This is a genomic window from Actinoplanes aureus (assembly GCF_015704865.1).
GTDB classification, from domain to species: domain Bacteria; phylum Actinomycetota; class Actinomycetes; order Mycobacteriales; family Micromonosporaceae; genus Actinoplanes; species Actinoplanes aureus.
The window spans coordinates 1-57,076 of record NZ_JADQTO010000042.1; the positions used below are offsets into that span (position 1 = coordinate 1).

Genomic DNA, 57,076 nt, shown 5'->3' on the forward strand with positions numbered 1-57,076 from the left:
GGCGATCGCCGCCCGGTCGTGGCTGCGCGTCTACCGGCTGCCCGTTTACGCGCCCGAGCTCAACCCGGTCGAGAAGGTCTGGTCGACGATGAAAGCCAGCCTGGCCAACCTTGCCGTGCGCACCGCCGCCGACCTGACCACCGCCGTGAAGAACCGTCTCAAACGCATGCAATACCGCCACGGACTGATCGACGGCTACCTCACCGGAACCGGTCTATCCCCACCAACCTCAGCCGGACCCTGACCCCAAAAGGTGTCTAGTGGCGGCGCCCAGCAGTGCCACCACGACAACAGCCCAGCCAACGCCCGGCATGAGGGCCGCCTTGGCGAGCGCGCGGATCACGCCACGCCCGCCGATCAGTAATGCGCGAGAATCTGAGAGACGGGGTGTCCAAGAAGTTTGGACACTTCGGCGAGTCTTGCAGCGTCAAGCTCATACTTGGCTCGGGTGGGATTCATAGCGCAAATCTCGAAACGGGCAAACCCGACCGGCCAGTCGTAGCGAAGCGAATCCAGCGCAACAACGGCCCCACAGCACGGCACCTCTAGTCAAGATTGCCGAAGGCTTCGCCTTCTCCTCGACCAGATCAAAGAGCCAGCCCACATCGATGTCACCGCCGCAGTTCAAGCAGGAAATCTTGGTGGTGTTCTCGCCATCGTCGATGAGGGTGACCTGGTCGTAGAACTTTGCCTTGACCTCTTCAACGTCATCTTGTGGCCCAGAGAACAGCTGGCCCACGTAGCTCGTTGCTGCCGCCGCCGCTTCGGGGCTGGGCTGCCACCGCTTGTCAGCGGGGATCAACCGAATATAGCCGTCGCTCACCGCGTCAGCATGACCTTTCCGCTCCACATTGGTGACGGAGCGCAGCCGCCAAAGCTGGAGGGCCCTGGCGCTCATCCACGGAGTCGCACGGACCGCTCGCCACCAGGAACGGCCCGTTCGCCAGAAGCGGTAGGCAGAACGGTCAGCCGTTCGGTGCGCGGGGAGACAGAGTTCGGTGGCACAGACAAAACTTTGTTGGCAACGGACACCCGGCAGTGGTTCGGACTCAGCCTCGCGCACAACATCGTTTGCCGCCATCACGGCAGCATCACCGTCGCCCCCGGCAGCATCGCCTGCCTCCGACTGCCCCAGCACACCGCTGTGACCCCGCCATCGCCGTCCACCGCACACCAGGCCCCCGCCGCGTCAGGAGCGGTAGATCACCGAACCGTTACAACAGCTGACCACACGGGTAGATCAACTTCGTGGCCGTCGGACATCATGGCGGCAGCGCACGGCCAGGGCGAGGGCGACGGAGGGTGACGGAGTGCGGGGATGGCTACGGTCAGCGGCCGAACGATTGCGACAGGCCGCACTCCCGGTAGCCGAAGCGACCGTGGCCGCAGTCATCGCGTGGATCATCGCGGCGTACCTCATCGGCCATCCCGATCCCATATTCGCCCTCTCCGCGACATTGATCGTTCTCGGAGAGTCGCGCGGGCGCAGGCTGCGCCAGAGCATTGAGATCGTGCTCGGTGTCGCCGCCGGCGTGCTCGTTGCCGAGCTGGTGATCCAGATACTCGGCCAGGGCAGCAGCACCGTCTTCATTGTGCTTCTGCTGACCATCGGCCCCATGATCGCAGCAGGCGCAAGCAGCACTCTGGTCGTTCAGTCCGCGATCTCCGCGGTCTACCTGGTTGTGATCGCCGAGCCGGAAGGCAACCTGATGTCCTTCCGCTTCATCGACGCCTTGATCGGCGGAACTCTCGCCCTGGCCACGAGCCAGCTCGCCGCCGCCCACAACCCGCTCTCCCCCCTGGTCACCGAAGCCCGCCGTGCGTTCAACGACCTGGCCGACCTGCTCGATGACATGAACAAGGCGCTCAGCACCTGCGATGAGCCAGCCGCCCAAGCCGCTTTGCAACGGGCACAGCAGATGACCGGCTGCGTTGAGCGGCTCCGCGCCGAGGTACTGGCCGCCGCCGAAACGTTGCGCCTGCGCGTCCGGCGGCGCCGCCGGATCCGTCAGGTCCATCAGGTGGAGGCGACCACCCACCAACTCGACCACGTCGTCGGCAACATTTGGATGCTGGCCCGCCACACTGTCACGCTGACCCGGCTGCACACCGAGACGCCACCAGAACTCAGCGCCGCGGTTACCGTGCTCGCCCACGCGGTGCGCGCCGCAGGCGAGTCACTGGCAACAGACCTTACCGGCCGCGACGATCCCGACCAGCACGCCGACCAGGCAGACGCCGCAGCCCTCAGGGCCGTTCGCATCGCGGCGAAGCTGCTCGCGTCAGAGCAACCCCTCCCCCACACCATGATTATCGGCCAGATCCGGACAACCGCCGTCGACCTGCTCCGCGGTGTCGGCCAGAACGACCACGACGCCGTTCTGCACCGCGTCGACGAGGCGCTCGGCCTCACCGAACCACCCGCCGCAGATCCCGACAGCAGGCGCGTGCCCGCGGCAACATGACGAGGAAGCCGGCCATGCAATGGCGGCGCCCAGACCCCTGCCGTAGGGGGCTATCGCGAAGTGCCGAAGGGCCGACGATCTAAGGAGGACCGCGGCGGATTGATCGCGCTGCGAGCGGGACATCATGGTCGGCTCCGTTGCATTGTCTGTTCGGCAAGCGCGACGAACCCCGCGGCCGCCGCTGCTCAGATGGCTCGAGCGAGGCCGGTGAACGCTGCGGCGAGTCTGGGGGCCGGCGGCTTGTCGAGTGCGATGTCGTAGTGGCCGCGTCGCAGATTCTGCATGAAGGCGTGCCCGGCGATGACCACTTGTGCGGTGCGATCGGTCTGGAGTCCGCGCATCGGTCGTAGTCGGCGCTTGAGCTGGCCGTGATCGGCTTGGATCGGATTGTTGGCGTACTGCTCGACGTGGTGCCAGGCCGACGGAAGCAGCTCGTCGAGTACGGCGGGGTAGACCGGCGCGGCGTCGGTGACCACCTCGCTCGGCGTCACCTTCAGCGTCCGCAGTGCCCGGGCGAAGAACCGGCGGGCGGCCGTAGCGTCGCGGCGGGCGGAAAGCAGCACGTCGATGACCTGGCCGTGTTGGTCGACGGCCCGGTACACGTAGCGCCACACGCCGTTGACCTTGATGTACGTCTCGTCGACATACCGTCGGTCGCCAGGTGAGTGACGAGCGAACCGGGCGGCATCGGCCAGCAACGGGGTGAACCGCTGCACCCACCGGTACACCGTCACGTGGTCGACCTCGATCCCGCGTTCCGCGAGCAGCTCTTCGACATCGCGGTAGGAGAGCCCGTAACGCAGGTACCACCGGACCACCACCACGATCACCTCGGCCGGAAAGCGGAACCCTGCGAACGCCGACCGGGGAGACGACCAGAGACGAGAACGCGCAGCATGCTTCACCGGTCAAGCCTGCCTTGATCTCCCGACGAGCGAACGCAACAGAGCCGCACGAGATGACGAGTTCCAGGAGTTCTTCCCTGGGTTTCTCGCACCGGCGGGTCAGTGAGCGGGTAGTACCGTCCTGGGTCCCGGCTACTCCGGCTCGGCTCGTACTTCCCGGGTTCCGCCGGCCGCGGCTACGACACCGGCAACGGCCAGGAGTGCAGCAATGCATAAGGCGGTGAAGTCATCGTCGGGGCGAACGGGCCAGTCCCAGGCGAGGCGGTGGCTTGTCGGGTCGCCAAGGGTGGCCGTGAGCAGGCACCACGTCATCGGCGGGACCCATGCCGCGCGGCCCTGCAGCAACCGGCCACCGAGTAGGGCCAGGCCAAGGAAGCCGTACAGGTTGCGCACGGCGGCCGTCGTGCCGTGGGCTCCGGACAGTGGTGCGGCCAACACCGTCAACGATGCCGTGGCGAGCAGGCTGAGTCCGATCACGGTGGTCAGCCGCCATCTGGCAAGGGGGCGGGCGGCGGTCAAGTCGAGGTCATGGAGGGGAGATCGGGCGGTGAAAGTGATGGCGACCGCGGTCACCAATGGCAGAAACATGATCCATGGGATGGAGGAGTCAGAGGCGGTGTAGGTCTGGTGCACCTGGCTGCGCAACGCCAGACCGGCGCCGGTGACCGCGGCAATCACCACCAGAGCCGCCAGGATGCGTCGGCTACGCGCGTACAGGATCAGACCGGTCATGCGAAGTCTTCGGGGTGCAGGCTGCAGGTGACGACCTGCTCGTAGTGTTCGACCAGCCACGCGTGCCGCTGGGTGTCGGTGCGTTCCGTGAACCACTGAGCCGCGCGGACGACGGCGTCGTTGGCGTACAGCGGGTCGAATTGTCCACCAACGAGCCAGGCGAAGATGATGGTGGTCAAGGCCCGTCCTTCGAGTCTGTGTTCGATCGGCGCGATGTCCTGTTCGCATCGATCAAGCAGCAGTAGCGTGACGTACTCCTGCACCGCGCCAGCCGCGTACCCGTCGGTGAGTTCGTCGACGGCGAACGCGTGGGCGCCCGGAGACGGTGCGCCGCCGAGGCCGCGGGGACGTTGCTCCAATCGTGTCGGCTCGCCGGGGGTTCCCGCCAGCCGGCCGGCAACAGTCGTGAATGCGGCTTGGAGTTCCGGCAGGGCTGGCGTGAAGGCGGGGTGAACGCAGACCTGGGGTGCCTGGCCGGCGCACCGGTAGGCGAAGGTTGTGGGGCCATCGAAGGGGCGATTGTCCTGTGTCACCACGATCATGGCGCCGGCGGCCGCGACGGCGGCCGCGACCGTGCCGGCCCCCACGATCTGTCCTCGACGGTTGCCAGCGACGAGCCACACCCACGCCAGGAAGCAGACGCCCGCCGCGCCCGCGTACCACAGCATCTGGCCGAGGAACAGGTCGTTGTTGAGCCGGTCGAATCCGTCGACGACCTGGATGGTGACCGGGGACAGGAAATACCACCATTCGCCGGACTGGCGCTGGTTCCATACTGCGAGGAGGTAGCTGCCGAGGGCCACGAGTGGGGGCGTCCATAGCCGCGGGACAAGCCGTCCCACGACGTACCCCGTGACGGCGTGCAGCGCGAGGCCGAGGGCGCCGGCACCGAGCCAGAGCACGTTGAGCTGGCCCCAGCCGGGACCGACTGCCGTTTCCACAGCGAGCGCCACGGTAATCGTTAGGTAGGCAACCAGTGGCCAGATGGTGGCTGCGGCGACCTCGGTGAGCGGCACAACGATCTCGGCGCGGGCGCTGAGCACGCGAAGATAGCGCGTTCCCCGACGGGCTTCCCGCTGGGCACTCCAGGCCGCCACACCGGCGGCGAGCGGCCCCGTCAGCAGAACCGCCATTGCCGTGGCGGCCGGTACGCTTGCCCACAGGTCGATTCCGGCAGGCATGAACCGGACAGCAGCCATCGCCTGCAGGAACAGCAGGAGCGGCAGCGCGAGCAGGGCGGCGCTCTTGCCTACCTCCCGTCGCAGGGCGTACATCAGGTTCTTCTGGACGGGCCAAGCACGTTGCTGTAGCCGCGCTCGAGCGATGTGTCGCCCAGGTCGGTGTCCGATCCGCGCTGCTCGAGCTCATCGGAGGTGCCGGTGAACACAGCCCTGCCGTCGGAGAGCACGACGACGTGGTCCGCGGTCGCACGCACGTCCTCGACCATGTGGGTACTGACCAAGAAACTCGCACCGTCGGCGGCGAGTTGTCGGATCAAAGCACGGAAACGGATGCGTTGAGTGGGATCCAGACCGACCGCTGGCTCATCAAGTACGACGAACTCGGGACGGTGCGCGATTGCCTGCGCGATGCCGGCCCGGCGCAGCATGCCACCCGACAGTGCGCCCATCTTGCTGCGCGAGCGTGCGGCTAGGTCCACGCGCGCGATCGCGTCGGTCGCCGCCGCCGACAGGTTCCGGCTCGGCACGCCCTTGAGCCACGCCGCGTACTCGACGAACTCCTGCAACGTGAACGACCTGTAGTAACCGAAATGTTGGGGCAGGTAGCCGGTGCGTCGCCTGATCTCGCGGACGTCACTGCCGGTGGTCGCCGGGACCCCGAGGACAGACACCGCACCGGCGGCGGGTGGCCGAAGGGTCACCACGATGTCGAGCAGGGTTGTCTTGCCCGCACCATTGGGCCCGAGGAGGACCGTCACACCGGTCGGAATCTCAATGGTCAAGTTCTGCAGCGCCCAGATCCGACCGTATCTCTGCCCGAGGTCTGCTCCGGTGGCCACCACCTGCACGAGGACCTCCCGATCGTGCCTGGCACTCAGCAGACGTCATACACCCGCGCACTGGTGTCATCGTAATCGGTGTGTCCCTGGAAGAAGGTGCGCCCGTAGTACACCTTCCTCTGGTTGTTGTCGCAGCCGGTCGGGCTCGCCTTGTAGTACAGGTCGCTGCCCGCGTCGGAACTTTTCAGGGCGACCGGGTCCGGCTGGAAGTCGATCTGCTGCTTGATCTCCACCTCCAACACGCGATACACACGGGTGCCGCAGTTGCCCTCTCCCGTCGCATACAGCATCCCGTCGGTGTTCACCCCGAACCGGGTGGTGTCCTTACGACAACCGCTCGGGTCAGCCAGGGCCGGCGCGGCGGGTACCATCCCGAGCACGGTCCCGAGCGCGCATGCGGCTGTGAACGCTGCTCTTCGTCTGGCGCGGATCATCCTCGCACCTCCTCACGCACGTGTGTCGATGTGCGGGACGCTACGCCTGGACTGAAAGACAGCTATCAATCGACATAGATGATTGCGTGATGTGCACGGCAGACTCCTTTACCCCGTGGGCCAAGCGGTTTCCTGGCAGATCAGGACAGGGTCCTCAATGGTCGAGTCGCAATCGATCTACACAGAAGATGGCGCACGGCAAAGCTTGCACACGCAACACAATCCACGGTCCTCAGCCAGTCACCCGCGAGTAGCGTTACCGTTGATCCGTGAGTCAGGTGTATGGGTCGTCGACGGAGCTCGCGATACTAGCTGCCCTGCAACGTGGCCCCCTCAGACTCGATCAAGTACCGGCCCTGCTGGAACGCATCGGCGTCGCCGGAGCGCACGAGGCGCCCACCGAAGTGGCGCTGCATGATGTTGGTGCGTCGCTAATGGCAGAAGGACTGGTTGCCACAGCCAGGGCAGACGAGAACGAGCCGCCGCACGCGGCCACCTACGCGATGACGGACCTGGGCCGGGACGCGTCGCGCCGGTGGATGCGGGCGGCACTGTCGGCACGAACCCCCGGCCCCCAACTGCAAGCGGCGTTCGCACTTCTCCTGCTCATGCCCCCCGAGGACGGCTTGACCGAACTCGAGGCACGCAGGACCGCGGTCCGCGACGAATTTGCGGATCTTCAGCGTGCCGTCGACACCCCAGACCGATCGCAATCTGCCGTTGGCGCGCTGGAGCAGCGTTACCGGTTAGCTCTCGCGGTCGGCGAACTTGACTGGCTGACTGCCACGATCCGGGATCTCCATGCACGCCGCGGAGTATGGGCGACCACGAGCACCTGAGCGACGCGATGCAGCACCGGTTCAGCCGGGTCGAGGCTCACCGGCAGGCCACCCACGGCTCTGTTGCGTTCGTCCGTCGTGAGATCAAGGCAGGCTTGACCGGTGAAGCATGCTGCGCGGTCTGGTCCCGGGTCGCCTCCCCGGTCCGCGTTCGCAGGGTTCCGCTTTCGGCCGAGGTGATCATGGTGGCGGTCCGGTGGTACCTGCGTTACGGGATCTCCTACCGCGATGTCGAAGAGCTGCTCGCCGAACGCGGGATCGAGGTCGACCACGTGACGGTCTACCGATGGGTGCAGCGGTTCACCCCGCTGCTGGCCGACGCCGCCCGGTTCACTCGCCACTCACCTGGGGATCGATGGTTCGTCGACGAGACGTACGTCAAGGTCAACGGCGTGTGGCGCTACGTGTACCGGGCGGTCGACCAGCACGGCCAGGTCGTCGACGTGCTGCTCTCGGCCCGCCGGGACGCTACGGCGGCCCGCCGGTTCTTCGCCCGGGCGCTGCGGACGCTGAAGGTGACGCCGAGCGAGGTGGTGACCGACGCCGCGCCGGTCTACCCCGTCGTACTGGACGAACTGCTTCCCTCGGCCTGGCACCACGTCGAGCAGTACGCCAACAATCCGATCGAAGCCGATCACGGCCAGCTCAAGCGCCGACTGCGACCGATGCGCGGACTCCAGACCGATCGCACCGCACAAGTGGTCATCGCCGGGCACGCCTTCATGCAGAATCTGCGACGCGGCCACTACGACATCGCACTCGACAAGCCGCCGGCCCCCAGACTCGCCGCAGCGTTCACCGGACTCCCTCGAGCCATCTGAGCAGCGGCGGCCGAGGAATTCGTCGTGCTCGCCGAACGGACAATGCAACGGCGCCGCTTGAACGCCATCGCGAGGCCGGCCGCTTTCGAACCCGACCCCTTGGTGACCTTGGTCCGGTGCCGAACGGTCGCGAACGATGTCGTCGGCGTACGCCTCGGCCAGCGTGACGGCGGGCGGCACGAATAGATGCCGCGGCACCGCGTTGATCGCTGCCTCGACCGCGGGTGTCCGGATCCAGTTCTCCTTCATCAGCTGTGTCGTCAAAGCGGTGCACAGCTGCTCTGGCGGCGCGCTCCACAGCAGAATCCATCGATGCTGTTCCTTCAGCAGGGGGCTGTCGTCTCGGTTCAAGCACGTGGTGGGCTGACGCCGCTGTGGTTGAAGCGCGGCGGCGGCCACGAGGTGTCCGTGGCCTTGAGAGTGGAGCGCTACCACCTGCTGGTGTCCAGTGCGCCCGGCGGGAACTGCGGAATGGGCCAGTCGTCCGGCACCCGCCAGGTGGACCTTCTCCGCACTACCGCGGCCAGGGCTCAGAACAATTCGGCCAGGCCGGTGGCCAGGTAGGTCAGCCCGCGCAGCGTCGCCGTCATTCGAACCTTGACCATCGACAGCGATGCTAGCGTGATCGGACCGCGCTGCGGTTGCGCACCATCAGCCGGGCGGGAACCGTGCCGGCGAGCAGGCCGAGCAGGGTCACCGTGCCGGCCAGTGTCAGGTACGTGCCCGGGGCGACGATGAGGCGGAACACCCCGTCCTGTGCGGTGCTGAACGTCCCGACCACGATCCCGGCGGTGACGGCGCCCAGCAGCAGGCCGACCGCAACGGTGAGCACCGCTTCCCGGGCGGCGAGCCGGTGCACCTGGCCGCTGGTCGCGCCGGCCAGCCGCAGGTCGGCGAACTCCTGGCGGCGCGCCACGGCGGCGATGGCGAACGTGTTGACCACGGCGACCGCGGTGAATCCGAGCGAGATCGCGACCATCAGCTCGAAGGCGCCCTGCTGCTCCGAGGCGTCCCCGGCTGCGGCGGCCGCCACGGTCGGCGCCACTCGCAGTCCGGGCCAGGCGCGGTGAATCGTGTCAGCGACGTCGCCGCGCAGCGCCACGGTGCTCACCAGGCCCTTTGGGTCGTGCGCGGCGACCAGCCGGGCCGGGATTACCAGCTCACCGAAACCGCGGTTGCGGGCGAAGCCGGCCGCGAGGCGCAGCTCGACGCGGTGCCCGTCGGCCAGCCAGAGCGGAACCGTCTCGCCGATCTTCCAGCCGTACTGCCTCATTAGGTAACCGCTGGCCGCGAACGAGTCGCCGTCGAGCCTGCCGGTGAGGGACAGGTTCAGCGCGCTCTCGGCACCGGCGGTGAGCAGCCCCTGCGCGGCGTGGTCCTCCGGCTTTCCACCCTGGACGGCGATCACTCGGGTGGGCAGCGTGGCCGCGGCACCAGTGACGCCCGGTAGTGCGGCCAGCCGCTGCGCGGTGTCCAGCGGCATCCCGCCGGGCGCGGTCACCTGCCACGTCGCCGCGGCCGTACGCGCTGCCTGCTCGTGCCCGGCGAGCCGCTCCAGCAGCGTGCTGTTGAGCAGCATTGTGGCGTTGATGGTGAACATCAGGGCCAGCGGCATGGCGACCGCGGCGACTCGGCGGTACTGCGCCCGGCTTAGCAGCCCGGCCAGCCCGAACGGACGGCCGATCAGGCCGAGTAGGCCTCGGACCAGCAGCGGGCCGAGGGCGGCGACCGCGCAGAGCAGCAGCGCCGAGGAGATGAAGGTCATACCCATGCCGAACGGGCCGTCCAGCGGCACGAAGGTGAGGACGGCGACGGCTCCGGCGGTGGTGATCAGCGCGACGATCGTACGGACCACGAGGCCGCCGGTCGGTGCCGCTGCGGTCTCGGTGATGGCCTGGGTCGGCGCGATGCGTACCGCCCGGCGGCCGGCGATCCGAGCCGCGACGAACGTGACGAGCATCCCGGCCGGCGCGGCCAGCAACAGCACCGGCACGTTGATCGGCACGGTGAACTGGGCCGGCACCATGCCGAGGTGCTGGAACCGGGCCGCCACCACCCGGGCGAAGAGCACGCCCAGCGGGATCGCCGGGAGCGCTGCGACGAACGCCAACAGCACGCTCTCGACGCCGAGCAGGGTGCGCAGCCGGCGCGGCGTGGCGCCGATGGTGCGCAGCAGCGCCAGTTCCCGCAGCCGCTGCCGCACGCTCAGCGTGACCGTGCCGGTGAGCACGAACACGGCGGCGAACGCGGTGATGCCGATGACGAAGCCGAAGATCGAGATGGGTCCGATGTAGTCGGGTAGCGCGCCTGGCAGGTCGGCGCGGACCCGGTCGCCGGTGAGCACCGGCGCGTCGCCGGTCAGGTCACGGATCGTCGCGAGGTTCAGGCCGGGCTGGGCCATGATCCCCACCGCGGTCGGCCCGGCCAGTCCGGACACCGCGGCGACCTCGTCGTCGGCCAGGAACAGGGCGCCTTGCGCCGGCAGGCCGTCGCGTCCGGCCGGGGCGGCGATGCCGCTGATGCGTACGGTCCGGATGCCGGTCCGGGTGGTGAGCGTCAGGTCGATGCCCACCCGCAGGTCGCCTCGGGCGGCCAGGTCGGCGTCAAGCACCGCCTCACCCGGGCGCGGTGCCCGGCCCTGGCGTAACTGGTACGGCGTGAGGGCCGCCGACGACCAGCCGTGCCCGACCACCGGCGCGTCGTCGGTGCCCCGCAGCACCCGGCCGCCGGGCCCGGCCGCGACGATCGGGAAGGCGTAGTCGGCTACCACAGCGGTGACGCCGGGCACCGTACGCAATCGGGCCGCAAGATCGGCCGGCAGCGTGCCGGCGCCGGTGAGGCGCTCGGTCTTGACCTTGCGTTTGGTCTTGGTCTTGTCCTTCTTCTGCTTGGTGGTGACCTCCTCGACGCTGATCTCGCGTTGCCCGGAGACCACTGCCGCGGTGGCGGCGAACCGATCGGCGGGCGGCTCGGCGGTCAGCACCGAGAAGAGCAGCAGGCCGCCACCGGCCAGCATGGCGATGGCCAGCAGGGCGGCCAGGAACGTGCCTACGTACGCGCCGCGGTGCTGCCGCAGCGAACCCAGGGCGAGCCGGATCATCGGGCGCTCACCGCCGTCATCTGCTCCGCGATACTCTCGACCGCCGGCCGGTGCATCTCGGTGACGATCTGGCCGTCGGCCAGGAACACCACCCGGTCCGCCCAGGCGGCTGCGGTCGGGTCGTGCGTCACCATCACGATCGTGGCGCCGAGGTCATCCACCGCCTCGCGCAGTAGCCCCAGCACCTCCCGGCCGCTGGTCAGGTCGAGTGCACCGGTCGGCTCGTCCGCAAAGATCACCTCGGGGCGGGCGGCCAGCGCCCGGGCCAGCGCGACCCGCTGTCGCTGGCCACCGGAGAGCCGGCTCGGTTGGTCCTTCTCCCGGCCGGCCAGACCGACCCGGCGCACCACCTCGCGGGCCCAGCGGCGGTCCGGCCGGGTGCCGGCGAGCCGCTGCGGCAGCAGCACGTTGTGCCAGACCGAGAGCGAGTCGAGCAGGTTGTAGGACTGGAACACGAACCCCACCCGCTGCCGGCGGGCCTCGGTGAGTTTGGGCTCGCGCAGCCGGCTGATCTCCTGCCCGGCCAGCAGCACCCGGCCGCTGTCCGCGCGGTCCAGCCCGGCGGTGCACTGCAGCAGGGTGGACTTGCCCGACCCCGAGGGGCCCATCACCGCGTTGAACGTCCCGGCCCCGAAGGCCACCGACACCCCGTCCAGCGCCCTCACCGACGCTCCGGGATAGGTCTTCACCAGGTTGATCGCCTCGACCGCCACCGTGTCTCGCATGATCTCAAGCACCGTTGCGGACGGCGGGGCGGCCGGAGGCGTACCAGAGGATGATGCCGATCCCGGGGGCCAGCACGACCAGCCAGATCCAGCGCTTGCGGCAGCGGGGACTCAGCTTTGCCTTGGAGACGCTGACGAGTGTGACGGCGAACAGGATCACGTGGCTGGCCAGGAAGGCAGCCCAGAAGGCGATGCCACCGAGAGTCTGCGCAAGGTCGGGGGCGGCGAGCAGGGCGTTAGCCGCGGAAGCGGTCATTTCTGCATCCTTTGCGATCGTCAGTGCAACGGGAAACTGCGCGGCAATGGGTTAGGGCCCGGTATAGGGGGCCAGGCAGGTGTCGCGGCGGCCTTTAGGCGCCGGTCAAGCGGTGTCGCGGCGGCGGAATGCGAGGGCGCCGGCGCCGAGGGCGAGCAGGACGTACCCGGCGGTGACGGCGGCAGCGCCGGTCTGGGACAGCAGGTACGGGTGGTTGCTGCCGGCCAGCTGGGGGTGAGGTTGGGCAGCAGGACAGAGGCCAGGCGCAGCTGCCAGACGGTGGGCAGGAAATGGGCGAAGATGGGGGCCACCAGGACCAGGGAGCCGAGGGTGGTCAGGGTGCCGGCGGTGGAGCGGAGCAGGGCGCCGAGGCCCATGGCGACCAGGGCGGTGACGGTGACGATGACAGTGGCGCACAGGACGGTAGGAATGGCGTCGGTCCATCGCGGCCAGGGATTGATGGGGGTCGGTCGGTTACCGAGCATGAGGCGGGCGTCGGCGAAGGCGAGCAGGACGAACGCGGCGCCGCAGGTAAGGCCGATGAACCCGGCGACCGTGGCTTTGGCGCCGATCAGGGTGCGGCGCTGCGCGAGCGCGAGCAGGGCGGGGCCGATGGAGCGGGTGCCGAACTCGCTGGTGATGAGCATGGCGCCGATCGCGCCGATGAAGAACATCACGAACGGCATGGTGACCACGGTGGGGTCGGCGGTCTCGTAGTTGAGTTTGTTGGCTGGGCTGGCGGCGTCGTAGGACTGCACCAGCATGAACAGGATGAACGCGCCGAGTAGCGAGGCGGCCACGCCACCGCCCAGGAAAGCCCAGGTCGATCGCAGGGTGCGGACTTTCAGGAACTCGGCGGCCACCGCGTCACCGAACGTGCTGCCCGGAGCCGGGGTCTTCGTCGGGGCCGGGCCGGTCTGCAGGAGGGTCATCGGAGCGTTCCTTCCGAAAGGGTGGCCCGGTACTCGGCGGCCTCGTTGGTCATGTGCAGGTAGACGTCCGCGAGCGTGGCGCTGCGCGGGGTGAGCCCGTGCAACGGGATCCGGTTGGCCGCGGCGGCGTCGCCGATGATCGAGGCCTCCATCCCGACGATGAGCAGATCGCCGTCGTCGGCGCGGGTGACGGCGGCGCCGAGCCGGGTCAGCACCGCGGTCAGGTCGGCCGGCCGCGTGGTCCGAACCAGCACGTCGCGTTCGAACCGGTCGCGCATCTCCGCCACCGAGGTGTCCTCGAGCAGCCGGCCCTTGCCGATGATCAGCACCGGTCCACGGTGACCGCCATCTCGCTCATCAAGTGGCTGGACAGCAGCACGGTGCGGCCCTCCGCGGCCAGCGACCGCAGCGTCGAGCGGATCCATCGGATGCCCGCGGCGTCCAGGCCGTTGACCGGCTCGTCGAGGACCACCACGGCCGGGTCGCCGAGCAGCGCGCCGGCAATGCCGAGCCGCTGCTTCATGCCGAGCGAGAACCCGCCGACCCGCTTGTTCGCCACGCTCGACAGTCCAACCTGCTCCAGCACTGCGCTGACGCGTTTCTTGCTGATGCCGTTGGACCGGGCCAGGCAGGCCAGGTGGGTGAAGGCGGTGCGGCCGGAGTGCGCGGCGTCGGCGTCCAGCACCGCGCCGACCTCGTGCAGCGGATGACGGATCTCGTCGTAGCGCCGGCCGCCGACCAGAGCCTGGCCGGACGTGTGGCGGTGCCGGCCGAGCATCATCCGCATCGTGGTGGACTTGCCGGCCCCGTTCGGCAAGAGGAAACCGGTCACCACGCCTGGCCGGACCTCGAAGGACAACCGGTCCACCGCCAGTGTCGATCCGTATCGTTTGGTCAGCTCTACCAGCTCGATCATGTGTTTGATCGTGTCAGTCAGGGCGGCTGCGGCGCGTCTGACCGAGCTCGGACATTGTTGTCTGACCTGAGTCATACCTCCGGTCCGGACCGGAGTCGGTCTAGCGTGGCCGCGTGACCCGGCTCTACGGTTTCGAGGCGCGCGAAACATTGATCGATGCCGCTGCCGCCGTCCTCCTGACGTACTTCGTCGCCGCCGCTACCCTCGACCCGCCGGGCCCGAGTTCACCGGCCCGGTGTGGGTGGCCTGGCTCGCCGCCGCGGCGGTGTCCCTGCCGCTGGCGGTCCGCCGCCGGTGGCCGCTGCCGGCGCTAGCCGTCGCGGTCACGGCCGCCGCGGTCGCCACCGCCACCGGCGTAGCCGGGATCGGCGTCCTGTTCATGACCTGGACCCCGATCGCGTCGATGCTGTACTCGGCGGCCGCCGCTACCGGCCGGGTGATGTCCGCGGTCACGCTGAGCGGCTGCAGTCGCCCCGGTTCCGGGTCACCTTGACGGTGAGCGGCACGGAGGAGCTGCCGACGGCGGTCGGGCTGACCGTCTACCGGATCGTCCAGGAGCCGCTGACCAACGTGCTCAAACACGCCGAGGCGAGCCGGTGCGAGGTGACCGTGCGAGCCGTGGACGGCGTGGTGCACATCGCGGTTGCCGATAACGGCAGGGGCGCAAGCAGCAGAACAGGGGCCGCGCGGGGCAGGGACTCATCGGCATGCGCGAGCGTGTGACGATGTACCGCGGCACGTTGTCCACTGAGGCCCGTCCCGAGGGCGGGTTCCGCGTGACCGCCGACATCGCGTACACGACCGAGGAGACCGCATGACCGAGGCCGCGCCGGACATCGCCGTGCTCCTCGCCGACGACCACGCGCTGATGCGGGAGAGCTTTCGGGCGCTGCTGGACGCCTCCCCCGGTTACACGCCGGTGGGCGAGGCCCACAACGGTGCCGAGGCGGTCCGGTTGGCCCGGCAACTACGGCCGGACGTGGTGCTGATGGACGTCCGGATGCCGGAGATGGACGGCATCGAGGCGACCCGGCGGATCTGCTCGTCGGAGGAGACCACGGACGTCAGGGTGCTCATCCTGACCACCTTCGACCTCGATGAGTACGTGTATTCCGCGCTTCAGGCTGGGGCCAGCGGCTTCCTGGTCAAGGACGCCACGGCGGCCGAGCTGCTCAACGGCATCCGGCTGGTTTCCGCCGGTGACGCGCTGCTGGCCCCGCGGGTGACCCGGAAGCTGATCGCCACCTTCACCGGGCAGGGCGGGCCGGCCGCCGCCGCGCCGCGCGGGCTGGAGGTGATCACCGAACGCGAGCGGGAGGTGCTCGGCCTGATCGCCCGCGGCCTGTCGAACACCGAGATCGCCGAGCACCTGCACCTCGGCGCGGGCACCGTGAAGACACACATCACCCGGCTACTGAGCAAGCTCGGCGCCCGAGACCGCGCGCAGCTGGTGATCACGGCGTACGAGTCGGGTCTGGTGCGCCCGAACGCCCGCTGACTGACTGAGACTGGTTGAATAAGTGAGTGTTTGAGAGTGCTGTCGCACGGTGTGTCCCTGGACGCGACGGAAGCGGTCTGAAGCTGGCTTGGTGGAGCGCGAACGTCGGTACCCGTCGGACCTGACTGATGAGCAGTGGGAGATCGTGGAGCCAATGCTCCCGCCGATCAAATCGCCGGGGCGGATCCCGAAGCATCCGCGTCGAGCGATAGTCGATGCGACGCTTCTATAGGTGGGCTGGTTCCGGGAGTGATCGGTATCGGTAGGGTCCGGCACTGGTGATCTACGGGTGACTCTTACAAGATCTGGCCGCCGTGTGACGGTGTGCCGTTGATGCGACTCGTCCCCGTGGATCGCCGGTGCCGGCCCGGCCCACCTTGCTGGCTTGATCAGAAGCCTGTCCGCGACAGGGTCTGCAAACCCTGGGCGTGACTCATCACAGATATGCCGCCGGGTGAGCGTCTCCCGGGCCGACGCCGTCAGAACGTCGCCCCGTGCAAGGGAGAACCGTCCGTGCCGTCCATCCTGGCAGAACGACTGGCTGACCGCGTCGACGCGGTGATCGGTGTGGATACCCACACCGACACCCATACCGCAGCGGTAGTGACACCGGTCGGGACGGTGCTGGCTGAGCTGACCGTGCCGGCCACCGCCCAAGGCGCCGCCATATTGCTGGCTTGGGCCAATCAGCAGACGAGCAAGCTCGGATCAGGCCGTCGTGCCTGGGCTCTTGATGGCGCCCGATCGCATGGCGTCGGGCTGCTGCGGGTCCTGCGCACCGCCGGCGAAGACGCCCTGGAGGCACCCAAACCCGTCGCCACGGTCCGGCGGCGAGGCGGTAAATCCGATGTACTCGACGCGGTTCACGCCGCCCGGGCGGTCCTGGCCGCCGACCACGTCGCGACGCCCCGCGCTGACGGCGACCGGGAAGCTCTGCGCCTCCTGCATGTCTGCCGCCGCCACTACAGCGACACCCGTACCGCTACCATCAACCTGTTCAAATCGGTGATCCTCACCGCCGGTGACTACCTGCGCGAGCAGTTCCGCGGCCACTCCACGAGCCGGCAGGTCCAGCACGCCGCCACCCTCACCACCACCGGTGACCCGCTCGAACAGCGACGCCGGACCCAGCTGGCCTCCCTATAAGCATTTCACGCGGTTGACTTGGCCTTCGATCGAGCCGGAACTTCAGGGCAGGGTCAGTCCGGCAGCGACCGCGGCGAGATCCCGCTGCAGGAGATGGACGGGTGCGACGCCGACCGCGCCGCGTCCGTTAGCGCCCTGTTCGCGACTGAGGCGCTAGGCGCCCATAACCATCCCCGTTGCGACGCCCGGATGTCGATCCCGACCGGACCCTGCTACGGACGGTGTCCTGGCTGAGCAGCAGATAGGTCTTCACTAGCTTGACCTTCTGGGCGTGCGGCGCACCCCAGCCGGCCATGACGATGAGCACGACGGCGCACAGCATTCGCAGTGCGAGGTAGCCGATGTAGATTTCGGCGAGGAATGTAGTCGACATGCCAGTTGTCTCCATTGGTGATCCGAGTACAGGTGCTGGATTGGTTGTCTGCTATTTGATGCCGATCGTTGGCCGTCCTCCAGGACCGGCGGACGGGCACTGTGGCTGACCAGCTCAGTCCGCGCAACGCGGCGGACGAGGGCCGGACGGGCCGGATCCGGCTACCGTCGCAGGCCGCCATTCCCGGTCGCCCGGCGGCCACCGCACTGCGTGACGCGTTGCGCTGGCTGGTGCGGGATTCGGCCTTCGCGACCCTCGAGGAGCTGGGCTCGGCCATGCCCCGTGTGATGGGCCGCCGGCGGCTGTCCGAGCTGCTGAGCGGGCATCAGCTGCCCGACACCCACGACGTCGACGGTCTGGTTTCGCGGTGCGCACCGAAACGGCGGGCGGAAATCCTCGGCCTGCTTAGGGCGGCGCATGCGGAGGATTCCGCCGCCCGCACCCGTCCGGAGTGGGACCTGTCGGCGCTGGTCCGGCAGACGTCGGCGGACGGCCAGCGGCTGCCGCTGGTTAAGGAGATCACCGACTGGCAGCGGTTCGGGGTGCACCACCCGATCGCAGTCCTCGCCTCCGGGCAGGACCTGAGCGAGCGGACGGCGGCCGGCGTGCTGCCCGCTTACGTACTCCGGGAGCGGGACCGCACCCAGCTGCGACCAGCACTGGTCGCTGCCGCCGACGGGCCACCGGTGCTGGTGCTGATCACCGGCGAGTCGACCGCGGGCAAGAGCCGGACCGCCATGGAGGCGGCCCGGGCCGAGCTCGCGGATTGGCGGCTGCTCGTTCCCCGTACGCCGGACCTGTTGGCGCAGCTGCTGGACCGCCGCCCGAATCTGGCCTTCACTGTCGTCTGGGTGGACGAGGCCGACGAGTTCCTCCAGCAGAGCCGGGGCGCCGAGGTGCTGGAGCGACTCCTCGACTTGCCCTCAGGTCCGACGATTGTGCTGGCCACGCTCCGTACGGACGCCGAGGACGCGCTGCGCGGCACAGCGGCCGGACGCCGGCTCCGGTACCCCGCCGTCCGCCGGATCACCCTGCACCGCCGACCGCCGGCAGGAGAGCTGGCCGCCGAGCTTGACCGCGCCCGCCGCCTCGACGACCCGTGGATTGCCGAGGCTCTCACCAAGGTCGGCGACGGCTACGGGCTGGCGGAGTGGCTAGCCGCCGGTCCGCAGGTGTTGACCGAGTGGGAGCAGGCCGGAGCCAGCGAACGCGATGTGGTCAGACGGACGGGCGCCGCGATCGTGGCTGCGGCGATCGACTGCTACCGCGCCGGCTACACAACGCCCGTCCCTGAACGACTCCTGCACGAGGCGCACCGGCTCTACCTTCCCGTTCCGGCGGCCGCGGAGGATGCTGTCTGGCCGGCCGCCCTCGCCTGGGCGCGCGCCCCGGTCGCGGGTGCCACGGGACTGCTCATTCACCGGCCCGCGCGAGGGGACCGGGCCTTCGACTACCTGCTCTCCCACGCACACCGCACCGGCGCCCCGGCAGTCGACGAGCGGCTCTGGCCGATCCTCGCCCGGCACGCCACCCCGGCTACGCTCGCCACGATCACCGCGTCCGCAGCCCGCCACGGCCGGACCGGCCTGGTCCGCGCCTTGGAGGAGCGGTCCCTGGCCCATCTGACCTATCGGGCCGATCACGGCGACGGATCAGCCGCCGAGTCGCTGGCTGCGCTGCTCGCAGGCCAGGACGACGTCGCCGGGTTGACCCGCCGGGCCGACTTACCCGCCTCCCGCGCCCTGGACAACTTGCTCTTCGAGCGAGGTGACGCCGCCGGGCTGGCACAGCGGGCCGAGACGAGCGACGGCGCCGGCTGGCTGCTCGCCGTCCTGCTGCACCGGCGCGGCGACCAGGCCGAGCTGACCCGCCGCGCGGACGACGGCGACCGGAGCGCTGCCCAGCTCCTGGCCCGGCTGCTCCAGGAACGAGGGGACGAGACCGGGTTGAGCCGGCGCGCCGAGCTCGGGGACCAGCACGCCGCCCAGCTGCTCGCCGCGCTCCTCGTTGAGCGCCGCGACGAGGCCGAACTGTCCCGGCGGGCCGGCGAAGGCGACACGTACGCGGCACAGTCGCTGGCCGCGATCCGGATCGAGCGCGTGGACGAGGCGGAGCTGGCCCTGCTCGCCGACGGCGGGAACCGCGACGCCGGCATGCGGCTCAGCCACCTGCTCGCCGAGCGGGCCGACGAGGCCGAGCTGAGCCGCCGCGCCGATCGGGGCGACCACTATGCCGCCCGCGCCCTGGTCGGCCTCCTGGCGGCGCGGCAGGACGAGACCGCCCTGGCGGAGCGCGCCGACCGCGGCGACGTGAACGCCGTCGTGGAGCTGGCCCGACTGCTGGCCGACCGGGGCGACACGGGAGAGCTGACCCGCCGCGCGGACGGCGGCGACCGGCACGCCGGGGCCGAGCTGGCCCGCCTGCTGGCCGCGCAGGGCCGCGAGGACGAACTGGCACGCCGCGCCGGGAACGGCGACGCCTACGCTCCGATCTGGCTGGCCGAGCTGCTGGCGGGCCGCGGCGACGAGACCGCGCTGAGCCGCCGCGCCGACGACGGGGACCAGAACGCCACCCTCAAGCTGGCGTTGCTGCTGCACAGCCGCGGCGACGAGGCCGAGCTCACCCGGCGGGCCGACGCGGGCGACCATCGGGCTGCCCGCGAGCTGGCCGCCCTGCTGGCCGAGCGCGGTGACGAGGCCGGGCTGGTGCGCCGCGCCGACGCCGGTGACGACGACGCCGTTCTGTGCCTGGCCAGGCTCCTGGCCGAGCGCGGCGACGAAAAAGCGCTGGCCGACCGCGGCGACCGCTGGGCGGCCCGCCTGCTCACCGACCTGCTCATGGCGCGGGGCTCCGCCGGCGCAGGTCGCCCAGCAGGCGCCGATAGCGTTGGGCCAGGTCATGGCGGTCGCGGAGGACATCCGCGCTAACCAGGTCCGCCGGGGCCTCCAGGGCGGCCAGCTCGGCGGCGACGCTGCCGGCGACCCGTTCGCCCTCGGCGCGGAGCTGGGCGTGATGCTCGTCGACGAGCCGGCGCGCGTCGGCGTGTCCGGCGCTGCAGCTCACGTTCCAGGGATTCTCGATGCGCCCGCGGTTGTCGGTGATGTCCTTCGCGCGGCTCTCCCCGTTGAAGATCCGGTCCCAGAGCGAGTGCCAGATCGCCCGGCCGGCGCCACCGAGAGTTGTCTCGGCCGTGAAGAAGACCTCCTCGTGGGTGTAGGGCGGCCGCGCGATGCTCTGCTCCGGCAGTGCCTCGGCGACGAGCGTGGCGAACTTTCCGGCCATGCCGTTCAGCACCTCGCGCACCTGCGCCTCCGCGCCGGTGTTCAGGGTGGCGAACTGGCCCTCCAGCGTGGTCTCGACATCGTCGAAGGCGTCCTTGTCGACGAGGCCCTCGATGGTGAGCTGCACCGGACGGGTGAGCTGCTGCAGCCGGGAGCCGACCTGTTCCCGCGCCCAGAACCGTCCCCAGCCCGGTGACGTCTCCAGGTCGTCGAGAATGCGCTTCATCCTCCGGTGCTGGCTGCGGAGCCGGTCGGCGGCGGCCTTGCGCGCCTGCTCGCGCAGCCGGGACTGCTCGAGCTGCGCCTCGTGCCGCCGGGCCACCTCGGCGAGCGCGTGCCGGGCCTCGTCGATCCACGCCAGCAGGCGCGGCTCGCGGATCGTGGCGACGTACTTGCCGACCGCCTCGGCCAGGTTGTCGAAAGCCTGATTGCGCGTGCGCGTCTCGACGAAATAGGTGACCGGCCGGCCGACACCCATCCGTTCCATGTGGTCCTTGAGCAGGGTTTCCTGCTTCCTGGCATCCGTGCCTTGCGGGTCCAGGCTGCCGCGCCGGGTGAGGACGAAGAAGAAGCGGCTGGATTCCTGCCCGACGCCGCAACTCGCGAGGAACCGCAGATTGGCGGTGTCCTCCTTGCCTTCGAACGAGCCCGTGCCGTCGAAGCAGTAGATGACCGGGCATTTGCGTTCGGCGATGATGCGCCGCGCCATCTCGCGGTGGTGGGGTACGGGCGCATCACTGCCGGGCGTGTCGATGAAGGACACATGCTTGAGCAGCGGGTGGTTGTAGCCGATGCGCAGATGATGCACGCGGAGGGCGTAAGAAGGGACGGCCACTGCCCGCAGCGCCGTCTTTAGGTCGCTTGCGCCGAGGGGCGGCGGCGGCTGGTCGAACCGGTCGATGCGAGCGCTCCGCGCGACCGGCGCGCCGGGCAACTGCGGCGCAGAGGCGCTGCGGTGCGGGTAGACGAACTTCGCCGTTCCACCGGTGGTATCTAGGATCCGGCGGAAGGACTCGTCGTCCCGGCTCGCCGCCACGGCGTAGTCCCGGCCGTCCGGGCTCATGTCGGTGACCACGAAGTCGCCGGACGCCACCTCCCCAGACGCCCGCCACGCGGCGAACGCGGCCACCTCCTCCTCGGCCACCTTGAACCCGTCCCGGATGCCGCTCGGCCGCAGGAACCGCAGCTCGGTGGCGGTGAGCAGGTCGATGCCGAGTAGGCTCCGCTCCGGCGCCCACTCGATGATGTTGATCGTCGAGGTCTCCCGCTTGACGTTGGTGGGCAGCAGTACGGGGTCGCGGTCGTTGTTCTCAACCTCGAGCATCGCGTTGATCACCGACGACTTGCCGCTCGAGAACCGGCCCATCACGGCGATCTCCACCCGGTCCTCCTCGACCCGCTGGGAGAGCCCGCCGAAGGAGGCCAGTTCCTGCTCGGTCAGCCCCAGCGACTCGTCTCCGGCGGCCGCGCGCAGCAGGCCGGCCAGCAGATTGCGGTCGTGGGCATAGCCCGTGCCGGGCGGCAGCGGAGGATCTTCGGTCACGACCGGCTCCACGACGGGACCTTCCTCGTTGTACTCGTGCAGGCGCCGGGCGAGCCGGCGTCGCAGCCGGCGCATCTCGATCGCGTCGGCGAGTCCCGCCACGACGGTGATCCGGTCCAGCGCCTTGGTCACCGTCGGGATCCGCCGGGCATAGTCGTCAGGCATGGCGTTCTGAGCGGTCGACGCGAGCCGGGCGGTGTTGTCGACCCAGGCGGCGCCGAGGGACCGCAGGCGTTCGCGGCGACCGTCCTGGCCGGTCCGGATCTGCGTGGTGAGCTGCGGCGCGGCGCGCAGAGCAGCGACGGTCAGCCGGAGCAGCTCGCTCTCCTCGCTCTCGTCCGCGGCTGCCGGATGGAACCGCGCGGTGACCAGCGGCAGCACGAACGGGACTGTCGCGCCGGGGAACTCCTCGATCCGCAGTTCGCTGCGCCGGGCCGTCAGATCTGGCGCGAGCAGCGGCTCGACGACGGCGCCGACCCGGTCCCGAAGGTGCTCCTCGAGTTCCTCCTCGACGTCGCTCGATCCGCGCGGCTGCCGTACGAAGAGGATCCCCATGTTCTCGCGGGGCAGGGTGTCCAGCTCCGCCCCGCCGCACGTGGTCGGCAGCACGAGGAGCCGACAGTCCCACCGGTCCAGCAGCCGGGCGGGGAGGGCGACGTCGACGCGGCGCAGGTTCGGCACGTCCAGGTCGCCGGGATCCCAGAGCCGGGCGGGAGTGGGCCGGTCGCCGGTGCGCGTCGGCGCCCACCGGCGCATGCTCGGCGTCTTCGCATACCGGAACTCGATGGGCACCGGAAGCACCCGGGTGCCGCTGTGCAGGGCGCCGACAGCACCGATGGTGTCGGCGAGCACGTCGTGCACGAAGCGCCTCTGCTCGGCGGGGGCCCGCGACACCACGGCCAGCGTGAACGGTTCCGGCACGCTCACCAGCTCCGCGACCAGGCGAGGAGGGATACGACGTCGGCGTACGCGGACCCCCACGCGTTGCGCTCGTCGACGGCCGACGCGATGGCCGCCGTGCGCGTCTGCAGCACCGAGCCGGTGGCTGCTGCGTCGGCGCGCGCGGCCTTCTCCGCCAGCCCGGCCGCCACCTCAGCGAACCGGGCGAGCCGGTCCTTCGTCAGCGCCTCGAGATCGTGGGTGATCTGGATGGAGATGCGGTCCGAGGGTTCGTCGGCAGTGGCCCGCTCGACCATCTCCTCGATTTTGTCGAGGATGGCCTTGCCGCGGCGCAGGGCCGACGGCGCCCGACGCATCATCATTGTCCCGGCAGTGTTCTTCGGCGGCTCCGGTTCGGGCTGCTCACCGAGGAGATCGGCCACATTGGTGCAGGTCTCGCGCAGCCTGGCCAGCACCGGCTCCAGGTCCAGTGAGGCCAGCGCGGCCCGGCGTTCCGCCAGCTCGGGGCTGCTCCATGTGCCGGGCCAGGCCAGCGGTGGCGGCTCGTGCCGTACGTCGAGCTGGGACTGCAGCTTGCCGAGCTCCGTCTCGAAGCGGTCGACGCCGTCGCGGAACTGGTCCCGGGCGGTGGGCACCACCCGGTCGAGGGACTCCTGGAACTCCTGCCAGCCCACGCGGATCGGCTCGGTCACGTCCGCCCAGTCGCCCTGGCACCCGGCGGCCGCCCAGGCCAGCGCGCTGCGGGCGAGAGCGTCCGCGGTCAGCCACAGACGGCCTTCGAGATCACGGACGGCGCTTTCCACGGCCAGCGGAACCCTGCCGGCCGCGTCGCCGAGGTTGACGACGGTGAGCGACAGCTGGCGCTGCGCCGTACGTACCGCGGAGACCTCGCGATCCCGCTGGCGCAGGCGTTCGTCGAGCCGGTTCCCGGAGGCCTCGGTCAGGACCCGGTTCAGCGTGGCGCGGGCGGCGGCCTCGTGCAGCGCGGCCGGGTCGCCGTCGGTCGCCTGCCCGATGAACGTGGCGAACTCGGCGGCGGGACCGCTCTCGCCGGCGAACCACCAACGGACGCCGGAGCCGGCGAGTTCCGGCCGGAGCCGCGCCTCTTCAAGCTCGGCGCACGGATCGGCCCCGGACGCGCGGTCGATCCGGGTGACCACCAGGGCGGCGGGGCACCGCCACGAGCAGGCGTCCAGCAGATCGACGGCTTCCTTACGGCTCAGCGCCCGGACGGCCGGGGTGGTCACCACCAGTAGGTCCCACGCAGGCAGTTGTGGGATCTTGCCGGGTTCATATTCGGCGACGCTCGCCGCGGGCTGGGCCGCCGCGATGGCGGCGGCGATTTGCGTACGCCCGGAGTCAGGCTCCCCGGCGACCGCGACCACCACGCCCCCGGCGAGGAAAGTCTGCAGCCCGCCCACCTTGTCCGCAAGGTCGACGAGACCGAGCCGGCGCAGCGCGTCGCCGGCAACTGCGGCGACCTCCGTGACGGACCTCTCGGCGGCGGTCACGCGGCGTCCCCCGTCCGCAGCTGCCGGGCGTCCTTGGTCAGCCTGCCGATTTGCAGGATGGCCGACTTCCACTGCTCGGCCTCCTGAACGAGACCGAGGCGTTCGGCGTCCTTGCCGCCGGCGGCGGTACGAGTCTGCTGGACCAGGCCGTCGAAGGTCTGGGCGTTCAGCGCGTAGAAGGGCTTGGCGGTCTTGTGGGCGAAGATCTGCTGCTGGCCCAGCAGCTGAATCCGGGCCTGCCGCTTGATCCGCTGGATGCGGGCCGGCCCGCGCCGCAGCACGTTGTTACCAGCCTTGGCCGAGAGCGCCAGCAGGGCCAGCTCGAACAGCATCCCGCCCGGGTTGAACAGCATGATCAGTAATGCGCCGTCGACGGCCAAGCTCACCGCCAGCCGGCGCAGGTGGTCGGTGATCTGATCGACCAGATCACCCGGGTCGAAGGACCCGCCGCCACCCGCGGCCCGGACATCCCGCAGCGCCTCCCGCCATTCGCCCTCCAGGACGTGGTGGATCTCCCGGCTGATCCTGTCCACCGCAACTTCGGCCAGCTCGTCCGGAAAGATCGTCTTGAACTTGTCGACGAGATCCTGGCGGTATTCCTCCTCCACCTCCTTGTCGCGCATGTTCCACAGCACCTTGGCGCTGCCCAGCACCCCGGCGTCGGCTACCCGGTCGATGTAGACGTCGACCGCCTCAGCCATCTGCGCCATGTAGGCGCCGACGTGCAGATCGACGATCTCGCCGATCTTGGCGTCGATGTACTCCCGCCGCGGCCGCAGGATCTTGTCGATCTGCCCGGCGATCTCGGTGACCTCGGTCTCCAGAGCCCTGGCTTGGCCCTCGCGCAGCCCCGCCATGCCGGCGGCATCCTGGCTGAGCCGGCCCAGGTCGCTGGTGACCGTGGTGACCACGCGGTCCAGGCGCTGACCGACGGCCGGCCCGGTGACCAGGCTCTCCCGCAGGCGGTCGCGCAACTCGACCAGGCCCGCCGCCTCCAGGTCCCGTTCGGCCTGCGCGGTTCGGCTCTCGTCCCCGGCCGCCCGCGCCGCCTCCAGTTCCTGCTGCGCGGCCAGCACACCGGGAGTGTCGAAGCCGATCGGGTCGCCCTCGATCACGTCCGGGAAGGCGGCACGGGTGCCCTCGATCGCGTCTTCGCGCTCGCCGACCTGGTCCATCCGGGTGACCACCGCGATCATGCGGCGCTTCTCGATCCGAAGCCGCTCGGCCAGCCGCTCGGCCTCCTCACCGCCGGGCCGCAGACCGTTGACGACCAGCACCGCCGCGTCGGTCAGCTTGAGCGACTCGATGGTGACCTCGTCGTCGTGGTCGTTCGCGCCCAGGCCCGGCGTGTCCACGATGATCAGGTTGTGCAGCAGCGGCGAGTCGATGGTTAGTTTGACCCGCACGCCCGCTCCGCTGTATTTGCGGCCCATGTCGGAGCGCTGATCGGCGTACACGGCCGCATCCTGCACGGAACCGCTGAAGATGACTCTGCCGTCGCGGGCGATCACCTCACCACGTTCCGGTGACGCACCCCAGATCTCGGTCACGGCGCCGGTGGTCGGCACGATCGCCTGCGGAACCAGGCCGGGCCGCCCGATCAGCGCATTGATCATGGAACTCTTGCCGGCCTTGAACTCGCCCACGACGGAGAGCCGAAACGGATCCGCATACCGTTCGGCCTGGACCTTGATGCTCTGCTCGGCCTGCTCGAACGTGACCGGGACTGATCTTTCCCAGCGGGCATCGAGGTGGGCGCTCTCCCGCAGCACCTGGCGGGCGAAGGCAAGAAACTGGTAGATGTCGGTTCGGGACGCCGATGGGCCGATGGGCATACCTTCGGGCACGGTCACGGAGACTCCTTGGCAGACGCTGCGACAAACTCGGCTACGGCGTCTGTGACGGAGAAGTTCATCGATCTTGAACGAAATGGACAAACAGCTGGCGTCCACATCGGACGACCAGGCCACATCCGTCCAAGAGCGAGGGCTTTCGGTCGCGCCTAGGTTCTTGTCCCTTAGATAAAGGCGGTCAGGTACGGCGCGGAGCCAGTCGGGCATTTCGACGAGATCGAGGCTGGCCGGAAACGGACGCCTAGCTTGTCGTAAAGCGTTACCAATCCACGCCAGTGCATACGCCGGTTGAAGCGGCGTCCCCCGCGACGGCCGGCTAGCTCCTTGAGCAGGCGACCTCGTCGCGGGTGGACTGCACCGGCCCGAAGCTCGGCTTCGACTGCGGCACGATGTGCTGGCGCCGGCTACGCGACTGGAACATCGCCGGTGTCTGGCAGCGCCTGCACGAGGTTGTACCTGCCGACAAATACACCCTCACTGTCAGAGGGCGTTCCTAAACATGAAAACGATCTTGGTTCGTCGGACCCAGTGCAGGGTCGTTGCGTTCTGGGATTCCGCTGGTGATGCCGATGATGAGGTCGCGTGAGCGGCGGGTGGCACGGGCAATGTTGGTTTCCCGCGGGACCCGCGGAACCCGATCGCGGTGTTACGCAGCGTTGCTATCACGGCGGGCCCGGTACCGGTCCGATTGGCGTTAATCCCCACGAAACGTGACATCCATGACATCATGGACCCGAGACGTCACCTTCCACGAAGACGACTCCTAACTGCGGACTGGTAACTCCCGGCGGCGTGTCCAGCTTCCGGAACTCGGTCTTCAACACCTTCCGCCTCGCCGGACGCGCGAACATCGCCTACGCCAGCCGTGACCTGCGCGATCTCCATAACCGCCGCGAAGTCGCGGTCTACGGCATGTAACAAAAAATAACCAAATTAGACATAGAGGAACAGCGCCGGGCGGTGGGGTACGGCCGCCCACTTCTCACTGGGCCACCCAACCGTTCTCCGCCGCGGAACCGACGCGTCTATGTGGAAGAACCTACGAGGAAGCTGTGACAGCACCCGAACGCTCCTGCCGCCCGTGGAGCTCAGCCGGCGACCGAACACTGACGGAGCGCTCCGGTCGCCGAGGAGTGGTCAGCTGGCGCCCGAACGCTCGATAGAGCACTCCGAGCACGAGGGAGAGGCCATGGGAGCAGACGTGGTAAAGAGGTCACGCCCTACAGCACTGTTGACCTGCGCAGACGTGCTCTTCGACGCCATTGGGCGCTGTTCGCAGAGCTCTCCTGTGTGAACGTAGTCCGATCAAGCCGCTGACCAGGCAAAACGCAAATAAGGCCTGGTCAGACGACGCTACCCGACGTTACTGAACGCTGGTCGACGCCATTCGGCGCTGCCAGGACCACCCCGTCTGCTCCCCGCCGATCAGCCGGTTTGGGGAGCGCCGCACGACCCCCGCCAGAAACACCGAATTCATCGCCACGGCGCTCCCTGCAACCAACAAGAACAGCCAGTGAGCAGCACAAACACTTCGCCGAGAGGACCTCCGCTGCTCCCCCACCCGGGCGGCGCCTCGGCCAGTGGTCCGAGGGCCGGCCAAACCAGGGGGCCTGCTCCCCGCAGAACCTCGGCAAGACGCCCGGTGGGGAGCAAGCGCGGGAGCACAGGACCGCCCGACGACAGTCAAACAGAGCCTTCTTACTACCGCGCTGCTCCCTCATCAGCGGAACATCCGCCAGACTCGCAGTCACTGACCGTAGCCGAGACGGATCGCCCGACCCATGATCACGTTTACGGATTTGCCGAGGAGAGTGCGCAGTGTCATCACGCAAGAATGAGCCGGGCGAGCGAATGTCCGCAGGGGGTAGCCGGGCTCAGTTGCCGGTTGATTCATCTGTTGGTGGGACAGTTACCAGTCGTCGGACGTGCGGCCACAGATCGTCGAGCGATCCCACGCCGCCGGCGAGTTTCGCCAGCAGCACGGCTCCCTCGATCTGCGCGACCACGGCCCGCGCAGTGGCCCGGTCGGCGTATCCGGGCGCGACGCTGCCGTCCCGCACACCATCGGCCAGTGCGGCGTGGACGAGTTCGGTCTGTTCGGCGAAGGCGGCGGTGAGGCGCTGCTGAACGGCGGCCTCCTGGTTGCTTAATTCGATCGCCAGATTGCCGAGCAGGCACCCGTCGACCCGGCCGGTCTCCTGCCACCCCTGCCGTTGTGTCTCGACGAGCCAGCCGATGAGGCGCTGAAGGCGTTCCAAGGCCGATTCAGGCCCGGTGAGCAGCTCGCGCCACCCTGTCCGCTGCGCCTGCCAGTGGGTGTCGATGACCTCGATGGTCAGTGCCTGCTTGGACTCGAAGAAGTGGTAGAAGCTGCCCTTGCGGACATCGGCGCGCACGCAGATCTCGGCCACCCCGACGGCGGCGTAGCCACGAGTGTGCAGCAGCTCACAGGCGCTGTCGCGCAGCCGGTCACGAGCGGTACTGGTTCGGCCCATGGGACGAGTATACGAGCGGTCAACTATCTTTTAGTTGACCGGTCGTCTAGTTTCCTCTCATCACCTCTTGGAAGGAGGACGACATGTCCATCAGTGTCGTCATCGCGTACCACAGCGGCTACGGCCATACCGCACGCCAAGCTCGGGCCGTCGCCTCCGGCGCGGCATCGGTTCCCGGTGTCACCGCTGCCCTGCACGACATCTCCGCACTGGACGATGCGCTGTGGCAGGCCCTCACCGACGCCGAAGCGATCATCTTCGGCACCCCCACCTACATGGGCAGCCAGTCTGCCGTCTTCCAGGCCTTCGCCGAGGCCAGCGGGTCGGTCTGGGCGCAGCAGGGTTGGCGCGACAAGATCGCTGCAGGGTTCACCACGTCCGCCGGTGTCAACGGCGACAAACTGAACACCCTGTCGTCGCTGGCGGTGTTCGCCGCCCAGCACGGCATGCATTGGGTTTCGCTCGGGCTGCCGCCCGGGTGGCTCTATTCCACCGTCGGTGATGTGGAGGATCTCAATCGCTTGGGCGGGTTCCTCGGCGCGATGGCGCAGGCGCCCTCCGACGCCGGCCCGGATGACGCGCCGGGGACGGCCGACCTGCGCACTGCCGAGCACCTCGGCCGCAGGGTCGCCCGGGTCGCGGTCGAACTGCGCCATGGCCGCCTGGTCGGTGCGGCATGAGCGCCCGGCTGACCGAACTGCTGGGAATCGATGTTCCGATCATCCAGGGCCCGTTCGGCGGTGGCTTGTCGAGCGTCGCACTCGTCGCCGCGGTCAGCGGCGCCGGCGGCCTCGGCTCGTTCGGTGCGCACCATCTGGACCCCGATGCGATCACGGCGCTCGTTGCCGACCTCAAGTCGGCGGTGCCCCGGGACCGGCCGTTCAACGTGAACCTGTGGGTGCCGCACCCGTATGAAGCAGGCCTGCGCCCGGCACCCGCGGACTTCGAACGGCTCCGGCCGCTCTACGAGCGCCTCGGCGTGTCGGCGCCGACCTCGTACACAACGCCGCCGGTCTTCGACGATCAGATGGACGCTCTGCTGGCAGCGCAGCCACCGGTGATCAGTTTCGTCATGGGCACGCCGTCCGCCGACGTGGTGACCGAGGCCCGCCGCCGAGGCATCGTGATGATCGGCACCGCCACCACCGTCGACGAGGCAGTGGCCGTGGAAGCCGCGGGACTTGACGTCGTGGTCGCCTCCGGCAGCGACGCCGGCGGGCATCGGGGCGCCTTCCTGCGGCCGGTCGCCGAGTCGCTGGTGGGAACGTTCTCGCTCGTTCCGCAGGTCGTCGACGCCGTCCGCATTCCTGTGGTCGCGGCCGGTGGGATCGCCGACCGTCGCGGTGTGACGGCGGCGCTCGCGCTCGGCGCCGCGGGCGTACAGATCGGAACCGGCTTCCTGGCAACGACACAGTCGGGGGCGAGCCCGATCCACAAGGCTGCACTCACCGGTCCCGACGCCCGGATCACCGTGCTCACCCGACTGTTCTCCGGCCGCCACGCGCGAGCGATCATCAACCCGCTGATCCGGGAACTCACGGCGGAAGAGGCGAACGTGCCCGAGTATCCGGTGCACAACGCGCTGATGCAGCCCCTGCGTCGAGCCGCCGCAGCCCACAACGACTCGCGATATATCAACCTCTGGGCCGGGCAGTCCGCTTCGCTGTCACGGTCGGTCACCGCGCAGGAATACCTGGCCACGCTGGTGGCCGACGACAGCAACCGGTTCGAGAGCATCTGACGGCGTATCGGTGGGCGGAGGACCGCGACCTTCCGTCCACCTAGCGCCAGTTGCATGACCGCAGGACGGCCATTCTTCTATCTCGGAAAAGGCGCGTTCTACCCCGGGCGACGCTCGGTGAAAGTCAGGGGTGCGCGTCTACTCACATGCCGCCGTCCGTGCGCGCCGAGCGGTGAACTACTACTGGCCTGGTGGCGATCGGCGCTGGTGGCAGTGCCGGATACTCCTGCTTTCCGCTGTCCGGGAGGTCTCATACGTAGCCGCGATTAGGTACTCCGCGTCATTGAGGGCCTCCGGGGCCAACCTGGTCCCCGACTAGTCATCCCACTTGAACAGCTCCGGGTGGTTGCCAGCTCGGCCGGGAGATTCGCAAGGTCTGTCACGTGAAACGTGACGAGGCCGCACCCGGCGCGAGTGAGCGCTCGGACAGCCGTCACGCCTCGAATGCCCCAACCTCGCCGCGTCTTCCTCCAAAGCTTGGCTTCCTGGCGGTCTATGTCGGTGCGCACGCCTACTTCGACGCGGGTGCCGTCACATGCAGGACATGGCGGATGTGCCACGGGTGGGGCCTCGGTCATGGTCGTAGATCTACCACAGCGCCAGCTCCCGAGCCGAGCGCCACGATGGTAGCTGCGATTCGCGGGGCTGCCTGCCGACGACGATCGAACAACGCGCAAGCATCCGGATCTGCCGCAGGCCGTACGCGCCGACCGCCGAGCCGTCATCACGCTCCGTACAGCAGGGTTGCCATCTCATGCGGATCTGCCGATGTGCGCGCACTCGTTCATGCCGACGAGCGGGTGCGTAGCCGTGATGGCGCGGCGCCCGGCAAGCGAGCCCGTAACACTGGCGCTGAACGATGATGGTGCGTTTCGCCGGAGCTCGGCGTCGGTCCTCGATAGTCTGGGCACCGTGACCCTCGTGGATACAGTCCAGATCGATGACTACCGTCCCGAGTACTCGCTGCTGGTTCTATTGGACCCAAGCGTGCAGTGGGATTACGAGGATCCTGAGGTGCCGCGGTACCGCGATCGCGGCGATCAACCGACCGGAACCTTCGCCGGGACCGGAGCCGGTTGGGTCACCGCGCAGGCACCTGGCCTTGCTGATCATGTAGTGCGCCTTGAGTTACACGACAGCCCACCGCCGGCTGATTGCGCTGAGTTCGACGATGTGCTGGAGGCGCCGTACCGTTCCAGTTCCGGCGGGTTGTCGCTTACCACCTTGACCGGCGGTGTCGGTCCGTCGGACTTCGGACTCGGGGATGCGGAATGGTACCGGGTGCGGGTGGCACGTCGGCAAACTGACACGGAGAACACCCGGCGCTACATCTGGACGCTGCGGTTCTGGCCCGAGCCGACGGTAGAGCCCCCTGTCTGGTTAGCCCGCAGCCACCCGGCGGTTGGTCCCGGCGACAACGGCTGGCACTCGGCGTTGCCGGACTGGGCGACGGAGGTGGCCTACATTGCAGCCAACATGGCGAACCGCCTCGGCGAGCCTGTGACGCTGCAGCAGGTCGAGGCCGGCTACCAGGCACCTCCGCGGTATGCGGCGGGCTGGCTGGACGATCCGCTGCCGCCAGACCATTCTCCGACTGGCCCCAACGCGAACATGTACCTCGCGCTGCTCGCTGAAAAGCAGCGTCGGCTCGACCAGATCGCGGCTGAGCTGGGTGTCCCGCCCGTGCGCCACAAACGCGATGTGTTCCCTCTGATGGTCGCCGCCGGCATGCTGGTGCGTGAGGGACCAGATGCTTACCGAGCCGTCCAACCCGCCCGGATCGATACAGTCGTGTCGCTGCCGTCTGAAGAGGTTGAGGCCATCCGTCAGCGCGACATGCGCAGCCGCTACGGCGCTGTCACAGAGGATCTCGAAGCGGTACTGCGCTGGACAATCGGACCTACGCTAGCCACCACGGCGGGCGAGCTGGCCGACCGTTTGCTGATCAGCGAGAGGGAGCTGGCCGACGCACTGGCATACGCGGAGGAGGCCGGTCTGCTGCATGCCGGCAGCGAGCAAACGATGCAACTCCGCCTTGGTCCCCGGGTCTCCTCTTGAGCCGGTTGCCGTCAACCAAATTCGAGCCGGATCCGGATCCGGACCATGAATACCTTGAGCCGAGCCGACCATTCACGGTGAGAATCGGGCAACCGGATCTGCCGCTGTTCGGGTGCGTGGCTGTCTCGCAGTACGTGCCCTCTCTATCACTTTGGTGACCGAAGTCGCTGGAGCCGTTGAAGTGGGCTCAGGAGGGATCGGTGACGTCCAGGTCGACGAGGAAGCCGCGAGCCTGCCACTGCTCTGCCGGCAGCTGGTCACGGACCAGCCGAAGTACTCCTCGGGGCTCCTGATCTGCACGGAGCCGGGCTCAGGTTCCCGGTCGTCAGGCATCGGTTCGTCGAATGACGGTTCGTCGCGCAGGCGTGTGGGGCAAGCATCGGGGACGTCGGTCAGGCGCACACCCCCGGGCCGGCGGATCCACTCGCTGGTGCCGCGATCGTGCAGGCCATGGACGACCCGAACCCGCCGGACGACGCCCACCGTGGTGGGCAACTCTCCGATGAGCCCCAGGAAGGCGTCGAAGCCCAGGCATCCGTCGAGCGTGACGTCACCGGCCCGGTGATCGCCTTCCCGGACCGCGCGCAGGTCGCCCGGCTCGATAAGTTGCACCCAGGGCAGCCCGTCGTAGCCGAGGAGGACCGGCCAGAGCATCGCTCCATCGTGTCATTCGCGGTGATTGTCATGGCGGCGACATCACTAATCCGCGAACAAGGTCAACTCAGTCGCACTGCCATGATCGCGTCAGCAACCTGCAGATCATGCGTGGACCTCTGCAAGATCAGCCGTCCTTACTTCTTGACGGTCGGCGGATTCGGGGTCTCCTCAGCTCAGACGCAGTTTGCTGAATATTGCCGCATCGAGGGCGCTGGCGACGGCGGCATCACTACGCGTAGCCGTGGTGGCCGCGTCCGGGCTCCCTGCTTCGGCCGAGAAGCGGATGCCGGGCCCGTCGTCAGCCGGCGGCTGGCTGTCGGGCTTGTGGTCGCCGACCTGGCGATATCCCGTCGGGATCATGCGTCGTCGTGTTCTGGCGGGATGTTCCGGTGCGGGGCCGGTCCGAGTGCGCGGATCGCGAAGTCGATGGCGTCGGCCAGCGCTGCGGGGTCGTGGCCGGCGCGTTCGCGTACGCGCAGCCCCAGGACGGTGGTGAAAAGTAACTCCACGGCGCTCTCGACATCGAGGTCGGCGGGTAGTTCACCGTCTCGGCAGCCGCGGCGCAGCACGGCTGCGATGGCATTGCGGGTGACCTCGAATGCGGCCTCGGTTCGCTGCCGCACCTGCGGGTCCGTGGTGCCGAGCTCCGTTGTCGTGTTGACCACGAAGCAGCCGTGGCCGGCGTGCCCGTCGTCGGCAGTGACCAGCCACAGCAGCCACGCTCGCAGCACGTCGCGGCAGGGGCCGGTGCCGTTCAGGCGAGCTTCGGCTTCAGCGGAGTCCGTCGCGCGGTAGTGATCGAGCGCGCGGAGAAACAGCGTGTGCTTGTCGCGAAAGGTGCGGTAGAGGCTGCTGGGCGTGAGCTTGAGCTCGTCACCCAGGTCGCGGACCGAGGTGGCGTGATAGCCCAGGCGCCAGAACAGGCCGGCCGCCTGGGCGACGACCTCATGTTCGTCGAATTCGCGTGGCCGTGGCATGAGCCACAGTCTACCAAGATTGTGGAGCGATCGCTCCCGTACTACGGTCGCCAATATGGGAGCGACCGCTCCCGTATTGGAGGGATCAACAGTGGCGACAACAGAGACAACCGATTCGCGTACGCGGCACGCAAACAGCTGGCTCGCGGTCGCCGTCGTGGCGTTCGGAACCTTTTTGCTGGTGACCGCGGAACAACTGCCTATCGGGCTGTTGACCCGAGTCGGGTCGGCATTGTCGGTATCCGAGGGCACGGCCGGCTTGATGGTGACCGTGACCAGCATCGTCGCCGGGTTGGCGGCCCCGGTGGTACCGACGCTGGTGGGCAAGATGGACCGACGGTGGTTGCTCATCGTGTTGATGGGTCTGATGACCCTGGCCAACGTGGTTTCCGGACTCGCGCCGAACTTCGCCGTACTGATGGTTTCTCGTGCCGTGGTGGGGGTGACGATCGGCGGGTTCTGGGCGGTAGCCGGCGGTCTGGCTGTCCGGCTGGTGAGCACTGAACGGGTACCGCAAGCTACCGCCGTCATCTTCGGTGGCGTCGGAACCGCGAACGTGTTCGGCGTACCGATCGGCACGGTCCTCGGCGATCTCGCCGGATGGCGGGTCGCGTTCGTGGCGCTCAGCGCTCTGGCGCTGATGGTGCTGATCGCCTTGCTTGCCCTGCTGCCGCCGTTGGCAGCGGCCGAGGCGGTCAGGCCCCGGCACCTGATCGACCAGTTCCGCAACCGCGGTGTGCGTGTCGGGATCCTCGTGACCTTCCTGCTGGTCACAGGTCACTTCGCCGCTTACACATTCGTGGGCCCAGTGCTGCACCAACTCTCCGGCGTACGCGAGAGCCTGGTCGGGCCGCTACTGTTCGGATTCGGCGTGGCCGGTATCGCCGGCAACTTCCTCGCCGGCGCCGCAGTGGGGCGGAAACTCCACCGAACCACGCTGGTGATCGTCGGCGCCTTGACGGCGGCACTGCTGCTGTTCCCCCTGGCCGGACTGTCGGTGGCAGGCGGCGTCACCCTCTTGCTGGTGTGGGGGCTGGCGTATGGCGGAGTGTCGGTCAGTCTCCAAACCTGGATCATCAAAGCCGCACCACGGGCCGTGGAGTCCGCGTCAGCCCTGTGGGTGTCCGTATTCAACCTGGCAATCGGCCTTGGCGCACTGGTCGGCGGCGTGATCGTCGACGCCCTCACCCTCGACGTGGTGTTGTGGCTCGGCGCAGCATGCTTCCTCGCGGCCGGACTTTCGGTATGGATGGTCCGCACCGTCGGCAGTCTCCGGTAGCAGACTCCCCCGCGGTTGCCGCTCCGCTGCGCTTCTGCAGCGCAAGCCAGGCGCAGGCACCGGCGGCCCGCGGCCAGCGCGATCTGCCCGGCAGCGTCGAGCACGTCGCATCCCGGGTGTTTTGATTCGTCGAGACGACATGATCGGCCGCAGCGGTGATCAAGCGGTTATCAGCAGGTACGTATCCTTCCGCAGAGCTTCACGGATCTGCCGCCGTGCGAGCGCCGACCGACCGGGGACGGTCGTGACAGACCGTAGCTACGCGCCCGGGGCCGCAGCACGCGCTCTTGCCGATGTGAGTGCGCTGCCTACGGGCGTCTACCACCGCCGCTTGCCCAGGGCTTTCGACAGCCAAATCCGCTATCCCGTAGCGCTGAAGAGCTCATCTCATGGGTAGCACGTCGAACTCATTGCCTTCCGGATCCGCCAGCGTGATCCAGCCTTCGAATCGTGCGAGTTCGGTCGCGCCGAGCTTGACCAGACGTGCTGCCTCCTCGTCCACGTCGTCGGCGCGAAGATCGAGGTGAACCCGGTTCTTCACGACTTTGGCCTCCGGTACCAGGGTGAAGAATAGTCGCGGCGCACCGTGCGTGGCTGGCTCGACCAGAACGGACGGGTCGTCCTCCGGCTCGTTGATTCCCTTCGCCTGCAAGCGTCCCAGTTCCTCCTCGTCATAGGGGGCCACCGCGTACCCGTCCAAGGCCGCCGCCCAGAACCGGGCCAAGGACGCCGGATGTGCAGCGTCGAACACGATATCGCCGAGCCTGGCCATCGATGCCTCCGATTCTGGATCAACGCATCCACCGGAGAATACGGCGTGGATAACTCACTCTCATGCCGCTGATCCGCGCGCGCTGTCCACCCACAAGCACGTCACGGACCGTAGCCGGGCCGCGGCGCTCGACATCCGACTTTGCCGAGGAGCGTGCGTTCTACGGGCTCTTGCGAGGGCCCGCCCTTAGTGCGCCGAACGCCCACAACAGCCTGCGCGCGATCGGCGAACGCGGCAACTCCCTGCTCAAGATGACCTTCAAAGCCCTGCGCAACGTCAACCTCGATCCATGGCGAATCGAGAAGATCGTCGCTGCGGCCCTGGTCATCCTCCACATCGAGCACGATCGAACCCACATGACGACCGTCAGCAGTCAAACCTTGCGCGGAATGGCTCATTGCGGGTCGCCTCCTTCGGGCGGTGGTTGGTTCCAACGGGCGCGGGTGTAGTAGCCCGCTGGGCGGTCTCGGCGTTCGCGGCTTGACAGAACCCATAGGGACACCTGCGGCGGCCTCAGCCCTGGGTGACGCTCCGCGCCGGACAGCCAGCCTCGCGCGCGACCTCGACCACCTCGACCACGCCGGCCGTCCTGACAGCTGTGGCGCCACGGCCCTATCCTCGGGAGCCGTGCGGTCGCGCTCGGAGAACTCGATGTTCGTGCTGATGGTGATCCTGCTGGGGTCACCCGCTGTGTGGTATTTCGTCGGCCGGCTGGAGGGCGCGACGATCATCGGCACTGACCAGTGGCGCAACGGGCTGATGGCCGGCGGCATCGGTGGCGGCCTGGCCGCCGTCTGCTGGCTGTGGCGCACCGTCCGGCACCGCAACGACGGTGTCGTGCCGTGGCAGTGGATTACCGTCGGCCTGCTGCTCGTCTCCGCGATACATCCGCACTCAGTCAACTGGCCCAACGCCCGGCGCGGGCTGCCGACCCCGCCGGTGGACAGCGCCGAGGACGTCGCGATGATCGTCTACGCGATCATCGCCCTGGTGTGCAGCCTGCTGGTCGGTCTGATCCGCGTCATCACCGCGCCGGACAACTCGACGGACCCGTCCGTGCTCAAACGGACCCGGACCCGCCCGCGTCCGGCCCCCTCCAAACACAAGAAACAGCAGCAGCGCCGCCGCTGACCGAGGACTTCCTGTACTCGTCAAATGGATCACCTGCCGGGCGGCCGACCGCGCTGTACCTGCCGAAAATACATCCGCGCTGTTCAGGCGGCACGTTCGTACTCGTGGAGGATGCCGCCGAGGCGGTCGCGTCGACGGATGTCGAGTCGGGTGAGCCGTGTACGACCCTGTTGCCGAATTCGGGTCTATGCGGCGAGGGCGAGATCGAGCCTGCTCAGGTGGGTTGTTCGGGACCGATGGAGGGGTGTGCCGGCCCACCAGGCGTCGAGGCGGACGGGTTTACTGCGGCGGCGAAGGCGTGTTCCAGGCTGACCTTGTCAAGGCCGATGTATCGGGCTTGTCGGATGCCGGTGACCGCGGTGACCGCGGTGGCCTGGTGGATGGTGCCTTCGATCCCGGCCCGGGCCCGATAGTCCTGTTTCCAGGCGTCGGTCTGTTGTTCGGCGCGGGTGTCGCGCAGCGCTTCGTGCAGGTGGCGGGGCCGGAGCGTCAACTGCCGACGGCGTTGCTGTGAGCGGGTGCAGTCGGTGCGGGCCGGGTTCCAGGTCGCCGACCGGTTGCTTTGCGGGCAGGTCGCGTGTTGCTGGTCGAAGTCGAGGGTGAACTTGTCGCGGGCGTACGGGCGCGTCTCGGACCTAACGGACATCAGAGCGGCCACGGTCAGCAACCGGACCGTTGCGCGGAATGGCTCACTTGGTTCCAGGTTTCAGGCCGCCGAGTCGTACGCCGGACGCGATGCTGGGCCACCCGCGGATCAAGCCCGGCACTCAGGTCATCGGGTCGGGCTACCTCGCCGACGGGCCGCCCGGGGTCATTCGTACGGGTCCGGCAGGTTGATGACAACGACCAATGCGCAGGCCGTCGCCAGCAGCCAGCCGACCATGACATACAACGGCAGGGTTTGGTGCCGCGTGGAGCCGGGTCCGAGCCGGCGGTGCTCGAGCGCCCGGCCGGTGACCACCGTGGCTACCAGGACCGCCACGGCCAGCAAGAAGACGAGAAAGGTGTTGCTACGGTTGAATCGGGCGACGACGGTTGCGCCAGCGTACAGGCCCACCATGATCAGGGTGACTGTCCACCGGATCGACGGAATCCGCGACATCCACCACCAGCACAGCCAGATCGGAACCACGGTGATCACCGCAAACAGGGTCAGCACGACGCGCATCGTGCCCTAGCCGGGTGACGCCACGCTATCCCGCCAGCCGGCCACCAGAACGCGTCCTCGTTGACCGTGCCTGCGGGACCTGATTCCGGTGGCGGTCGTCGCCCGTGGCCCGGAGCATGACCAACGCTGACCGGTTGACCTGCATATGCAGGAATCCCACTCTTGACGGCGTCGGGAGGACCCGACGTAGAAGGCGGAAGAGCGGCATCGTCTCCTTGAAGCGACGCTCAATGGCCGAGTTCCAGGACGATACGACGCACTGATCTAGCCGCGAAGCGGGCGCTACGTAGGGGCACCGATCGACTCAGATGGTCGGACGCGCGTCGTGCCGGTGAGTTGGGTGTGCGGGTGCTTCACTCGCAGACGCAGAGTTGAAGCGGCGAATCCACGGCAAATGGCCGACGCGTCCAGTCGCCGAAGCGCTCGACGAGCCGAAGGCCGCCGAGCGAGACGAGCAGCGGCAACTCCTGCGGGAAGATGCTCCTGATGTCGAGCGGTGCGACCACGAAATCAGGCTCGGAGTCGGTCGAGAGGTACCACGTTCCGCGGGTCACTTGCGCGGGCGCATCGTAGATCTCGGCGACATCGACGCTGACGTTGCCACGGCCAGGATCCACGAACGACAACGATTCCCGGGTGCGCCGCACGCCATCGGCTCCGGCAAGGACGTGCACGCTCGGGTTGAACACATCGAGGACGAACCGCGCTCCGGGTGCCAGGTGTCGTCGAACCGACTGGAAGCAGCTCACCAGATCCTCAGCCTCATGCAGATGCAGTAGGGAATTGGCCGTGATGAATACGAAGTCGAAGGTGCGGCCCAGATCGAAGGCCCGCATGTCGCCCTGTAGCCATTCCACCGCTACACCGCGCTCTTCCGCCTTACGCTGAGCCTCAGCCAGCATCTCCGACGAGAGATCCAGGCCGACACACGAAGGCCCGTCGGACGCGATGGGGATCAGCTTGTGCCCCGTGCCGCACCCGAGCTCCAACACGCTTCCGCCTTGCCGATCGGCCTCGGCACGGTAGAAGCCGACCGCGGGCCCGCCGCCCGGGAACATCAAGTCGTACAGCCTCGCCTGCGAGTAGAACGCTTCGCTCATCAAGCGCCCTCCTTTCCGACGCTGCCCCTGCCAGCACACGATGACTGTTGGGCTCATCCTGGCTGACACCAATGACTTGGCACCATCGATTACCGATGAACGGCTCCCACAAGCAGTCCTGGTTGACGCCGCGGCGCACCCGCTCATGCCGCCGTCCGTGCGCGCTGGCCGCCAACGAGCACGTCACGCACCGTAGCCGGGGTCGCGGGCGCTTGGCATCCGACTTTGCCGATGAGTGCGCATGAGATCTCGAGGTGCCGCTGCTGTTTTCACTGCCGTTCAATGCAGAACTCATTGCCTTCGGGATCGCGCAGCGTCACCCAGCCGCGGTCCTCGGGACCGCGGTGGTCTTCGTAGATCGTGGCGCCGAGGCCGACGGCCCTTTCGACCTCCTCGTCACGGGATCGCCCGTCGGGCTTCCAATTGAGGTGGACCCGGTTCTGGGCCGCGCGCCGCTCGGGGACCCGGACGAACAGGAGACCGGGCAACGGGTCAGGCGCCTCGACGAGTACCTCGTCGTCGCCGGGTTGATCAATTCCGGAAGTCGGCCAGCCCGTCAGGCGGCTCCAGAACGTGGCCAACTCATATGGGCGCGCACAATCGACGGTCACGTGACGCCGTCTCATCCGCAGCACCGTAGGCCAGGGTCAGGCCCGCATTAAACGCGATCGGCGTGACGCATCGAGGCTCATTAAACACTAGGAAGTTTTGTGCCGCCACGATTCGAGCGGGTACGCGTCCATGCCGCTCCTCGTGCGCTGGCGTTAATCGGTGGTGGTGACGCAGCGTGGCGTATGGCTACTTCTTCGCTGTCGGAGTTGGGATCCCCTTCCCTGATCATGTGGTGTTGCGGGCGGCGTGGTCGGTCGGGGCCAGGGTTCACCGCACGGCGGCGATCGACCCGAGCGGCTGGGGTGCTGGAGGGGTCGTCGGCGTACTGCAATAACGCGGACTATGGCGCAGGCCAGCCGAACAGCCATGATCACTGCATGAGGTCATTCGCTCGTTCGCCGGTAGTTGGATTTCGCGGATCTACCTGGCGGTGTGGCGGCCGTGTTCGCGTATGAGTTGTGGTTGCTGCTGACCTGGGACGAGGTGGCCTACTCCATGACGGGGGTGCTTCCGGTGTTGCTGGCCGCGCCGATCGTGGCTTCTGCATCTCGCCCCATGGCCGGCCGAGTGGCATGATCTGTGGCGTTTTGCTGCATACGTGCGGATAGGCGCGTTGGTGAATGCAGCGGCTATGAACGGCTCCACCTTTTAGCTCATCGAGTGACAGTTATTTACAACGAACGGTGGGCCCAGCGCATAGATCAACCGGAGACTTCCCGAACTTGATCTTCGCCGATCGAGGCGCCGCGCAAGCGCGGCGGGCCGGCGCTCGGCCAGCTGGCGGCCATCGGTTGGCATCGGCCGGACCCGCCGGCCGATGCCCCACTGCGAAGCGTCGCGCGACGAATGCCTCCGGCGGGAGCACTCGGGGGCTTGCGGGATGGGCGGGAAGGGCGTGCGACTTCCATGGCGCCAAAGTGATCAGCTGATCAGTCAGCGCCACTTCTCTGCCAGTATGACGCGGCCCTGACGGGCAGCTGGCGGCTCGTGCGTCTCCAACGCGGCGTCGATCAACGCGAGCAGGCCGCTCGGGCCGGTGGCTCCACGCCGTCGGAGCCTCCGCTCGTGGCCCGGCGTCGTGGGAGCGGCAATTCGCACAACTGGCGCCCGCCGGCGTGTTCCTGTGAGCGCACCCCCGCTCGCGGGCTCACCCAGGCATGGGTCCGGCACGAGGTCTACGGCCCGTACTACGGTCCGATGATCAAGCACAATCCGCACATCCGGTTCTTCGACGGCACCGGCGTGGGCACAGCGGATCCGTATCGAGCGTGACCAGCTGCGGACCGAGGCCCGCATGGTCACCACCGTGTCCCGACGCGACGCCGAGCAGTACACGCACGCCGCCTTCATCGTGCAGAACGGCCGACCCGGCCCGCCTGATCCGCTCCGGGCGACAAGGCATCACCTACTGCGTGACCGGCCCTTCCGTACCTGATAACGCGATCAATAGCCGGGCTGTGAACGTTGCCTGAACCCTCGGCGCAGCCCGGCCCGACCGCCCCGCACCCCGCCTAACATCGACGGACAACGTGGAATCTGGCCGGAGGCTGTCATCGAGTTCTGGTGGAGCGTGGCACTCGCGACGCTCGGCGTGCTGGTGCCGACCGTCGCGGCGGTCTACGAGTTCGTCATCAAGGGCCGCAAACGGCTCGGCTACCGGGTGCAGATGGACACCACGGTCACCGACGTCGTACAGAGCGAACATGCCGGGCCGCTGCGCGAGCTGCGCGAGGGCGGCGACCCCCTCGCCAAGCCCACGCTCGTGCTGCTACGGATCGAGAACAACGGCGCCTCCTTCATCGACACCCACGACTACGCGGTACTCGACGACAGCCGGGTCGGGCTGCGGGTGCGCTTCCCCGGCCGCCGGGTCGCAGGCATGGTGGTCACCGAGCTGAGCGACGACTACCTGAGCGACAGCTTCGCCAACGGCGGCGGGTTCGCTGCCGACGGCGATTCGATCGAACTGCCCCGGACACCGATGAACCGGTCGGCGCACTACAAGGTCCTCGCCGCCCTGGAACGCGCCGACGGCAGCAGCGGCAATCAGGGCACGTTCGACCCGCCGCTGGTGACCGGCGGGATCAAGGGCGGCCGAATCGTGGAGACCCAGAGCCGCACCGGTACGCCGAAGCGCGCCATCGCCCTGATCGGGTTCCTGGTCGTCCTGGTCGTTGCCCAGCTGCTGGTCTTTCTGCGCAGCAGCACGGCGACGTCGCTGGACTGCGCCACTGGCCGGCTCGACGTGGTCGGCTCGACGGCATTCGCACCCATCGTCCGGGAAGCCGCCGCCTCCTACCGCAGGCTCTGCCCGGGCGCTGAGTTCACGATCGACATGCGCGGCAGCGGCGAAGGGTTCCAAGCCTTGCAGACCACCGCCGGCGCCAGCATGCTGGCCTTCTCCGACGGGGAGAAGCCGGACGGCATGCCCGCGCTGCTGCCCCGGCCGATCGCCTTTTTCCTGTTCACCATGGTGACCAACGCGGACAGCGGGGTGCAGGACCTCACGCTCGAGCAGATCCGGCGGACCTATCGCGGCGAGGTGACCAACTGGCGCGAGATCGGTGGCAAGGACGTGCCGGTGCGGCTGGTCAGCCGCAACCCCGGCTCGGGTACGCGCGCCGCGCTGCAACGACGCGTGCTGGGCGGCGTCCGCGAACCGGGTAGCAACTCCGACGACTGCCGCACGCTCGACCCCGGCGCCGAACTGGGCGTGATCCGCTGCGCCCGCAACTCCACCGAGGACGTGCTGCGCACCGTGGCTGACACCCCCGGCGCTCTGGGCTACGCCGAACTGGGGGCGGCGACCAGCCGAGACGATCTGGCACTGGTCCGCATCGGCGGTCACCGCGCCACAGTGTCCGAGGCGGACCACGGCACCTACCCGTTCTGGGAGACCGAGTACGGCTACACCCACGGCGAACCGGACGCCCACTCGCTGGCCGCCAGCTTCCTGCGCTACCTCACCAACCAGGTCGGCGCGGACATCATCCGCGCGAACGGCGACCGGCCCTGCGCCGACCTGGCCAACCCGGCGATCTGCCGGCCCGCCTGAGGGTCTCTCCACGGTGCCGGCGGAACGGAAATGAGTTCGGACCTGTTACCTATTGGCCCGCTGAGCCAGCATCCGCATTCACGATGACGACCTTCGATTTCGTGTGACACCGATCACGGATCGAAAGGCACGACATGCATCGAATTCTGGTCGGCCAAGCGGTGCTCGGCCACGCCTCGGTCGGGTGGTCGCCGTCCCAGCGGTCAATGTCCGGTTGCCAGAGGCACCGCACCGACGACGGTGAATCCCGCACACTGCGTCGCCCAGCGGATGGCCTCGGCGACCTACCCCCGCTGCTGTCAGGTTGGGGACCGCGACGATGGCCCAGACCGGACCGCACAGCCGAAAGAACTCGAATGCGGCAAGATCAATCGCGGAGTTCGCGCCAGAGCCGAGAAGTACTTCTCCTTCTCGCGACTGAAGCCAGCCATCGCTGCCCTCTCGTCGAGACTGGTGGCCAAGAAGCGGTGGGCCTGGGTGTACGCCTTGCTCATGACCGCGCCGGCCGCCGGGTGCGCTGGCTTGATAGCAGTCACATTACGTTTCTCCCGGAGCTGGAGTTGGGTATCGAGCCCCGACACGGCAACCGGGTGACGCTGGTAGCTCAGTGATCCGTGGTGTACCGGTGCGGTACCACCAGAATCGGCCGGAACGCGTGGTGCAGAGTCGCCAGGGTGACGCTGCCGAGCACGATCTCGCGCAGCGTCGAGTGCCCGAGTGAGCCGACGGCGAGCAGGGCGGCGTGTCGGTCACGGGCCGCACCGGCCAAGGCCGCGGCGACTGCCCGCCCGTGCTCGACTGAGACGCCCAGCCTGGGCAGCTCCGTCAGTCCCTCAGCAGGGTGCTCGGCCGGCACGTCACCGTGCGGCACGAACACGGGCTTGACCGAACGCTTGGGAAACAGGCGCGCGACCGCCCGGTGGGTGACCTCGGCTCCGGCCGAGCCGTCCCAACCCACCACGACGGGCCCGGAATCCAGGGCCGCATGCTCGGCCTGAAGTAACGGATATGGCACGATCAGCACTGGACAGGGCGCGTAGTGAACAATCATGTCGGAGACGCTGCCGAGCACCGCCTTGGCCCCGCCGAGTCCCCGGGACCCAGCCACGATCAGATCAACTCCGGTTTCCCCGGCCAGTTGAGCCAGATGGACTCCCTCGCCCCCGAAGGTTCGCTGAACCAGCGGTGCGGCGTCCCAGCCGTGTGCACCGGCGAGAACCACACCCATAGCGGCCAGTCGATGCGCCTCCGCCTCGCCCTCGCGTTCGATCGCGTCGACGAATTCGTTGACCCCACCGATGCTGTGCCACAGCCGGCGCCGCAGCCCTTCACTGCCATAAGGCGGGGCCCAGACGTAGGCGACCTGGGCGTGAGCACGTGGCAGGAGCCGGGCAGCGACCTCAATCGCAACTCCGGCCGACACCGATCCGTCGTAGCATGCCAGCACCTTGACGTCGTTCACCTGCATGCTCGGCTCCCTCCGGTCCGATACTTCTCTGCATCTCAACCCAGATATCGCCGGCCGGAGGGACGACAGGTCGACCGCGGTGGCAGCCGCAGGACGGCGTCTGCGAACCTCAGCCGAGCCGCCCTGACCTAGCTGCCGATCGGGCAGGCGGTGCGTGTGAGTCAGTGGCCTGGGTGTTCCGGCGGTTCAGTGGCCGAACGGACCCCGCAGCAGACCGCGGATGCTGGCGGAGTTCAGCGTCATGGAACAGCGCATCACGCCGTTGGGGACGTTCTGGCAGTCAGCGTGCCGGTGATCGAGGTCGCCGGTTATGGACTGCCTCCCCGCAAGCTGATCAGCTCGTCCTTGGTGATGCCGTGTTCGGCGAGAAAGGCTGCCGCGTAGTCGTACTCAACGGGGTCGGGCAACGCTTGTTGGGCCTTCTCGGCCAGTTCGAACAGTCCGGCTAGCCGAAGTATGTGCACTACGTGTTGCCTTGACACTTCCATCGCTGTCACCGCCTTCCGGCCGGTGTGTCAGATTCGGTCATCCGCGCGTCGATCCTCGGTCGGCCAAGGCGGTCCTCTCTCCAGGCAGGCCGCCCCTTCCAGGATGACACCAGGTCGTGCAGGTGTTTCCGAAGCGTCATGTCGACGCTCGCGACGCTGTCGCTGTTCCATCTCGCGGCCCCGACGATCGAATCGTGGGCCGCTCCATGGGTGATTGAGGTTCAGCCGGGTGGTGACAGCCCGGAGTGTCCCGGGTCCGGGCCGGCCCGGTCCGTCGGAGGCATCCCCGGGGTCATTTGGTCGGTGGCGCTGCCCGCCGACGGAGCGGCCTGCGCACTGCGTTGCTGCTCGGCCTCGGCCCGGTCCCGGATTCCGCGCAGCATTCGTCGCATCATCGCGTAGTCGCCGAACTCCATCAGCAGCACCGTGACTAGCGTTCCGGGGCACCGCCAGTCGTAGAAGGTGTTCAGTCGGCTGATCAGCCGGGTCCGCCCATCGGCCAGCGGAATCAGCCGCCAAACCCAGCTGCGGGCCCGGCTGCGCCAGAGCATCCAGTGCGGTTGGTCGAAGCTGTCCACGATGAACGACGTGCGCTCCGCCGGTTTCGGGCCGTACGGCAGCCACTGACCGACCTGCAGGTCCTGCAGGTCGGAAATGATCCTGCGGGCGCTGGGGCGGGCGAAGTTGTCCAGTAGGTCGTCGGCGTACCAGCCGGCGCGTCCGCAGCCGACCTGGACCAGCCATGGCCACACCTGCCCGGGCGGGACAGCGATGGTGATAGCGCGGGTACTGCGGTACTGAGCGCGGGGAAGCAGATCATCTCCGGGCATCGCCGCGGTAACCTCCGCCGGCGTGGCGCCCCAGGTGCGGTGCCGACGCCGGCGCAGCGGTGCCGCGAGGAACCGGGGCAGATCGGCGACGACGTCGCGCAACTGGCGCACCAGATCCGCCGCGGTCGGCGCCGGCGGTGTCCACCGGGCGCTGCTCGGACCGGTGTCGGGCATGAGGGTCACCTCCGTGATCACAAGCGGTGCCTGCGGGACGGGCGTGCGGCGAAGACGTGCTATCTGCCGGCCACCGTCCGGCCCGGCCAATCGCGGTAGCGGGTCTCAGCGAGGATCGCGTCCCCGGCCGGCACCAGCGTGCCCTCGCTCAGCCCGGCGCCGAAATAGCGCGCGTGGGGATCCGTGACAACCGCACGCGGATCATGGCGAGCGGCTAGCGCTTCACGGAAGAATTCGTCCATCCGGAACCGGTCGGGCCCGGCGATCTCGACGTGGCCGTCCAACGGCGCCTCGATCGCGACTCGGGCGACCGCCTGGGCGACGTCGTCGCCCGCAATGGGCTGGAACAACACTGGGGCCATCCGGACCGTACCGTCGACGGTGGCGGCGTCGGCGATCCCACCGACGAACTCGAAGAACTGTGTCGCGTGCACGATCGAATAGGGGACCGAGGACTTCTCGATCAGCTGCTCCTGAGCGACTTTCGCCCGGAAGTAGCCGCTCTCGGGCAACCGCTCGGTCCCCACCACCGACAGCGCGACGTGATGGGCGACCCCGGCGGCCGCTTCAGCGGCGAGCAGATTGCGGGTGGAGGTCTCGAAGAACCTCATCACCGCCTCGTCCTCGAACGACGGCGAGTTGGACACATCGATCACCACCGACGCACCCTTCAGCGCGTCGGCGAGTCCGTCGCCGGTGAGCGTGTTGACCCCGGTGTTCGGTGCTGCCGCCACCATGTCGTGGCCCTGCTCGCCGAGTCTCGTCACGAGCTTCGAACCGATCATGCCGGTGCCGCCGATTACGACGATCTTCATGACATAACCCCTTCCGTTCGCTGGGTGTCCGGTCGCGCCGGTCCCCCGGCCCACAGTGGCCTCTGCCCGGTAGAGAATGGGCGCGACCGCGCGACGTCGATTCCTGTTAGGCAGGTCCCGGCTGCTCCGGGCGGGCGGTTACCGCAGCGGACGGAACGCGGCCCGCAGCTCCGCCGCGAACAGCTGCGGCTCCTCCCAAGCGGCGAAGTGGCCGCCCCGTTTGGCCTCGCCGAAGTAGTTGAGCGTGGGGTAGGACTGCTCGGCCCAGCTGCGCGGTGTCCGCCAGATCTCGCCGGGGAACGTGCTGAAACCGACCGGGATCTGCGGCGGCGGCAGCGGCTGGCCGCCTGCAGCGGGGGCGTCCGGTCCGTAGGCCTCCCAGTACGAGCGGGCCGCGGCGGCGCCCGCGCCGGTCAGCCAATAGGCAGTGACGTTGTCGAGTATGTGGTCGCGGGTGAGGTTGCCCGAGGACTGATCGTCGACGAACGCGCGGGCGATCTTGTTGTAGGAGTCGGTGTCGTGGTCGATCATCCAGGCGGCTAGAGCGGCCGGCGAGTCCAGCAGCGCGTATCCGATGGTCTGCGGCTGGGTGGCCATCTCCACGAAGTAGCCGTTCCCGCTGGTCTGGAATGTCTTGATGGCGGCCAGCGCCGCGCGTTCCGCGTCCGTGCCGTTCGGTAGCGACGCCGGGTCGTTGAGCGCCGGCACGAGCAGGTTGGTGTGGATACCGGCCAGCCCGTCTGGGCCTAGCCTGCCCATCGCGTCGGTGACGCCGGCGCCGACGTCACCGCCCTGCGCCACGTAGCGGTCATAGCCGAGCCGGCGCATCAGCTCCGACCATGCCCGCGCGGTCCGGGCGAGATCCCACCCGAGTTCGGCCGGCTCTGCCGAGAACCCGTATCCCGGCAATGACGGCAGCACGAGGTGGAACGCGTCCGCGGCGGTGGCGCCATGCGCGGTGGGGTCGGTGAGCGGGCCGACGGAGTCGAGCATCTCGATGACCGAGCCCGGCCAGCCATGGGTCATGATCAGTGGCAGCGCGTCCTGTTGCTCGGACCTGACGTGCACGAAGTGGATGTCCACGCCGTCGATCTCGGTGATGAACTGTGGCAGCGCGTTCAGCCGGGATTCGACCCGCTGTCCGTCGTACTCGGTAGCCCAGTACTGGTGCAGGGCCTGCATCGTGGCCAGCTGCACGCCCTGCGAGCGGTCGCCGACAATCTCGCTGGTCGGCCAGCGCGTCGCGGCCGGGCGGCGTTGGAGATCGTCGAACGCGTCTTTGGGAATCTGCACGGTGAACGGCCGGATGACGCTGTCAGCCTGCTGATCGAGCGCGCTCATGTCCGGCACCTTCCTCTCCGTCGACCGTGGTGCAGAGAAGTCTCAGCTGTCAGGGATTGGTCATGCCTGGCGGGTGCGCGCGTGGCTTGTCGCCCACTCGAGCGCGTAGTCGGCCACCTGCTCCCAGCCGGGCTCGACACCGGTGAAGTGGGAACGCTCCGGAAACTCGTACGTCTCGGTCAGCGCCTCGGAGTTGCGGTACTTCTTCGCGTTCGAGCGGATCACCGACGGCGGCATCAGGTGGTCCTTGCCGCCCATGATGAACAGCAACGGGGCACGGTCGTCCAGGTCGTAGTCGACCCAGGTCTCCTGGTGACCCGGCTTGAAGTTGGCGATCAGCCCGTAAGCCCACACCCAGTTGCCGGGCGCCGGAATGTGCAGGCGCTCGTACGCCGCGTCGGACTCCTCCCGGCTGACCGTGTTAGCGAAGGCGTAGTGGAACTGCTCCTTGGTGAAGCCCACCGCGCGGTGCCGATTGGCCGGGTTCCTCAGGACGGGAAACAGGGACTTGATCTGCGACGGCGGGTTCACCCGCACGCCCTCCGGCGGCGCCGAATCGATCGTCACCGCGGCGGCACCCAACCCGCGGTTCACCAACAGTTGGGTGAAGGTCCCGCCGAACGAGTGGCCCATGATGATCGGCGGACGTTCCAGGCCCTCGACCACCTCGCTGAGATGCTCGAGCGTCGCGGGAACGGACGCCTCCGCGATGACCTCAGGCTTCTCCCGCAACGCCTCGACCTCGATCTCGAATCCCGGGTACGCCGGCGCAATGACCTCATGGCCCTTTGCCCGGTAGTACTCCACCCAGCGGTCCCAGCTACGCGGGGTCATCCACAGCCCGTGGATCAGCACGATCGGCAGCGGGCTGGTCGTCGGCTCGCTCATGACGCTCCTTCCGATAAGGGCTGCACCAATCGTCGGGAGCCTCAGGCAGCGGTACCTCATCCCGCAGGGATGAGGTACCGACGCGTTGGAGCACGCTATGGATCGCCGCCGGGCCACGCGGTCGATCTCACCGCGTACGGGATCAGCCGCCCGATCGTGCCCGTGGACCCAACCAACCAGCCCAGTCCCGCTGACAAGGGCCTCGCCGCCGGCCCAGCGAAGGGAGAAAGGCGTCGCAAATCGACTAAGTTGCTTAATGCGGCCTGTTCGGACGGCCGCGATAATCACTGCGTGGTGCGCACTTCCGCTGGCCGTGCGCGCTGATCGTCACGCTCGTGCGGCGGCGGGCGCTCGATGGCCGGTGCGGCACTATATAGCGGTGACACGTCGAAAGTGGGAAGGCGATCACTCCTCGGCAGCTCCGAGGCGTCCTGGTCGTGGATCGTCGCACCGAATGCCCACAGTCATGATTTCTCCGGTGCGTACCAGTTCCCGGATCGCCGCCGTCATTGCCGCTATGCCCGGATCAGGCACGATCAACTGGTCGACGGCCCAGAAGTAGCTGCCGTTCGCAACCTCGCCGGTCTCCTTCCGGCGGGCCAACTGGCGGCTGACCTCACCGACGGTGAAGATCATCAGCGCCCACGTGGAGCCATCGGGCAGGTCGACGAACGTGTCGACGTTGGTCACCGTCTCCAGGGTGTCCGTGTGGGGATCGAGAAGGAACCGGGCCGCGAACGTCGGTTCGGTGATGGTCGTGTACGGATAGTCGGCACCCATGAACGCCCATCATGGCGTACGCATTGCCAAATCCGGATCTGCCGGCAGGCGCGCGCCAAGGCGTCATGCGAACCGCTACGGCCGCTTGGAGGCGTTCAGCTGCTCGCCACGCCTTCGAAGAATGGTGGCAGGCTGTGGTCTTGGTCGAGCACACTCGCGATCATGCTGGCTTCCTGTCGTAGCGTCATTGATTTGGTCGTGGCGCAGGCGCGGGGAGATCGGGTCAAATTCCTGTTCTTCTGGGGGCACCAGCCGGAGCGCGACGGCAGCATCGGCGCGGGATGCTTGAGTCAGTGGTGGCCGGCGCCATTCACCGCCGACGGGCTTGTGTTCTCCACCGCGGAGCACTACATGATGTGGCGCAAGGCCACCTTGTTCGGTGACGACGCCATGGCCGAGCGGGTTCTCGCCGCACCGCACCCGCACGCGGCCAAGGCGCTCGGCGGGCGGGTCGCCGGCTTCGATCAACGGACCTGGGACGGGCACCGCTTCGACATCGTGGTGGCCGGCAACCTGGCCAAGTTCGGACAGCACGCCGACCTGCGTGCGTTCCTGCTCGGTACCGGACGACGGGTTCTTGTCGAAGCCAGCCCGGTGGACCGGATCTGGGGCATCGGGCTGACCCGCGACGACCCCGCGGCCTCCGACCCGGCTCGGTGGCAGGGCCTCAACCTCCTCGGGTTTGCGCCCATGCAAGTGCATGACCTCCTCCACGAACAGCCTGAGCGGTAGCTGCCACCGGACGCTGGGTGCACGGATCTGCCGCAGGCCGTACGCGCCGACCGCCGAGCCGTCGTCACGCTCCGTACAGCAGGGTTGTCATCGCATGCGGATCTGCCGATGAGCGGACGTCAGGCTCGGTAGTCCTCGAACTCCCAATAGCCCACCCTGCCCAGGCGCTCGCCGATTCCCGACCAGGTGTCGGCTTCAACCTCGTTCACCCTCGCCGCGAGCCAAGCTCGGAGCTTGCGCACGTCGAAGTCTTCGACGCGAACGACCAGGTGGTGTCGTGCGTTGTAGATGCCGCCGACCTCACGACAGGTCTTGGCCAGCCATTCCGGCGAGCAGACGGTGACGTCGAAGGACTCCTCGCCCGGCGTGTCGGGCGGGCCGACGATCATGCGGGCGATCAACGCGAACTCGGACGGATCGCCTGGAAGCGTCGACGGGTCGGGGTCGAGGTCAAGGCTCTTGAGGGCCGCTCGCACCCCGTTGATCATGCCGTACGAACGTCCGTTCATGCCGCTGGTCGATCAGTTCCCTGCACGTTCCCACGGGCGCTGGATCCACGGGTTGCCGTCAAGGTAGGCGGTAAGCCTCGGGAAGCGTTTCCTGGTATGGACCTCGTCAGCCAAGTCGACTGGAGCTCCAGTAGGCGTGTCATCTTCCGGAGGCCCATCAATGGCGAAGGGAGTCCCCCCGGTTACGTCCATGTGTGCCTCGAGAGAGAGACCGCAGAACCAGTCAATCCGAGCGTTGTGACGATCAGGGGCCAACTCGACGACATTGTCAGGATCATCCTGGATCCGTTTTACGGTTCGGCGTCCGTGCGACACGATCCAATCCTGCACCGACAGAAATTCGTCATCGTCGAGCGGTCCGAGCAACAGAGTCGCGGCGTCTCTGATCGGCCATCGGTATACGCAGTCCTGCGCCTGATCCCAAAGGTCCTGGAACTGCGCGATCTCGTCTGGTCCCAGCGTTCGAAGGCGTCTGAGTAATGCTTGGGCCACCCGCTCGGTGTCGATGCCCGCCTCGGCGCGGGCGCCTTCTACGGTGCGCCAGAAGAGTTCAGACTCCACAGCTCCGACCGTACCAAGCGGGAATTCCCCCGGCGACGAGCCGCTGCGCCTCATCGCCGCACTGTTCTGCCGCGGAGCATGCGCGCCGGCGACTGAACCACCGTCACGGTCCGTGCAGACCGCGCCATGATCGCGTTCGCGGATCTGCCGAAGAGCGGATGTTCGCTGAGGGTGAGATGATCAAGAATGCGCCCATGAGTCATCAGCACCACACCTTTCACAACCCTCCGTCGGCCACGCCAGCTGATGTACGGACGGCTCTGGACAGCGATGACATCAGCGGCGCTCTGAATGCCATGGTGGGGTGCGCGTTATACGGCGACGGCGACTGGAGAGAGGCGCAAGATCTCTACTTGGCTCTGCTAGACCACGAAGACCGTCAAGTGCAGGCGCTCGCCGCCACTTGCCTTGGGCACTTGGCAAGGGTTTACGGTCAGCTCGACGAAGACCGTGTAGTCGCCGCACTTCGTCAGGTGCGCACCAGACCCCACGTCGAGGGAACTGCTGGCAACGCGCTGGAGGATATCGAGGTCTTCTTACATCCTCGGCGTGCGCGCTGGCGTGGGCGTTTGTGGCGACTTGCTCTCCCGTGGACTTGGTTCTGACGCAGCCTAGCCACCGCTGGCAGGTGCTACGGAGACTGGGCGCGCGCTTCTGGCCGCGATCCGGGTGCGAAGAAGGAACGAACAGCCAAGTTGGCGGACAGCCGATCTACCGATCAGCGCTGTCCGGATTTCGCCAACTCGACTTACGTCGACGCTAGGACCCGTAACCGGGCAGCCACGGCAAAGATTCGACCTCGGAGACTCGGCCTTGCATGACCATCTCGAATAGATTTCTCATCATGGCCATCGAGTAGCCCGTCATGTGGCGGGGGCCGCGGACCTCCTCGTGATCTTCCAAGACCACGAGCCCGCGGCTTCCTGCGAACGCCAACACGCTGTAGCCGACTTCGTTGTCGCTGATCCAAACGTCGGGATGTTCCGGGTCATCGGCATCTAACTCGTCAAGCAAGTCCGTCAACTGGTCGATAGAAAACGCGTCTTCTCCGCCTCCCCAGCGATGCTGAAGCGAAAAGCGGCTCGTATGCAGGTCGTGATCCACCAAGACATCTTTGCCTATGGTGATGCCGTCTGACCCAAGCGACGAAGATGCTCACTTCTGCCGCCACTCGTGCGCGGTGCCCCATGCGGCCGTCACGCTTTGTACGCCCTCATGGGCGGCCGGTACGCGCTCGTGCAGGGGGAGCAGGCGCCTGGGAGTGGCCTTGCGATGATCTGGCAGGGACGGATCACCTCGGACTGTTGATCGCCATGCTCTGCGACGCGGCGTGGAAGGCCAATCTCCAACTGCACGCCGACGGCAATCCGCACGCCGGACCGTTTCGGCGGCCGTTCGCCCTACACTTCGTCTTTCTCCTATCCGAGGCGGAACGAGTCAAGGTTCTCGGCGGCCGCCGGACGCCAGATCCAGTGGCGTTGCGCGCGTACCGCATCCCTCTCAGCCTGAGCCCGATCGATTACCACGCCGCCCGCGACCGCTGAACCGACGTGGCCCTCAGGCGCCAGTTTCCTGCTCACCCTCGCGTAGTCTCACCGCATATTCGCAGCTCACCGCACTGTTGACCAAAGCGGTTCTTACACTGTCAACAGTCGATTCACGTTTGCCCAGGTCCGGGCTATTGGTGGACCGTGCTAGGCAGAATAAGAACCGCATTCCCGCAGCTCAGAGCCCCAATCGTGACCCTACCGGCCGTCCGCCGCCGCGTACCCTGACCGGTTTGTCGCTCAGGCACCGTGGCGCCGCCATGCCGATCCGATCCCATCAGCAGCACCGTTACCCCGGCCTACTCTTGGCGTCCTCGGCTCGGCATCACGGCCAACGGCCGGAACTGGTCGAACCCGAAACAGCACTGATCGAACGGACGCTCAGGTTCGCCCATCGGCCGCCGATGTCAACGGCGTGGAGCACCGGATGGAGCAGGCAGTGCGTTGGATGGGTACTGGATACAGCCAGAGTCCCGATGCGGCAACAGCGGGATCTGCCGCAGCGGCCCAGGCGATTGCCGATCGGAACCCGGCCCTGCTGATCATCTATTGCGCCGTTCGCTACGACTTCGAGCGCCTGCTGAACGCTGTTCGAGCTCAGGCCGACGCGGACACCGTCATCGTCGGCTGTACCACGGCTGGTCACGTGACCCCGGGCTATGGGGACCCTGCCGAGGAGAGCGTGGTGGTCGTGGCACTGGGTGGCCCGGGCCTCGAGGTGCGTGCCGCCGTGGGACGGAACGTGTCGACCCGGCGGCAGGAGGCCGGAGCTGGCGCTGCGGCCGGCGTAGCCGGTCTGACCAAGGACCACCGCGCCGGCCTGCTGTTGTGCGACGGGCTGCTCGGAGAACAGAACGAAGTGGTACGTGGCGCCTATTCGGTCGCGAGTGCCCTGGTGCCGCTGGTCGGCGGGTGCGCCGGTGACGACATGCGGCTCCGCCAGACCCATCAGTTCTTCGGGGACCGGCACGGAGTGGAGGTGCTGACCGACGCGGTGATCGGCGTGGGCCTGGGTTCCGACGCGAAGCTTGGCATCGGCATCGCGCACGGCTGGCACAAGCGCGGCGAGCCGATGATCGTGACGCGCAGCGAGAAGGGCCGATTGTACGAGCTCGACGGCGCGCCGGCCCTCGACGTCTTCCTCGAGCGTACCGGCATCGACCGCTCGGTACTCGAGAACGCCGAGGCGTTCCAGGCGGCTGCGTTCGCGAACCCGCTCGGTCTTTCCCGGCGCACCGACGAGGACATCCGGATCGCGCACAGCTGGGACCCTGACGACGGTTCTCTGCTGTTCCTGGCCGACACGCCTCAGGGCGCACTGGCGTGGGTGATGGGCGCCGAGGAAGACTCGGTTGTCGATGCGGGCGCGATATCGTGCCGTCAGGCCATCGATGCGCTGGACGGCGCACAGCCGGTCGGGATTCTTGCCTTCGACTGCGGGGTCCGGAAAATGGTACTCGGCCCGGACGGAGTCAAGCGGGAGATCGCCGCCATGGAGCGGGAGACCGCCGGTGTTCCCCTGGCGGGTTTCTACAGCTACGGCGAGTTCGCCCGCACCCGCGGAGCACGTGGCCTGCACCGGCTGACCGTTGTGACCCTCGCGATCGCCTGAGCGACTGCCCATGACCCTGCACTGGTCGACTCACCAGCTCACCGAGTACTTCACGGCGGTCAGCTCCTCGGCTGACGAGGAGGTGGCCATCCGAGTCGCCGTCGAACGCGCGCTGGAGGCCCTCGACGCGGAGGTAGGTGCGGTCCTTCTGGCCGGCGAGAACGGCGTGCGTGGCCTGACCGGTCTGCCCGTGACAGTCCCGGCCGAGCAGGTGCGTCCGGCCTTCCGTGGTGAGCCGACGGTCGAGTTGCCGCTGCTGGGCGAGGCGAACGGTGCACACGCCACCCTCGGCAGCGACATCGACGGCGAGCTCGTCGTCGCGCGTATCGACGACGTGTTCAGCACCGAGGAACGTCAGATGCTCCAGGGCATGGCCCAGGTGCTCGGGCTGGCGCTGCGCAACCTGCGGATACTCACGACCGAGAGGGCGCTGCGCGAGGAGCGGGCCCGCGAGGCCAGGCAGCGACTGGAACTGCTGGAAGTACTCCGCGCCCGGCAGACCCTGCTGGAGACGCTGCTTTCCATCCAGCGTGCGATCTCCCGGCGCGAGCCGCTGCAGTCGGTCCTCGACGCCATCACGGAGGGCGTCTCAGGGCTCCTGGGCCAAGCTCCGATCGCGCTGGTGCTGTCGGACCCGGCGGAGCCCACCAGCCTTATCGTGGCCTCGCGGGCGCACTGGCCGGAGTCGGCCGGCACAGCGAACGCTGCTCTGGAGCTCGCGGCGGAAGCGATCGCCGTGGGGGACACGGTGGTTCGTTCCGGGCCGTCCGAAGATCTGAGGTTGGCCACGCCGGTCCACGTCAGCGGCGTTGTCGCGGGAGGCCTCGTCGCGGTCGGGCTGGACGAGACGGATTCCGCCGTGGAGAACATCAGCCTGTTGTCCGCGTTCGGACAGCAGATCAGCTTGGCGCTGACCGATGCCCGCACCGTAGAGGCGGTTAGGGAGGCGTACCGCGACCCCCTCACCGGCCTGCCGAACCGCAAACTCTTCCTGGAACGTCTCGACCAGATCCTGGGAGACCCCCGGGTTGAGGCCGTCGTCATTCTGTTCGTCGACCTCGATCGGTTCAAGTCGGTGAACGACAGCCTCGGCCACAACGCGGGCGATGAGTTGCTCGCGGCGGTGAGCGAACGCATCCTCGCCTGCCTGCGGACCGGAGATCTGGCGGCCCGGCTGGGTGGTGACGAGTTCGCCGTGCTGATTGAAGGTGTTTCCGTCGAGGACGCCCGAGTGGTCGCCGAACGCATCGCGATCGAGGTCGCCGAGCCCTTCCACGTCGCGGGACGGCCGGTTTACATCGGTTCCAGCATCGGCATCGCGGCACGGGCGGGCGGTACCACGGCCAGTGAGCTGCTGGGCAATGCGGACGTTGCCATGTACCGGGCGAAGAGGACCGGGTCCGGCCAGGTCGTCGTGTTCGAACCGGAGATGCACGCCGAGCAGTTGACCCGGCTGGAGCTGCGAGCCGACCTGCAGCACGCTCTGGTAGCCGGACAGTTCCGGCTAGATGTGCAACCGCTGGTGCGGCTGGCCACCGGAGAATTGGAGGGCGTCGAAGCACTCCTGCGGTGGCACCATCCTAGGCGTGGGATCGTACCGCCCGACCAGTTCATCCCGATCACGGAGGAGACCGGCCTGATCAACGAGATCGGCCGGTGGGCCCTGCGCGAGGCAGTGTCGCACGTTGCCAGTTGGCGTCGATTGCTGCCCGGCCTCACGGTCAGCGTGAACGTCTCAGCCCGCCAGATCACTGATGACCGGTTCGTGACGGACGTGGCCGACGCGCTGGATTCCGCGGGCGTCGATGGCAGCGCCCTCACCCTCGAATTGACCGAAACCGTGCTGACGACGGACCCGGCGAAGGCACTGACGAATCTGCGGCTCATCAAGAAGCGGGGGGTACGCCTTTCGGTCGACGATTTCGGGACCGGGTACTCGTCGCTGTCGTACCTCCGGCAGTTTCCCGTGGACCAGGTGAAGATCGACCGGAGCTTCGTCAGTGGCGTGACCAGGTCGGCCCAGGACAACGCCCTCG

General features: G+C 68.1%; 52 protein-coding genes and 5 pseudogenes (1 of these 57 cut by a window edge). 25 read left to right on the forward strand and 32 right to left on the reverse strand.

Features of this window, described 5'->3' with window-relative positions:
- The coding region (locus I4J89_RS45235; RefSeq protein ID WP_196420419.1) for a transposase at positions 1–244 on the forward strand (244 nt) is incomplete at its 5' end.
- A 189-nt stretch (positions 245–433) separates the two neighbouring features.
- On the opposite strand, the gene I4J89_RS45240 is transcribed toward I4J89_RS45235, so the two are convergent.
- Positions 434–898 carry a hypothetical protein gene (locus I4J89_RS45240; RefSeq protein WP_196420420.1) on the reverse strand — a complete coding sequence of 155 codons (465 nt, stop codon included), beginning with the start codon at positions 896–898 and terminating at the stop codon, positions 434–436.
- 481 nt (positions 899–1,379) lie between these two features.
- Here I4J89_RS45240 and I4J89_RS45245 point away from each other — a divergent pair, with 481 nt between their 5' ends.
- Positions 1,380–2,465: an FUSC family protein gene (locus I4J89_RS45245; RefSeq protein WP_309238769.1), complete on the forward strand. Its 1,086-nt coding sequence runs from the start codon at positions 1,380–1,382 to the stop codon at positions 2,463–2,465.
- A 185-nt stretch (positions 2,466–2,650) separates the two neighbouring features.
- Here the strand turns inward: I4J89_RS45245 and I4J89_RS45250 are convergent, their stop codons facing one another.
- From I4J89_RS45250 to I4J89_RS45270, 5 genes are all read right to left on the reverse strand, one after another.
- Positions 2,651–3,370: an IS6 family transposase gene (locus tag I4J89_RS45250; RefSeq protein ID WP_196420422.1), complete on the reverse strand. Its 720-nt coding sequence runs from the start codon at positions 3,368–3,370 to the stop codon at positions 2,651–2,653.
- Between the two features lie 132 nt (positions 3,371–3,502).
- Positions 3,503–4,102: a hypothetical protein gene (locus I4J89_RS45255; protein WP_196420423.1), complete on the reverse strand. Its 600-nt coding sequence runs from the start codon at positions 4,100–4,102 to the stop codon at positions 3,503–3,505.
- Complete coding sequence (locus I4J89_RS45260; RefSeq protein WP_196420424.1) at positions 4,099–5,376, reverse strand: hypothetical protein; 1,278 nt, start codon at positions 5,374–5,376, stop codon at positions 4,099–4,101. The genes I4J89_RS45255 and I4J89_RS45260 overlap by 4 nt, the downstream gene beginning before the upstream one ends.
- The gene (locus tag I4J89_RS45265) at positions 5,376–6,131 is read right to left on the reverse strand and encodes an ATP-binding cassette domain-containing protein (protein ID WP_196420425.1); all 756 of its coding nucleotides are present in this window, start codon (positions 6,129–6,131) and stop codon (positions 5,376–5,378) included. Before I4J89_RS45265 ends, I4J89_RS45260 begins: the two co-directional genes overlap by 1 nt.
- Before the next feature lie 26 nt (positions 6,132–6,157).
- A complete protein-coding gene (locus tag I4J89_RS45270) occupies positions 6,158–6,556 on the reverse strand; it encodes a hypothetical protein (RefSeq protein ID WP_196420426.1) in 399 nt (132 codons plus the stop codon).
- 269 nt (positions 6,557–6,825) lie between these two features.
- On the opposite strand from I4J89_RS45270, the gene I4J89_RS45275 reads away from it, so the two are divergent.
- Both I4J89_RS45275 and I4J89_RS45280 read left to right on the forward strand, forming a co-directional pair.
- Entirely contained in the window at positions 6,826–7,395 is a 570-nt protein-coding gene (locus I4J89_RS45275; RefSeq protein ID WP_196420427.1) for a hypothetical protein, read from the forward strand.
- A 102-nt stretch (positions 7,396–7,497) separates the two neighbouring features.
- Positions 7,498–8,216, forward strand: a pseudogene (locus I4J89_RS45280) (IS6 family transposase).
- A 616-nt stretch (positions 8,217–8,832) separates the two neighbouring features.
- Here the strand turns inward: I4J89_RS45280 and I4J89_RS45285 are convergent.
- From I4J89_RS45285 to I4J89_RS45305, 5 genes and pseudogenes are all read right to left on the reverse strand, one after another.
- A complete protein-coding gene (locus I4J89_RS45285) occupies positions 8,833–11,316 on the reverse strand; it encodes an ABC transporter permease (RefSeq protein WP_196420428.1) in 2,484 nt (827 codons plus the stop codon).
- Positions 11,313–12,041 (reverse strand): ABC transporter ATP-binding protein, encoded by a 729-nt coding sequence (locus tag I4J89_RS45290; protein WP_196420429.1) that lies wholly within the window; start codon positions 12,039–12,041, stop codon positions 11,313–11,315. Before I4J89_RS45290 ends, I4J89_RS45285 begins: the two co-directional genes overlap by 4 nt.
- A gap of 4 nt (positions 12,042–12,045) precedes the next feature.
- A complete protein-coding gene (locus I4J89_RS45295; RefSeq protein ID WP_196420430.1) occupies positions 12,046–12,297 on the reverse strand; it encodes a hypothetical protein in 252 nt (83 codons plus the stop codon).
- 20 nt (positions 12,298–12,317) lie between these two features.
- On the reverse strand, positions 12,318–13,160 hold the full coding sequence (locus I4J89_RS45300) for an ABC transporter permease (RefSeq protein ID WP_373688213.1): 843 nt from the start codon (positions 13,158–13,160) through the stop codon (positions 12,318–12,320).
- 4 nt (positions 13,161–13,164) lie between these two features.
- A pseudogene (locus I4J89_RS45305) lies at positions 13,165–14,145 on the reverse strand (ABC transporter ATP-binding protein).
- Between the two features lie 235 nt (positions 14,146–14,380).
- Between I4J89_RS45305 and I4J89_RS50575 the strand changes: the two are divergent.
- The 6 genes and pseudogenes from I4J89_RS50575 to I4J89_RS45325 all read left to right on the forward strand — a co-directional run bounded on the left by I4J89_RS50575 (position 14,381) and on the right by I4J89_RS45325 (position 20,089).
- A complete protein-coding gene (locus I4J89_RS50575; RefSeq protein ID WP_230860698.1) occupies positions 14,381–14,638 on the forward strand; it encodes a hypothetical protein in 258 nt (85 codons plus the stop codon).
- Positions 14,639–14,640: 2 nt separating this feature from the next.
- Complete coding sequence (locus I4J89_RS50580; RefSeq protein ID WP_230860699.1) at positions 14,641–14,868, forward strand: ATP-binding protein; 228 nt, start codon at positions 14,641–14,643, stop codon at positions 14,866–14,868.
- A 91-nt stretch (positions 14,869–14,959) separates the two neighbouring features.
- Complete coding sequence (locus I4J89_RS45315; RefSeq protein ID WP_196420431.1) at positions 14,960–15,643, forward strand: response regulator; 684 nt, start codon at positions 14,960–14,962, stop codon at positions 15,641–15,643.
- A 91-nt stretch (positions 15,644–15,734) separates the two neighbouring features.
- A pseudogene (locus I4J89_RS50585) lies at positions 15,735–15,863 on the forward strand (transposase); the annotation flags it as partial.
- 293 nt (positions 15,864–16,156) lie between these two features.
- Entirely contained in the window at positions 16,157–16,789 is a 633-nt protein-coding gene (locus I4J89_RS45320; protein WP_309238770.1) for an IS110 family transposase, read from the forward strand.
- Between the two features lie 474 nt (positions 16,790–17,263).
- On the forward strand, positions 17,264–20,089 hold the full coding sequence (locus I4J89_RS45325; protein WP_196420432.1) for a DEAD/DEAH box helicase family protein: 2,826 nt from the start codon (positions 17,264–17,266) through the stop codon (positions 20,087–20,089).
- Here I4J89_RS45325 and I4J89_RS51870 read toward each other — a convergent pair.
- The 3 genes from I4J89_RS51870 to I4J89_RS45340 are packed head-to-tail and all read right to left on the reverse strand — an operon-like array spanning position 19,998 to position 26,250.
- Positions 19,998–22,907 carry a dynamin family protein gene (locus I4J89_RS51870; protein ID WP_196420433.1) on the reverse strand — a complete coding sequence of 970 codons (2,910 nt, stop codon included), beginning with the start codon at positions 22,905–22,907 and terminating at the stop codon, positions 19,998–20,000. The genes I4J89_RS45325 and I4J89_RS51870 overlap by 92 nt on opposite strands.
- Before the next feature lie 2 nt (positions 22,908–22,909).
- Positions 22,910–24,397, reverse strand: a complete 1,488-nt coding sequence (locus I4J89_RS45335) for a hypothetical protein (protein ID WP_196420434.1) — start codon at positions 24,395–24,397, stop codon at positions 22,910–22,912.
- Positions 24,394–26,250, reverse strand: a complete 1,857-nt coding sequence (locus I4J89_RS45340; RefSeq protein WP_196420435.1) for a dynamin family protein — start codon at positions 26,248–26,250, stop codon at positions 24,394–24,396. The genes I4J89_RS45335 and I4J89_RS45340 overlap by 4 nt, the downstream gene beginning before the upstream one ends.
- Positions 26,251–26,615: 365 nt before the next feature.
- Between I4J89_RS45340 and I4J89_RS50595 the strand changes: the two are divergent.
- Positions 26,616–26,711: pseudogene (locus tag I4J89_RS50595) on the forward strand (IS5/IS1182 family transposase); the annotation flags it as partial.
- A gap of 331 nt (positions 26,712–27,042) precedes the next feature.
- Positions 27,043–27,168, forward strand: a complete 126-nt coding sequence (locus I4J89_RS51175; protein ID WP_255521982.1) for a hypothetical protein — start codon at positions 27,043–27,045, stop codon at positions 27,166–27,168.
- Positions 27,169–28,124: 956 nt separating this feature from the next.
- Here the strand turns inward: I4J89_RS51175 and I4J89_RS45345 are convergent.
- A complete protein-coding gene (locus tag I4J89_RS45345) occupies positions 28,125–28,745 on the reverse strand; it encodes a TetR/AcrR family transcriptional regulator (protein ID WP_196420436.1) in 621 nt (206 codons plus the stop codon).
- 83 nt (positions 28,746–28,828) lie between these two features.
- Here I4J89_RS45345 and I4J89_RS45350 point away from each other — a divergent pair, with 83 nt between their 5' ends.
- From I4J89_RS45350 to I4J89_RS45360, 3 genes are all read left to right on the forward strand, one after another.
- Positions 28,829–29,425, forward strand: coding sequence for a flavodoxin family protein (locus I4J89_RS45350; protein ID WP_196420437.1), 597 nt, complete (start codon positions 28,829–28,831; stop codon positions 29,423–29,425).
- The gene (locus tag I4J89_RS45355; RefSeq protein ID WP_196420438.1) at positions 29,422–30,486 is read left to right on the forward strand and encodes an NAD(P)H-dependent flavin oxidoreductase; all 1,065 of its coding nucleotides are present in this window, start codon (positions 29,422–29,424) and stop codon (positions 30,484–30,486) included. The genes I4J89_RS45350 and I4J89_RS45355 overlap by 4 nt, the downstream gene beginning before the upstream one ends.
- 912 nt (positions 30,487–31,398) lie before the next feature.
- Positions 31,399–32,544, forward strand: a complete 1,146-nt coding sequence (locus tag I4J89_RS45360) for a hypothetical protein (RefSeq protein ID WP_196420439.1) — start codon at positions 31,399–31,401, stop codon at positions 32,542–32,544.
- 72 nt (positions 32,545–32,616) lie between these two features.
- On the opposite strand, the gene I4J89_RS45365 is transcribed toward I4J89_RS45360, so the two are convergent.
- The 3 genes from I4J89_RS45365 to I4J89_RS45375 form a co-directional block, all read right to left on the reverse strand.
- Positions 32,617–33,198: a hypothetical protein gene (locus tag I4J89_RS45365; protein ID WP_196420440.1), complete on the reverse strand. Its 582-nt coding sequence runs from the start codon at positions 33,196–33,198 to the stop codon at positions 32,617–32,619.
- Between the two features lie 171 nt (positions 33,199–33,369).
- The gene (locus I4J89_RS45370; RefSeq protein ID WP_196420441.1) at positions 33,370–33,561 is read right to left on the reverse strand and encodes a hypothetical protein; all 192 of its coding nucleotides are present in this window, start codon (positions 33,559–33,561) and stop codon (positions 33,370–33,372) included.
- Positions 33,558–34,178 carry a TetR/AcrR family transcriptional regulator gene (locus tag I4J89_RS45375; RefSeq protein ID WP_196420442.1) on the reverse strand — a complete coding sequence of 207 codons (621 nt, stop codon included), beginning with the start codon at positions 34,176–34,178 and terminating at the stop codon, positions 33,558–33,560. The genes I4J89_RS45370 and I4J89_RS45375 overlap by 4 nt, the downstream gene beginning before the upstream one ends.
- A gap of 55 nt (positions 34,179–34,233) precedes the next feature.
- Here I4J89_RS45375 and I4J89_RS45380 point away from each other — a divergent pair, with 55 nt between their 5' ends.
- Positions 34,234–35,457: an MFS transporter gene (locus I4J89_RS45380; protein WP_196420443.1), complete on the forward strand. Its 1,224-nt coding sequence runs from the start codon at positions 34,234–34,236 to the stop codon at positions 35,455–35,457.
- Between the two features lie 382 nt (positions 35,458–35,839).
- Here the strand turns inward: I4J89_RS45380 and I4J89_RS45385 are convergent, their stop codons facing one another.
- Positions 35,840–36,229, reverse strand: a complete 390-nt coding sequence (locus tag I4J89_RS45385) for a VOC family protein (protein WP_196420444.1) — start codon at positions 36,227–36,229, stop codon at positions 35,840–35,842.
- Positions 36,230–36,432: 203 nt separating this feature from the next.
- Here I4J89_RS45385 and I4J89_RS45390 point away from each other — a divergent pair.
- Positions 36,433–36,582, forward strand: a pseudogene (locus I4J89_RS45390) (IS5/IS1182 family transposase); the annotation flags it as partial.
- Between the two features lie 274 nt (positions 36,583–36,856).
- The gene (locus I4J89_RS45395) at positions 36,857–37,360 is read left to right on the forward strand and encodes a hypothetical protein (protein WP_196420445.1); all 504 of its coding nucleotides are present in this window, start codon (positions 36,857–36,859) and stop codon (positions 37,358–37,360) included.
- Positions 37,361–37,574: 214 nt separating this feature from the next.
- Here I4J89_RS45395 and I4J89_RS45400 read toward each other — a convergent pair whose 3' ends face one another.
- The 4 genes from I4J89_RS45400 to I4J89_RS45415 form a co-directional block, all read right to left on the reverse strand.
- Positions 37,575–38,006, reverse strand: coding sequence for a transposase (locus I4J89_RS45400; protein ID WP_196420446.1), 432 nt, complete (start codon positions 38,004–38,006; stop codon positions 37,575–37,577).
- 165 nt (positions 38,007–38,171) lie between these two features.
- Positions 38,172–38,528: a hypothetical protein gene (locus I4J89_RS45405; protein ID WP_196420447.1), complete on the reverse strand. Its 357-nt coding sequence runs from the start codon at positions 38,526–38,528 to the stop codon at positions 38,172–38,174.
- A gap of 353 nt (positions 38,529–38,881) precedes the next feature.
- Positions 38,882–39,628, reverse strand: coding sequence for a class I SAM-dependent methyltransferase (locus tag I4J89_RS45410; RefSeq protein WP_196420448.1), 747 nt, complete (start codon positions 39,626–39,628; stop codon positions 38,882–38,884).
- A 269-nt stretch (positions 39,629–39,897) separates the two neighbouring features.
- Positions 39,898–40,254 carry a VOC family protein gene (locus I4J89_RS45415; protein WP_196420449.1) on the reverse strand — a complete coding sequence of 119 codons (357 nt, stop codon included), beginning with the start codon at positions 40,252–40,254 and terminating at the stop codon, positions 39,898–39,900.
- A gap of 973 nt (positions 40,255–41,227) precedes the next feature.
- On the opposite strand from I4J89_RS45415, the gene I4J89_RS45420 reads away from it, so the two are divergent.
- The 3 genes from I4J89_RS45420 to I4J89_RS45425 all read left to right on the forward strand — a co-directional run bounded on the left by I4J89_RS45420 (position 41,228) and on the right by I4J89_RS45425 (position 43,295).
- Positions 41,228–41,512 carry a hypothetical protein gene (locus I4J89_RS45420; RefSeq protein WP_196420450.1) on the forward strand — a complete coding sequence of 95 codons (285 nt, stop codon included), beginning with the start codon at positions 41,228–41,230 and terminating at the stop codon, positions 41,510–41,512.
- 34 nt (positions 41,513–41,546) lie between these two features.
- Positions 41,547–41,675 carry a hypothetical protein gene (locus tag I4J89_RS51180; RefSeq protein ID WP_255521983.1) on the forward strand — a complete coding sequence of 43 codons (129 nt, stop codon included), beginning with the start codon at positions 41,547–41,549 and terminating at the stop codon, positions 41,673–41,675.
- 135 nt (positions 41,676–41,810) lie between these two features.
- The gene (locus I4J89_RS45425) at positions 41,811–43,295 is read left to right on the forward strand and encodes a PstS family phosphate ABC transporter substrate-binding protein (protein ID WP_309238771.1); all 1,485 of its coding nucleotides are present in this window, start codon (positions 41,811–41,813) and stop codon (positions 43,293–43,295) included.
- Positions 43,296–43,899: 604 nt separating this feature from the next.
- Here the strand turns inward: I4J89_RS45425 and I4J89_RS45430 are convergent.
- From I4J89_RS45430 to I4J89_RS45455, 6 genes are all read right to left on the reverse strand, one after another.
- On the reverse strand, positions 43,900–44,763 hold the full coding sequence (locus tag I4J89_RS45430; protein ID WP_196420451.1) for a universal stress protein: 864 nt from the start codon (positions 44,761–44,763) through the stop codon (positions 43,900–43,902).
- 709 nt (positions 44,764–45,472) lie between these two features.
- Positions 45,473–46,255: an SRPBCC family protein gene (locus I4J89_RS45435; protein ID WP_196420452.1), complete on the reverse strand. Its 783-nt coding sequence runs from the start codon at positions 46,253–46,255 to the stop codon at positions 45,473–45,475.
- Positions 46,256–46,314: 59 nt separating this feature from the next.
- Positions 46,315–47,070, reverse strand: coding sequence for an SDR family oxidoreductase (locus I4J89_RS45440; RefSeq protein ID WP_196420453.1), 756 nt, complete (start codon positions 47,068–47,070; stop codon positions 46,315–46,317).
- 138 nt (positions 47,071–47,208) lie between these two features.
- Positions 47,209–48,411, reverse strand: a complete 1,203-nt coding sequence (locus I4J89_RS45445) for an epoxide hydrolase family protein (protein ID WP_196420454.1) — start codon at positions 48,409–48,411, stop codon at positions 47,209–47,211.
- A gap of 60 nt (positions 48,412–48,471) precedes the next feature.
- The gene (locus I4J89_RS45450) at positions 48,472–49,299 is read right to left on the reverse strand and encodes an alpha/beta hydrolase (RefSeq protein WP_196420455.1); all 828 of its coding nucleotides are present in this window, start codon (positions 49,297–49,299) and stop codon (positions 48,472–48,474) included.
- A gap of 405 nt (positions 49,300–49,704) precedes the next feature.
- Complete coding sequence (locus I4J89_RS45455) at positions 49,705–49,989, reverse strand: hypothetical protein (RefSeq protein WP_230860701.1); 285 nt, start codon at positions 49,987–49,989, stop codon at positions 49,705–49,707.
- Positions 49,990–50,241: 252 nt separating this feature from the next.
- Between I4J89_RS45455 and ybiA the strand changes: the two genes are divergently transcribed.
- A complete protein-coding gene (gene ybiA, locus I4J89_RS45460) occupies positions 50,242–50,811 on the forward strand; it encodes a riboflavin biosynthesis intermediates N-glycosidase (protein WP_196420457.1) in 570 nt (189 codons plus the stop codon).
- Positions 50,812–50,930: 119 nt separating this feature from the next.
- Here ybiA and I4J89_RS45465 read toward each other — a convergent pair whose 3' ends face one another.
- From I4J89_RS45465 to I4J89_RS45475, 3 genes are all read right to left on the reverse strand, one after another.
- Positions 50,931–51,299: an Imm8 family immunity protein gene (locus tag I4J89_RS45465; protein WP_196420458.1), complete on the reverse strand. Its 369-nt coding sequence runs from the start codon at positions 51,297–51,299 to the stop codon at positions 50,931–50,933.
- A gap of 33 nt (positions 51,300–51,332) precedes the next feature.
- On the reverse strand, positions 51,333–51,881 hold the full coding sequence (locus I4J89_RS45470) for a DUF4240 domain-containing protein (protein WP_309238772.1): 549 nt from the start codon (positions 51,879–51,881) through the stop codon (positions 51,333–51,335).
- A gap of 759 nt (positions 51,882–52,640) precedes the next feature.
- Positions 52,641–52,985 carry a hypothetical protein gene (locus I4J89_RS45475; protein ID WP_196420460.1) on the reverse strand — a complete coding sequence of 115 codons (345 nt, stop codon included), beginning with the start codon at positions 52,983–52,985 and terminating at the stop codon, positions 52,641–52,643.
- Between the two features lie 200 nt (positions 52,986–53,185).
- Between I4J89_RS45475 and I4J89_RS45480 the strand changes: the two genes are divergently transcribed.
- The 3 genes from I4J89_RS45480 to I4J89_RS45490 form a co-directional block, all read left to right on the forward strand.
- Positions 53,186–53,425: a hypothetical protein gene (locus I4J89_RS45480; protein WP_196420461.1), complete on the forward strand. Its 240-nt coding sequence runs from the start codon at positions 53,186–53,188 to the stop codon at positions 53,423–53,425.
- 430 nt (positions 53,426–53,855) lie between these two features.
- A complete protein-coding gene (locus I4J89_RS45485; protein WP_230860702.1) occupies positions 53,856–55,040 on the forward strand; it encodes an FIST signal transduction protein in 1,185 nt (394 codons plus the stop codon).
- A gap of 10 nt (positions 55,041–55,050) precedes the next feature.
- Positions 55,051–57,076, forward strand: partial view of a putative bifunctional diguanylate cyclase/phosphodiesterase gene (locus I4J89_RS45490; protein WP_196420462.1) — the 5' portion only. It continues 215 nt past the right edge of the window; the window shows 2,026 of its 2,241 coding nt (coding positions 1–2,026); it begins with the start codon at positions 55,051–55,053; its stop codon lies beyond the right edge, outside the window.

Excerpts from the sequence above, each read along its gene's own strand:
- I4J89_RS45410 (WP_196420448.1), bottom strand. The coding sequence starts at position 39,628 with ATGAGCGAAGCGTTCTACTCGCAGGCGAGGCTGTACGACTTGATGTTC.
- I4J89_RS45315 (WP_196420431.1), top strand. The coding sequence starts at position 14,960 with ATGACCGAGGCCGCGCCGGACATCGCCGTGCTCCTCGCCGACGACCAC.
- I4J89_RS45365 (WP_196420440.1), bottom strand. The coding sequence starts at position 33,198 with ATGCTCTGGCCGGTCCTCCTCGGCTACGACGGGCTGCCCTGGGTGCAA.
- I4J89_RS45450 (WP_196420455.1), bottom strand. The coding sequence starts at position 49,299 with ATGAGCGAGCCGACGACCAGCCCGCTGCCGATCGTGCTGATCCACGGG.
- I4J89_RS45290 (WP_196420429.1), bottom strand. The coding sequence starts at position 12,041 with ATGCGAGACACGGTGGCGGTCGAGGCGATCAACCTGGTGAAGACCTAT.
- I4J89_RS45240 (WP_196420420.1), bottom strand. The coding sequence starts at position 898 with ATGAGCGCCAGGGCCCTCCAGCTTTGGCGGCTGCGCTCCGTCACCAAT.
- I4J89_RS45345 (WP_196420436.1), bottom strand. The coding sequence starts at position 28,745 with ATGGGCCGAACCAGTACCGCTCGTGACCGGCTGCGCGACAGCGCCTGT.
- I4J89_RS45295 (WP_196420430.1), bottom strand. The coding sequence starts at position 12,297 with ATGACCGCTTCCGCGGCTAACGCCCTGCTCGCCGCCCCCGACCTTGCG.
- I4J89_RS45400 (WP_196420446.1), bottom strand. The coding sequence starts at position 38,006 with ATGTCCGTTAGGTCCGAGACGCGCCCGTACGCCCGCGACAAGTTCACC.
- I4J89_RS45405 (WP_196420447.1), bottom strand. The coding sequence starts at position 38,528 with ATGCGCGTCGTGCTGACCCTGTTTGCGGTGATCACCGTGGTTCCGATC.
- I4J89_RS45355 (WP_196420438.1), top strand. The coding sequence starts at position 29,422 with ATGAGCGCCCGGCTGACCGAACTGCTGGGAATCGATGTTCCGATCATC.
- I4J89_RS45435 (WP_196420452.1), bottom strand. The coding sequence starts at position 46,255 with ATGCCCGACACCGGTCCGAGCAGCGCCCGGTGGACACCGCCGGCGCCG.
- I4J89_RS45255 (WP_196420423.1), bottom strand. The coding sequence starts at position 4,102 with ATGACCGGTCTGATCCTGTACGCGCGTAGCCGACGCATCCTGGCGGCT.
- I4J89_RS45465 (WP_196420458.1), bottom strand. The coding sequence starts at position 51,299 with ATGATCAACGGGGTGCGAGCGGCCCTCAAGAGCCTTGACCTCGACCCC.
- I4J89_RS45430 (WP_196420451.1), bottom strand. The coding sequence starts at position 44,763 with ATGCAGGTGAACGACGTCAAGGTGCTGGCATGCTACGACGGATCGGTG.
- I4J89_RS45260 (WP_196420424.1), bottom strand. The coding sequence starts at position 5,376 with ATGTACGCCCTGCGACGGGAGGTAGGCAAGAGCGCCGCCCTGCTCGCG.
- I4J89_RS45385 (WP_196420444.1), bottom strand. The coding sequence starts at position 36,229 with ATGGCCAGGCTCGGCGATATCGTGTTCGACGCTGCACATCCGGCGTCC.
- ybiA (WP_196420457.1), top strand. The coding sequence starts at position 50,242 with ATGCTGGCTTCCTGTCGTAGCGTCATTGATTTGGTCGTGGCGCAGGCG.
- I4J89_RS45485 (WP_230860702.1), top strand. The coding sequence starts at position 53,856 with ATGGAGCAGGCAGTGCGTTGGATGGGTACTGGATACAGCCAGAGTCCC.
- I4J89_RS45415 (WP_196420449.1), bottom strand. The coding sequence starts at position 40,254 with ATGAGACGGCGTCACGTGACCGTCGATTGTGCGCGCCCATATGAGTTG.
- I4J89_RS45445 (WP_196420454.1), bottom strand. The coding sequence starts at position 48,411 with ATGAGCGCGCTCGATCAGCAGGCTGACAGCGTCATCCGGCCGTTCACC.
- I4J89_RS45350 (WP_196420437.1), top strand. The coding sequence starts at position 28,829 with ATGTCCATCAGTGTCGTCATCGCGTACCACAGCGGCTACGGCCATACC.
- I4J89_RS45375 (WP_196420442.1), bottom strand. The coding sequence starts at position 34,178 with ATGCCACGGCCACGCGAATTCGACGAACATGAGGTCGTCGCCCAGGCG.
- I4J89_RS45440 (WP_196420453.1), bottom strand. The coding sequence starts at position 47,070 with ATGAAGATCGTCGTAATCGGCGGCACCGGCATGATCGGTTCGAAGCTC.
- I4J89_RS45285 (WP_196420428.1), bottom strand. The coding sequence starts at position 11,316 with ATGATCCGGCTCGCCCTGGGTTCGCTGCGGCAGCACCGCGGCGCGTAC.
- I4J89_RS45370 (WP_196420441.1), bottom strand. The coding sequence starts at position 33,561 with ATGATCCCGACGGGATATCGCCAGGTCGGCGACCACAAGCCCGACAGC.
- I4J89_RS45380 (WP_196420443.1), top strand. The coding sequence starts at position 34,234 with ATGGGAGCGACCGCTCCCGTATTGGAGGGATCAACAGTGGCGACAACA.
- I4J89_RS45270 (WP_196420426.1), bottom strand. The coding sequence starts at position 6,556 with ATGATCCGCGCCAGACGAAGAGCAGCGTTCACAGCCGCATGCGCGCTC.